Source organism: Mycolicibacterium arabiense (genome assembly GCF_010731815.2).
Taxonomy (GTDB): Bacteria; Actinomycetota; Actinomycetes; order Mycobacteriales; family Mycobacteriaceae; genus Mycobacterium; species Mycobacterium arabiense.
On sequence record NZ_AP022592.1, the window covers coordinates 115,344 to 173,014 of the forward strand.

38 protein-coding genes and 5 pseudogenes (2 of these 43 cut by a window edge) are annotated in these 57,671 nt (G+C 66.3%); 18 read left to right on the forward strand and 25 right to left on the reverse strand.

Annotated features, from left to right (window positions below; all coding sequences use genetic code 11):
• A protein-coding gene (gene car, locus G6N61_RS00495) for a carboxylic acid reductase (RefSeq protein WP_163916190.1) crosses the window boundary here: on the forward strand, nt 1–959 show its 3' portion. The gene continues 2,608 nt to the left of window position 1, outside the view; 959 of the gene's 3,567 nt are visible here — the last part of the coding sequence; its start codon lies beyond the left edge, outside the window; it ends in the stop codon at nt 957–959.
• A gap of 103 nt (nt 960–1,062) precedes the next feature.
• Nucleotides 1,063–2,019, forward strand: coding sequence for an LLM class F420-dependent oxidoreductase (locus tag G6N61_RS00500; protein WP_163916192.1), 957 nt, complete (start codon nt 1,063–1,065; stop codon nt 2,017–2,019).
• A 4-nt stretch (nt 2,020–2,023) separates the two neighbouring features.
• Here the strand turns inward: G6N61_RS00500 and G6N61_RS00505 are convergent, their stop codons facing one another.
• Together G6N61_RS00505 and G6N61_RS00510 are read right to left on the reverse strand one after the other, a co-directional pair.
• Nucleotides 2,024–2,824, reverse strand: coding sequence for an acyl-CoA thioesterase (locus tag G6N61_RS00505; protein WP_170314441.1), 801 nt, complete (start codon nt 2,822–2,824; stop codon nt 2,024–2,026).
• Between the two features lie 11 nt (nt 2,825–2,835).
• Nucleotides 2,836–3,798, reverse strand: coding sequence for a LysR family transcriptional regulator (locus tag G6N61_RS00510; protein ID WP_163916196.1), 963 nt, complete (start codon nt 3,796–3,798; stop codon nt 2,836–2,838).
• Between the two features lie 580 nt (nt 3,799–4,378).
• Between G6N61_RS00510 and G6N61_RS00515 the strand changes: the two genes are divergently transcribed.
• The 8 genes from G6N61_RS00515 to G6N61_RS00550 all read left to right on the forward strand — a co-directional run bounded on the left by G6N61_RS00515 (nt 4,379) and on the right by G6N61_RS00550 (nt 11,218).
• Nucleotides 4,379–4,534 (forward strand): hypothetical protein, encoded by a 156-nt coding sequence (locus G6N61_RS00515; RefSeq protein WP_163916198.1) that lies wholly within the window; start codon nt 4,379–4,381, stop codon nt 4,532–4,534.
• Nucleotide 4,535: 1 nt separating this feature from the next.
• On the forward strand, nt 4,536–5,951 hold the full coding sequence (locus tag G6N61_RS00520; RefSeq protein WP_163916200.1) for an amidase: 1,416 nt from the start codon (nt 4,536–4,538) through the stop codon (nt 5,949–5,951).
• A 136-nt stretch (nt 5,952–6,087) separates the two neighbouring features.
• Nucleotides 6,088–6,726 (forward strand): LysE family translocator, encoded by a 639-nt coding sequence (locus G6N61_RS00525; RefSeq protein WP_163916202.1) that lies wholly within the window; start codon nt 6,088–6,090, stop codon nt 6,724–6,726.
• 146 nt (nt 6,727–6,872) lie between these two features.
• Entirely contained in the window at nt 6,873–8,030 is a 1,158-nt protein-coding gene (locus G6N61_RS00530) for a GGDEF domain-containing protein (RefSeq protein WP_163916205.1), read from the forward strand.
• 149 nt (nt 8,031–8,179) lie between these two features.
• Nucleotides 8,180–9,163, forward strand: coding sequence for a zinc-binding dehydrogenase (locus tag G6N61_RS00535; protein ID WP_163916207.1), 984 nt, complete (start codon nt 8,180–8,182; stop codon nt 9,161–9,163).
• Nucleotides 9,160–10,059, forward strand: a complete 900-nt coding sequence (locus G6N61_RS00540) for an SDR family NAD(P)-dependent oxidoreductase (RefSeq protein ID WP_163916209.1) — start codon at nt 9,160–9,162, stop codon at nt 10,057–10,059. Before G6N61_RS00535 ends, G6N61_RS00540 begins: the two co-directional genes overlap by 4 nt.
• A complete protein-coding gene (locus G6N61_RS00545) occupies nt 10,053–10,958 on the forward strand; it encodes a GNAT family N-acetyltransferase (RefSeq protein WP_163916211.1) in 906 nt (301 codons plus the stop codon). Before G6N61_RS00540 ends, G6N61_RS00545 begins: the two co-directional genes overlap by 7 nt.
• Nucleotides 10,955–11,218 carry a hypothetical protein gene (locus tag G6N61_RS00550; RefSeq protein WP_163916213.1) on the forward strand — a complete coding sequence of 88 codons (264 nt, stop codon included), beginning with the start codon at nt 10,955–10,957 and terminating at the stop codon, nt 11,216–11,218. Before G6N61_RS00545 ends, G6N61_RS00550 begins: the two co-directional genes overlap by 4 nt.
• 13 nt (nt 11,219–11,231) lie before the next feature.
• Here G6N61_RS00550 and G6N61_RS00555 read toward each other — a convergent pair whose 3' ends face one another.
• The 7 genes from G6N61_RS00555 to G6N61_RS00585 all read right to left on the reverse strand — a co-directional run bounded on the left by G6N61_RS00555 (nt 11,232) and on the right by G6N61_RS00585 (nt 18,834).
• A complete protein-coding gene (locus tag G6N61_RS00555) occupies nt 11,232–12,335 on the reverse strand; it encodes an ABC transporter ATP-binding protein (protein ID WP_163916215.1) in 1,104 nt (367 codons plus the stop codon).
• A gap of 14 nt (nt 12,336–12,349) precedes the next feature.
• Nucleotides 12,350–13,219, reverse strand: coding sequence for a ribokinase (locus G6N61_RS00560; RefSeq protein ID WP_163916217.1), 870 nt, complete (start codon nt 13,217–13,219; stop codon nt 12,350–12,352).
• Nucleotides 13,216–14,118, reverse strand: a complete 903-nt coding sequence (locus tag G6N61_RS00565; RefSeq protein WP_163916219.1) for a carbohydrate ABC transporter permease — start codon at nt 14,116–14,118, stop codon at nt 13,216–13,218. Before G6N61_RS00565 ends, G6N61_RS00560 begins: the two co-directional genes overlap by 4 nt.
• Complete coding sequence (locus G6N61_RS00570) at nt 14,115–14,927, reverse strand: carbohydrate ABC transporter permease (RefSeq protein WP_163916221.1); 813 nt, start codon at nt 14,925–14,927, stop codon at nt 14,115–14,117. Before G6N61_RS00570 ends, G6N61_RS00565 begins: the two co-directional genes overlap by 4 nt.
• Nucleotides 14,928–15,037: 110 nt before the next feature.
• A complete protein-coding gene (locus tag G6N61_RS00575; protein ID WP_163916223.1) occupies nt 15,038–16,393 on the reverse strand; it encodes an ABC transporter substrate-binding protein in 1,356 nt (451 codons plus the stop codon).
• 21 nt (nt 16,394–16,414) lie between these two features.
• Nucleotides 16,415–17,641 carry an ADP-ribosylglycohydrolase family protein gene (locus G6N61_RS00580; RefSeq protein ID WP_235887122.1) on the reverse strand — a complete coding sequence of 409 codons (1,227 nt, stop codon included), beginning with the start codon at nt 17,639–17,641 and terminating at the stop codon, nt 16,415–16,417.
• Nucleotides 17,642–17,832: 191 nt separating this feature from the next.
• On the reverse strand, nt 17,833–18,834 hold the full coding sequence (locus G6N61_RS00585; RefSeq protein WP_163916225.1) for a LacI family DNA-binding transcriptional regulator: 1,002 nt from the start codon (nt 18,832–18,834) through the stop codon (nt 17,833–17,835).
• A 309-nt stretch (nt 18,835–19,143) separates the two neighbouring features.
• On the opposite strand from G6N61_RS00585, the gene G6N61_RS00590 reads away from it, so the two are divergent.
• Nucleotides 19,144–19,941: an SDR family oxidoreductase gene (locus G6N61_RS00590; protein WP_163916227.1), complete on the forward strand. Its 798-nt coding sequence runs from the start codon at nt 19,144–19,146 to the stop codon at nt 19,939–19,941.
• On the opposite strand, the gene G6N61_RS00595 is transcribed toward G6N61_RS00590, so the two are convergent.
• Both G6N61_RS00595 and G6N61_RS00600 read right to left on the reverse strand, forming a co-directional pair.
• Nucleotides 19,928–20,707: a DeoR/GlpR family DNA-binding transcription regulator gene (locus G6N61_RS00595; protein ID WP_163916229.1), complete on the reverse strand. Its 780-nt coding sequence runs from the start codon at nt 20,705–20,707 to the stop codon at nt 19,928–19,930. The two genes, G6N61_RS00590 and G6N61_RS00595, sit on opposite strands and share 14 nt — an antisense overlap.
• 429 nt (nt 20,708–21,136) lie before the next feature.
• Nucleotides 21,137–22,348 (reverse strand): MFS transporter, encoded by a 1,212-nt coding sequence (locus G6N61_RS00600; RefSeq protein WP_163916231.1) that lies wholly within the window; start codon nt 22,346–22,348, stop codon nt 21,137–21,139.
• Nucleotides 22,349–22,626: 278 nt separating this feature from the next.
• Here G6N61_RS00600 and G6N61_RS00605 point away from each other — a divergent pair, with 278 nt between their 5' ends.
• The 3 genes from G6N61_RS00605 (at nt 22,627) to G6N61_RS00615 (ending at nt 25,833) form a co-directional block, all read left to right on the forward strand.
• The gene (locus tag G6N61_RS00605; RefSeq protein WP_163916233.1) at nt 22,627–23,370 is read left to right on the forward strand and encodes an SDR family NAD(P)-dependent oxidoreductase; all 744 of its coding nucleotides are present in this window, start codon (nt 22,627–22,629) and stop codon (nt 23,368–23,370) included.
• Between the two features lie 124 nt (nt 23,371–23,494).
• Nucleotides 23,495–24,235: a 3-oxoacyl-ACP reductase family protein gene (locus G6N61_RS00610; RefSeq protein ID WP_163916236.1), complete on the forward strand. Its 741-nt coding sequence runs from the start codon at nt 23,495–23,497 to the stop codon at nt 24,233–24,235.
• Between the two features lie 767 nt (nt 24,236–25,002).
• Complete coding sequence (locus G6N61_RS00615; RefSeq protein ID WP_163916597.1) at nt 25,003–25,833, forward strand: mycofactocin-coupled SDR family oxidoreductase; 831 nt, start codon at nt 25,003–25,005, stop codon at nt 25,831–25,833.
• 59 nt (nt 25,834–25,892) lie between these two features.
• Here G6N61_RS00615 and G6N61_RS00620 read toward each other — a convergent pair whose 3' ends face one another.
• The 6 genes and pseudogenes from G6N61_RS00620 to G6N61_RS00645 all read right to left on the reverse strand — a co-directional run bounded on the left by G6N61_RS00620 (nt 25,893) and on the right by G6N61_RS00645 (nt 32,313).
• Complete coding sequence (locus G6N61_RS00620; RefSeq protein WP_163916238.1) at nt 25,893–27,335, reverse strand: sodium:solute symporter family protein; 1,443 nt, start codon at nt 27,333–27,335, stop codon at nt 25,893–25,895.
• Nucleotides 27,332–27,592: a hypothetical protein gene (locus G6N61_RS00625; RefSeq protein WP_264076746.1), complete on the reverse strand. Its 261-nt coding sequence runs from the start codon at nt 27,590–27,592 to the stop codon at nt 27,332–27,334. Before G6N61_RS00625 ends, G6N61_RS00620 begins: the two co-directional genes overlap by 4 nt.
• Before the next feature lie 513 nt (nt 27,593–28,105).
• Entirely contained in the window at nt 28,106–28,942 is an 837-nt protein-coding gene (locus tag G6N61_RS00630; RefSeq protein ID WP_235887124.1) for an SDR family oxidoreductase, read from the reverse strand.
• Between the two features lie 88 nt (nt 28,943–29,030).
• Nucleotides 29,031–30,614: pseudogene (locus tag G6N61_RS31405) on the reverse strand (GMC family oxidoreductase).
• A 50-nt stretch (nt 30,615–30,664) separates the two neighbouring features.
• Nucleotides 30,665–31,219 carry a hypothetical protein gene (locus tag G6N61_RS00640; protein ID WP_163916243.1) on the reverse strand — a complete coding sequence of 185 codons (555 nt, stop codon included), beginning with the start codon at nt 31,217–31,219 and terminating at the stop codon, nt 30,665–30,667.
• Nucleotides 31,220–31,371: 152 nt separating this feature from the next.
• Nucleotides 31,372–32,313 carry a helix-turn-helix domain-containing protein gene (locus tag G6N61_RS00645; RefSeq protein ID WP_163916245.1) on the reverse strand — a complete coding sequence of 314 codons (942 nt, stop codon included), beginning with the start codon at nt 32,311–32,313 and terminating at the stop codon, nt 31,372–31,374.
• A 245-nt stretch (nt 32,314–32,558) separates the two neighbouring features.
• Here G6N61_RS00645 and G6N61_RS00650 point away from each other — a divergent pair, with 245 nt between their 5' ends.
• Nucleotides 32,559–33,731 carry an NAD(P)/FAD-dependent oxidoreductase gene (locus G6N61_RS00650; protein WP_163916248.1) on the forward strand — a complete coding sequence of 391 codons (1,173 nt, stop codon included), beginning with the start codon at nt 32,559–32,561 and terminating at the stop codon, nt 33,729–33,731.
• A gap of 52 nt (nt 33,732–33,783) precedes the next feature.
• Here G6N61_RS00650 and G6N61_RS00655 read toward each other — a convergent pair whose 3' ends face one another.
• Nucleotides 33,784–34,512: a DUF2625 family protein gene (locus G6N61_RS00655; protein ID WP_163916250.1), complete on the reverse strand. Its 729-nt coding sequence runs from the start codon at nt 34,510–34,512 to the stop codon at nt 33,784–33,786.
• A gap of 323 nt (nt 34,513–34,835) precedes the next feature.
• Between G6N61_RS00655 and G6N61_RS00660 the strand changes: the two genes are divergently transcribed.
• Nucleotides 34,836–35,252: a cold-shock protein gene (locus G6N61_RS00660; protein ID WP_163916254.1), complete on the forward strand. Its 417-nt coding sequence runs from the start codon at nt 34,836–34,838 to the stop codon at nt 35,250–35,252.
• 294 nt (nt 35,253–35,546) lie between these two features.
• On the opposite strand, the pseudogene G6N61_RS31285 reads toward G6N61_RS00660, so the two are convergent.
• Nucleotides 35,547–35,930: pseudogene (locus G6N61_RS31285) on the reverse strand (redoxin domain-containing protein); the annotation flags it as partial.
• A 376-nt stretch (nt 35,931–36,306) separates the two neighbouring features.
• Here G6N61_RS31285 and G6N61_RS00670 point away from each other — a divergent pair.
• On the forward strand, nt 36,307–37,158 hold the full coding sequence (locus G6N61_RS00670; RefSeq protein WP_163916258.1) for an SDR family NAD(P)-dependent oxidoreductase: 852 nt from the start codon (nt 36,307–36,309) through the stop codon (nt 37,156–37,158).
• 60 nt (nt 37,159–37,218) lie between these two features.
• Here G6N61_RS00670 and G6N61_RS00675 read toward each other — a convergent pair whose 3' ends face one another.
• From G6N61_RS00675 to G6N61_RS00690, 5 genes and pseudogenes are all read right to left on the reverse strand, one after another.
• The gene (locus tag G6N61_RS00675) at nt 37,219–38,226 is read right to left on the reverse strand and encodes an IS481 family transposase (RefSeq protein ID WP_163916602.1); all 1,008 of its coding nucleotides are present in this window, start codon (nt 38,224–38,226) and stop codon (nt 37,219–37,221) included.
• An 837-nt stretch (nt 38,227–39,063) separates the two neighbouring features.
• Complete coding sequence (locus tag G6N61_RS00680; protein WP_235887125.1) at nt 39,064–39,858, reverse strand: GMC family oxidoreductase; 795 nt, start codon at nt 39,856–39,858, stop codon at nt 39,064–39,066.
• Entirely contained in the window at nt 39,752–40,642 is an 891-nt protein-coding gene (locus tag G6N61_RS00685; RefSeq protein WP_163916262.1) for a GMC family oxidoreductase, read from the reverse strand. The genes G6N61_RS00680 and G6N61_RS00685 overlap by 107 nt, the downstream gene beginning before the upstream one ends.
• 215 nt (nt 40,643–40,857) lie before the next feature.
• Nucleotides 40,858–41,215: pseudogene (locus G6N61_RS31410) on the reverse strand (transposase); the annotation flags it as partial.
• Nucleotides 41,216–42,468: 1,253 nt separating this feature from the next.
• A pseudogene (locus tag G6N61_RS00690) lies at nt 42,469–42,923 on the reverse strand (IS30 family transposase); the annotation flags it as partial.
• Between G6N61_RS00690 and G6N61_RS00695 the strand changes: the two are divergent.
• Nucleotides 42,876–43,744: pseudogene (locus tag G6N61_RS00695) on the forward strand (integrase core domain-containing protein); the annotation flags it as partial. The pseudogenes G6N61_RS00690 and G6N61_RS00695 overlap by 48 nt on opposite strands.
• A gap of 181 nt (nt 43,745–43,925) precedes the next feature.
• Here G6N61_RS00695 and G6N61_RS00700 read toward each other — a convergent pair.
• Nucleotides 43,926–57,671 carry the end of a toxin glutamine deamidase domain-containing protein gene (locus G6N61_RS00700; RefSeq protein WP_163916029.1) on the reverse strand. Its footprint extends 14,559 nt past the window's final position, so the window shows 13,746 of its 28,305 coding nt (coding positions 14,560–28,305); its start codon lies off the right edge, out of view; the stop codon is at nt 43,926–43,928.

Genomic DNA, 57,671 nt, shown 5'->3' on the forward strand with positions numbered 1-57,671 from the left:
CGGAGTTCCGCCTCGGTCTCGACGACCGCACGTGGCAACGCCTCGCCGCCACCGTCGACGTCATCGTGGACACCGCGGCCCTCGTCAATCACGTGCTGCCCTATGACGAACTGTTCGACGTCAACGTCGGCGGCGCCGCCGAACTGATTCGACTGGCGATGACCACCATGAGGAAACCGATCAAGTACGTGTCGACGATCGCAGTCGGGGATCAGATATCACCACCGGAGTTCACCGAGTGTGCCGACGTGCGTGCAATGAGCCCCATCCGCAGGGTCGGCGACGAGTACGCCAACGGCTACGCGAACAGCAAGTGGGCCGCCGAAGTGCTGTTGCGCCAGGCACACGAGCGGTGCGGCATTCCCGTTACGGTCTTCCGGTGCGACATGATCCTCGCTGACGTCGGCCTAGTCGGGGGTCTCAATCTGCCGGACATGTTCACCAGGTTCGTCTTCAGCGTCCTGGCGACCGGCATGGCTCCGGATTCCTTCTACACCAGCTTGGCCGACGGGCAGAACGCAGCGCACTACGACGCCCTGCCGGTCACGTTCGTCGCCGAGGCGATCACGGGGCTCGCCGCGGCGTCCGATCCCAGCGCCCACGTGACCTATCACGTGGCCAATCCGCATTCCGACGGGATCGGCATGGACACGTTCGTCGACTGGCTGATCGAGGACGGGCACGCCATCACCCGCGTCGGGCCCTACGCGGAGTGGCTGCGCCGCTTCGAAACCGCGCTGCGCGCACTGCCCGATGAGCAGCGGAGACTGTCGCTGTTACCGCTTCTGCACGACTACCGCCGACCCAGGCGACCCGACGAGGGATCCGCTGTGCCCGTCGATCGGTTCCGGGCCGCCGTCGGACACGCGGGTCTCGGCGAGCGCGGCGAAATTCCCCACATCCAGCCGAGCTCCGTCCGTCTCTACGCCGCCGAACTGAAGCGCATCGGATTGCTGTGACTACCGACCACGGACAACCGATGTCAACCGAAGTAATCGGCGGCGTCGATTTCGCGAACCACGTTGGCTAGACCGTGATTCCGTCGACGAATACGGTCGCACCGTGACGATTCAAATGGGACTTCAGATACCCAACTTCTCCTACGGCACCGGCGTCGAGAACATCTTCCCGTCGGTGGTCGCGCAGACACGAGAAGCCGAGGATGCCGGATTCGACTCCGTGTTCTTGATGGATCACTTCTACCAGCTGCCCATGCTGGGCAGCCTGAACGAACCCATGCTCGAGGCGTACACGACGTTGGCGGCGTTGGCCGGCGCCACCACGCGGATTCAACTGGGCACGTTGGTCACTGGGATCACCTACCGCAATCCCGCACTGCTGGCCAAGATCATCACCACTCTCGACGTGGTGAGCGCGGGACGCGCCATTCTCGGCACGGGCGCGGGCTGGTTCGAGGCGGAGCACACCGCGTATGGATTCGAGTACGGCACGTTCACCGATCGCTTCGAGCGTCTAACGGAGGCGCTCGCGCTCATCGCGCCGATGATCCGCGGCGAGGAAGCCGCTCTGCAGGGCAAGTGGTATCGAGCCGATTCCGCGTTCACCGAGCCGCGCTACCGCGGCGACATCCCGGTCATGTTGGGCGGTAGTGGGGAGCGCAAGACGTTCCGTCTTGCCGCCCGCTACGCCGACCACCTCAACATCATGGCGCCATTCAGTGAACTCAAAGCCAAGCGCGAAGTTCTGGCGCGCCGTTGCGAGGAGATCGACCGCGATCCGGCGACCTTGCAGACCAGCGCGTTGGTCATCGTCAACGTTGACGAAACGGCCTCTGCCCCTGAGGGTATGGAGGAGGTCGCCGTCTTCGGAAGCGCTCCGCAGATCGCTGAGCAATTGAAGAAGCGGGTTTTCGACGCCGGCATCGACTCGGTCATCGTGAACCTACCCCTGCACGGTCATACCCCCGGGCTCATCACCGAGGTCGGGAAGGCGATCCACGAGGTACTCCCCCACCGCGTCATCCCCGAGTGGACCCGTACGGCGCTGCCCGAGGTCTAGCCCATCAGCCCTTGAAGTACACGATCTGATGGGTGGTGGCCAGTAGTGCCCCGCCGCGACTCCACATCGTTGCACTCTGGTCGAAGTAACCGCCGCCGAAGTGATTGGCCCGCGCGCGACCCAGGACGAAGTCCTCCCCCACGATCCGCAACTGCCGGTGGTCGGCGTGAAAGTAGATGGTCAGCGAGATGGTCCCGGCCGGGACGAATCCGCCGCGGCGAAGGAACACCCGTGGGAAGAACACGTCGCACAGGCCGGTCAACGCAGCATGATCCAGTGTGCGTGCGGGATCGTCGCGCACCCAGAGCGTCGTCGTCGATTCCGCACGAGCTTGACTTGCGTCGGCCGGAGCGGCGCCATCGACGATGCGCATGTCGTAGTTGCGCAGCCAGGGGGCGAACTCCGAAGGCTTCTGCGGGCCGGTCTGCTCCGGCGTCGGTGCCACCGGAGCCTCGGCCTCGGTGTCGGACCAGGAGTCGCGCCGGGTGCCGAACAACGCCGTGGCCGTCGTCTTGGTCTCGCCGACCTGACGAAGTCGAGCGATCCAGTGCTGGTTCGAGCGATTGCTCCGCGCCGGCTCCGTGACGATTTCGAACTCGCCATCACCGATCGGTGCTGCGAAGTTGACCGTCAACGCCACCGGTTCGCCTACGCGCTCCGGCTGCACCTCCAACGCGCGCAAGATCGTCGCCGCGGTGATCCCCCCGAACGGCCCGACCATGTTGGCCCACTGAGGTTCGGTGTGACCGCGTACGAGGCCCGCCGCGATCGGCTCCAGCTCGGTCGCCGTGTCGAAGGGATGCAACGCAGGTGTGCTCAGGAGGCCAGCGCGTCCTGCGAGGCGTCTTGGAGCTCGATGCAGGGACTCGGCGAATACGTCTCGCTCGCACCGTCTTCGAGCAACGACACCAAGTGTCCGAGGTCGCGGCGCCGAGACGAGGCCGACCACGCCGCCCATGTGCGCAGCCGGAGCGGATCTCCGGTCAGGCGCCGCCACTTGATCGGCGGTGGGAGCGTGCTTTGACAACTCGGAGCAGCCAACCCGAAGGACCGTCCCAAGCTGACACTCGCGTACGTCACGTCCGGAACCAGCTCCTCGGTGTAAGAGGCCGACGGTTCGATGTGCAGACCGTAGCTGCGCAGTGTCGAGGTCAACTCGTCGTACCACACCGGGCTGCTGTCGCGTGGGAATCCGTGCCAATCCAGACCCAGTCCCACCAGCGACTCCAGTCCCACTTCGTCCGAGGGACCCAGCCGCTCGGCCTGACGCTCACTGACGATCACCCCCAGTGGTTCGTCGGAGATCAGCACGGCGTCCAGATCTGCCTTGGATGGTCGATGCCGAAGCAGCGCAAGATCCAGTTCAGCCCGACCGAGAGCATCGATCTGGCGCGCGGTGGACAGCTGTCGGACGGCTATGGACGTCGACGGATAGGTGGCTGCGAGCGTCGCCAGTGCGCTGCTGAGCAGACCCGCCGGGAGCCCGAAGGGCATGCCGATGGCGAGCGATGCTTCCTCGCCGCTGTTCTGCGACATCGCCGCGACTGCCTGCTCGTAGCGGGCGAGCACCGCCCGAGCCTCGACGACCAGGAGTTTGCCTGCCGTCGTGGTCACGACTCCGGAGCTGGTGCGCTCGAGTAACACGACCCCGCATTGCTTCTCGAGTCCTCGAATCGTGTGCGATATCGCGGGTTGGCTCAGGTTCAGCCGATGCGCGGCTCCCGCGAAGCGGCCCTCCTCGACCACGGCGACGAAGGTCCTCAGTTCACGAAGATCCACGGTCACGCTCCCTTGTCTGTACCACGACGCCGAATGGCGGTGCGAAGATCCGGATGAGCGGATTCGAGGATCTGGCCGAGCCGCGTGGGCGGTACCGGATACGACGTATGTCGGCGTGTGACCGCCGCTCCGCCGTCGAGGAGACGACGGTATGCATCGGAGAGCGTCAGCGTCCTGCACATATGGGCCATGCAACCCATTCTGCACTACTATTTCGACTACCTGCCAGAATCTCAGGAGATTGACAGCCAGGGTTGGCGGCGGAGCCGCGTGTGAACATTTCGTCGGACGCACTCTCAGCGACTGATCGACACCGATACGCGGTACCGCCTCACCGATACGAATCAATTGGGTCAGTTCACCCATTAATACGCCTTCGATGCGGCACTCCTATCGATCCTGAGCCCATCCGAATCGCAACGAGATGGTCCGGCGGCGGTGCCGAATCGATTTGCGCGTTTCGTGTTGCACAGTGGGCGCGGTGCCCCATAATCAAGATTGAATCGCCCCTTGGTTTCCAGTGCGGGTACGCCCGTTTCGCCGTTGGTAGGACGAGGGGCTCGAGCGAGGAGGGGCACCTGTGGATTCGAACGAGGCCGACCCGGTGTCCGCCGCCGAGGGGGCGGAGGACTCGGCGAACAGTCTGCTGGCCGCGCTGGACGCGAGAATCGCGTCGGCGGTATCGCGGATCGACTCCGAGACGGGGCTGGGCGTCTCATTCGATGCGCGGTGCTGAGATGACGACGATGAACGATCTGTCGCTCGCATGGCGGGCCGACATCGCCGCGGTGGGCGGCCTGCTGGCCGATAGATCGCTGTCCGCTGTGGAACTCACCGACACCATGCTCGAGCGCATCGCGGCGATCGATCCGACGGTGCAGGCGTTCGTGACCGTGTTGGACCGGTCGGCGCGCGAGCAGGCGGCGGCCGCCGACGCCGAGATCGCCTCCGGTGGCTATCGCGGTCCGCTGCACGGCATCCCGATCGCCATCAAGGACATCTACAACACCGCAGGCGTCGAGACCACGTGCTGCTCGCAGGTGCGCCGCGGCCACGTACCGGACAGCGATGCCACGGTGGTCCGCAAGCTCAAGGAGGCCGGAGCCGTCGTCCTGGGCAAGGTCAGTACGCACGAATTCGCTTTCGGTTTCGATTCCGAACCCACCAGGAACCCCTGGAACCCGGACCACATTCCGTCGGGTTCCAGCGGCGGCTCGGGAGCTGCGCTGGCCGCGGGTCTGTGCTTCGCCGCTACCGGAAGCGACACGGGCGGCTCCATCCGCGCTCCCGCCGCCGCCAACGGTGTCGTCGGCATCAAGCCGACCTACGGCCGCGTCAGCAAGCACGGCGTCGCCGCGCTCTCGTGGTCGCTCGACCACGCCGGACCGATGGCGCGTACCCCACGCGACCTGGCCATCCTGCTGACCATCATGGCCGGGCACGACCCGCTGGACACCGATTCCAAACACGTTGCCGTCGAGGACTACTGCGCGGCACTGACCGGAGACGTCCGCGGCCTGCGCATGGGAGTGCCCTCCGGTTACTTCACCGACGACGTGACCCCCGCCGTCGGCGAGGCCTTCGCGGCGGCCACCGCACACTTCGGCGAACTCGGTGCCACCCTGGTCCCGGTGAACGTGGACTTCCTCGACCCCGCATTGGACGCCATGATGGCGATCGCCATGGCCGAGGCCGCCGCCTACCACCGCGACGCCATGGCGAGAACACCCCACCTGTTCGGAGCCGAGACGCGCAGTCTGCTCGACGCCGGCACCCTTATGTCCGCCTCGACCTACCTCAACGCCCAACGGGTGCGCGCCGCGATCAAGGACTGTTTCCGGCAGGCCCTCCGCGACGTCGACGTGCTCCTGACGCCGACCCAGCCACGCACCGCGATGAAGGTCGGCCAGACCGTCACCCACATCGGATCCCGAGAGGAATCGGTCTTCGAGGTGTCGGCGCGCTTCTGCGCCCCGTTCAACCTCTCCGGACTCCCGGCCGTCTCGGTTCCCTGCGGATGGTGCCCCGACGGACTGCCGATCGGATTGCAGATCGTCGGCAAACCCTTCGACGAAGCCATCGTCCTGCGCGTGGCCGACGCGCATCAGAACACCACCCCGTTCCGACACCGGTACCCGGCCCTGGCGAACTGACCTCGCATCGATCCATGAGGGCGATAAGTCGCAGTTGTGGTGTGGTCGCCCCTGCACCCATAGGCTGACGACACCGAGACGGTAGCGGGCGGATGCATGCAGAGCCCATGATTAGCGCGCGAAGGGGATCTGAGACGTGAATCCGAATGTGCTGAGCCTGATCACGATAACGGGTGCGATCGCGATCGGTGCGATCAGTCCGGGACCCAGCTTCGTGATGGTGGCTCAGACTTCGCTCGCAACCGAACCGCGAAACGGTCGCATCGCAGCGCTCGGGATCGGAGTCGGCGGTTTGATGTTCGCGGTGACGGCCACGGCGGGTTTGGGTGCTGCGCTCGTCTACGCCGGACCGCTGTTCATGGCAGTCAAGATCGCCGGTGGCGCCTACCTCGTCTATCTGGGAATTCGACTGTGGCTGGCCAGCATTCGCGATGATTCGACAGAGGAGGGGTCCAGAGCCGTCGCCTCGACGCGGACCTTCACCACGGCGCTACTGACGCAACTGAGCAATCCCAAGGCGATCGTGGTCTACGGGAGTGTCTTCGCTTCGGCGCTTCCGCTCCATCCTTCGCACTGGCTGCTTCTCGCCCTGCCGCTGGCGGTGGCCGGTGTCGAACTGTCCTGGTATCTGATCGTCGCAACGGTGATGTCACGGCCCGGCCCCAAGCGGGTTTACTCCCGAGCCGGGAGGACGCTCGACCGCGTCGCCGGGACTGCCATGGGAGGCCTCGGCGCCGTCTTCGTCGTCGAAGGTGCACGCGCCTCACTTCGGTGAGAATTCCCGGCTTCGACGGTCGCGGCGTCCGAGCGTTCTTCGAGCCGCTCATCCGGCTGGAGTACCCCCATAACCACGGCTGTAGGTGTCTCCTGTGCGGTCATTGATACCGTACCCGCACCCCGGTTGGCTAGGAGGAATGCTCGATGCGGAGCACGGGATCGTCGTTGCCCAAGAGTGGATTCCGGAAGTCACCCGGGCGGAAGGCGCAGGCGGATCGCTTCCTCCTGGTGGCGTCGAGTCTGGCCGATCGGCGGGTGCAGGACGACCTTCGACACGCGCTCTCGGCCATCACCGGGGTCCTCGGGATTATCCCCGTCCTGATGCTGGCGAGCCCGGCGGGCCCCTCGGGTCCGATCGGCGGCGGGCTCGCCATCGCCACCACGACGTGTTGCCTCGTGATGGCCGGCTGCTGGTTGCGTCCTCGCTGGCCGACGCGAAGTCAGTCAGCGGCGTTCGTCCTCGTCGCCACGTTCTGCACGGCGGTGGCGTGCTTGGTGCTGCAGGCGCCGGACGCCGGTTTTCTCGGTCTGATCGTCTTCGCCCTCCTCGGCGCATACGCCACGTGCTTCCATCCTCGTTGGATCCACGCCTTCATCTGGGTGGTGGCCGCCTCCACCTTCGCTGTTCTGGAGGTCAGACTGTTCGCCGTGGACGGCGTCCTGGCTGTCAGCGGCGCCGTTCTCGTCATCTCGACGAACGTCTTCGTCGTCGTCGCCAGCCGGACGTCCGTTCAGCATCTGCTTCAAGGTCAGGCGACCGTCGACAACGACATCGATCCCCTGACCGGTCTGCTCAATCGGCAAGGTCTCTATGCGAGAGCGGCAGCACTGCTGGCGACGTATCAGAGCGATGCCGACCGATACCTGGTGTTGACGGTGTTGAACATCGACGGCTACTCGTTGGTGACCAGTCTCGCCGGAGAGCGCGGAGCCGACGAGGCTGAGCTACAGGTCGGGCGCCTGCTGCGAGAAAACCTGCGGCACAGGGCCCTTCTGGCACACACGGCCGAAGCCGAGTTCGTCGTCGCCGACGTATGCTCCACTCCCGGACCGTTTCCAACCGTCGAACGTGTGCGCGCTTCGTTGCTGAACTCCGCCATGGGGTTGACCCTCAGCATGGGGGTCGTTGGAACCCTCGTCGCGCCGCTGCGGCAGTTCGCGGTTCCGGACGTGCTCGACGCGGTGATCGCGGTCGCGTCCAAGGCGATGTACGACGTGCGCAAGACCGGCGGCAACGCAGCGCGGTACGAGATCAACCCGAGACTGGCGGTCGCCGGCGGAACCGACACGCCTGCATCGTGAGGTGGGGACGATCCGCTGAATCCACACTTTCACGACATTGATGGCGTCGTGGGTAACGTTTCTGGAGTGCCGGCGCAGGGCTCGGAACCACGATGCCCGCGCCGGGCCCGACCACTGAGCCCGATGATGTACCGAGAGGAAGATGACCAGTGTTCCAGGGAAGACGTTGGCACGCAGAGGCGTTCGGCGATCCACGGGACGTGTTGCGGCTCGCCGAAGCCACCTGGCCGACGCCGGAAGTGGGAAGGGTACTCGTCGAGGTCACCGCCTGCGGTGTGGGTTTGCCCGACCTGCTGATCACCACCGGCGCCTATCCGCTGCTGCCGAATCCGCCGGTGGCACCGGGCCAGGAAGTCGTCGGCACCGTCGCTGCGGTTCCCGATGGCTCCGCGTTCACCGTCGGCGAGCGCGTGATGGGCGTCACGGCCTTCCTCGAGGGGTGGGGCGGCTACGCCGACTTCGCCTACCTCGGCGAAGGCACGACTCAGCGGGTGCCGGATGCGATGAGCGACGAGGAAGCCGCCGGATTCACGATCGCCTTTCGCACCGCCCACGCCGCCTTGGCCCAACGGGTGATGGTCAGCCAGGGCGACGTGGTTCTCGTGCTCGGCGCGGCCGGCAACACCGGTGCGGCCGCCGTATTGATGGCAAAGGCGCTGGGCGCGAAAGTCATCGCCGTGGCCAGTGGTCCCGAGCGGCTGTCCTTCTGCACCGGCCTGGGCGCCGATCACGTCGTGGACCGTCAGACGTCGGACGTCGTCGATGCCGTCCACGAGATCACGGGCGGCGACGGTGCCGACGTCGTCGTCGACCCCGTCGGTGGTGACCTCGGCACGCGGGCGGCTGCCGCAGTGGCCCGGCTGGGCCACATCGCCGTCGTCGGCTACGCGAGCGGATCCTGGCTCACCTTGGATCCGGTGGACATGGTGCTGCGGAACTACTCCGCAGCAGGCGTTTTCGCCGCGGGTACGCCTGCGGAGGATGCACTGGCCTACGGCGCACTCCGCGAGCTCGCCAACCGAGGTGCCATCAAGACCCCGGTCTCCTCGCTGGCCGCCTTCACCGACGTTCCGGAGGTCATATCCGGTATCCGCACCGCCCCGCCGGGCAAGACCGTCGTGCTGGTCAGATGACGGACACGACGAGGGTGTGGTTCATCACCGGCGCCTCGCGCGGGTTCGGCCACCGCTGGGCGACTGCCGCGTTGGCGCGCGGCGACCGCTGCATCGCGACGGCTCGGGACGTCACCACCCTCGAGCCTCTCGTCACCGCCTACGGAGATGCCGTCCTGCCGATCGAGTTGGACGTCACCGATGCCCGAGCCGACCACCTCGCCGTCGACCGTGCGTTCGCACACTTCGGCCGTGTGGACGTTCTGGTGAACAACGCCGGCTACGGCCTCTTCGGGACCGTTGAGGAAGTCACCGAGGAGCAGGCCCGCCGACAACTCGACACCTGCCTCTTCGGTCCCCTGTGGATCGTGCAAGCCGCGCTGCCTCACCTCAGGGCGCAGGGAAGCGGGCACATCGTCCAAGTGTCCAGCCTGTCGGGATTGGTGGCCATTCCCTATCTCGGGATGTATCAAGCCGCGAAGTTCGGACTCGAGGGGTACAGCGAAGCGCTGGCTGCCGAGGTTGCGGCTCACGGTATCAAGGTGACGATCGTCGAACCCGGACCCTACGACACCGATTGGGTGTACGGCTCGAAGGAAGTCGCACCGGAGAACCCGGCGTACGAGCACGTGCGGGCCTGGTGGAGTGAGCATTTCCATGCCACCGACAAGGGGGGCCCAGACGACCTGCAAGACGCGCTGCTGTCCATCGTCGATGCGGCCGAACCTCCCCTCCGCGTACTGCTGGGCGAATACGGTCTACCGGTCGTGGAGGCCGTCTACCGACAACGTCATCGAAGCTGGTGCGACTGGAACGCGCACGTCGCGGTCACCGCTCCGCGTGGGTTCGTTCCAACGGAGTCGAACCCGCCGCCACCCGCCCGGTCGTCCGACACCCCGGACCCGCGGCGATGCTGACGGGCCTCATCAGTTCTTCGAATGACGGCGAACTCGGCGCCCAGCTCGAAGGCGTCGAGGCAGAGGTGATGTACCGATACGAGGCGCTGGCGTCGCCAACGACTCAGTCGCACATGGGTATTGCCACGGCACGGATCGGTGGCGGTGTCGCGCTCTCGGTGCGCAACGACGTCACCGGCTACTGGAGCAAGGCACTCGGGTTCGGCTTCACCGAACCCGTCACCGGCGATCTGATCCAGGATCTCGTCGACTTCTACCGCACCGAACGCAGCCAGGGCTCCATCATTCAGATCGCGCCGTCCGTGCTTCCCGACGACTGGCCGGAGATCGCCGAGCACCACGGACTTCGGGTCGTCTCGGAGTGGGTCAAACTGGCCGGTCCCATCGCAGACATGGCGCCCGGTCGCACCGACCTGCGCGTTGCGCCCGTCGAACGGAAGAACGTCCGCGACTGGGCCGCAACGACATTAAGGGGATTCGACATGCCGACCACCGGACTCGTGGACATGCTGTCCGCCAGCGTCGTCGACCCGAACATCAGGCCGTTCGCCGCATGGGACGGCGACGAGATGGTCGCCGTCGCCAATCTCTTCACCTGGGGCGAAATGGCGGCGTTCAGTGCCAGTGCCACGCGTCCCAGTCATCGACGGCGCGGTGCCCAGTCGGCACTGATCGCCGCCGCCGCGGCGGAGGCATCGAGGTCGGGATGCCAGTGGATGGTGGCCGAAACCGGACAGCCCGGCGCAGGTGAGGTGAACCCGTCGCTGAACAATCTCATGCGTTCGGGCCTTGAAGCCTGCTACACGAGACAGAACTGGAAGTGGACTCCCGAACGCGAGGGCGAGATCACGGCACCGCGAGCAGGTGCGCAGCGCACGGGCTTTGGGGGCCTGAGTTGAGCATCGTGCTGACCCTGTCGGCGGTGATCGTCCCCCTCGCCGTGTTCCTGACTTTCAACCAGCGACGGACGTCGCTGACCGCGCAGTTACGCGGGGGTGTGTGCCTCTTCGCCGCCGCCGTCAACTGGGTCGTGGCGGCGGTCAACCACCTCGGTGCCGAGTCGACGATCATCGATCTGGCCGTGGGAGCCGCGCTCGTCGTCGCCGGGATCCTCGCGTTGAGGCCGAGAGCCTACCCACCCCCGGACCTTCCGAGATGACCGGATCTTCGGCCTACGAACCGGACTCGGCTCTGCAGGTGATCCGCTCACCGGTCTGCGGCTCGAACAGATGCACGACGCCCTCCGGCCGCTTTCGCAGCCGAACGGTGTGCGACGGCTTGGGCGCCTCTCCCGAATTCGACCGCGCCACCAGCGGAGTGCCCGAACCCGAATGCGCGTAGACGTACACCTCGCTACCGAGGTCCTCGACGAGGTCGACCACGACTTCCACGCCACCCGACGGGTCGATCTCGAGCTGCTCGGGCCGGATCCCGATGGTGACCTCGTCCAGTCCCGCCTCGTGCAGCAGCGTCAACTGGTTGCGTTCGAGCGCCAGCGTGGAACCGTCGCCGAATCGCACACCGTCCGGGGTGATGGGCAGCGTCGCGATGTTCATCGCGGGCGACCCGATGAAGCCGGCGACGAAGACGTTCGCCGGCTTGCTGTAGAGCTCGCCGGGTGACGCGAACTGCTGCAGCTTGCCGTCACGCAGCACCGCCGTCCGATCACCCATCGTCATGGCCTCCACCTGATCGTGGGTGACGTAGACGGTGGTGACGCCCAATCGCCGTTGCAGACCCGCGATTTGGGTACGCGTCTGCACGCGCAGCTTCGCGTCGAGGTTCGACAGCGGTTCGTCCATGCAGAACACCTGCGGCTCACGGACGATCGCGCGGCCCATCGCCACCCGCTGCCGTTGACCGCCGGACAGTTTGGCCGGCTTGCGATCCAGGTACTCGGTCAGATCGAGCAGCTTGGCCGCTTCCCGGACCTTGCGTCGGCGCTCATCGGCCGAGACCCGGCGTAGCTTGAGCCCGAACCCCATATTCTCGGCGACGGTCATGTTCGGGTACAGCGCGTAGTTCTGGAACACCATGGCGATGTCGCGGTCCTTGGACGGCACGGCGACCACGTCCCTACCGCCGATCTCGATGCTGCCCGAGTCGACGTCCTCGAGCCCGGCCAGCATCCGCAACGCGGTGCTCTTTCCCGAGCCCGACGGCCCGACGAGAACGACGAACTCGCCGTCGTCGATGTCGAGGTCGAGCGAATCGACCGCCAGCTTGTCGGAGCCTTCGTAGATGCACGACGCGTTGCGATAGGTGATCGTGGCCATGGTGGTTGCCTTTCCTACGTGGTGGCCGGGGAGGACGGTTCGGCGACCGCGGTCCCGTGGAGATAGTGGTGCAGCGGGTTGAACGCCGGTTGCGTGCAGGGACTCGCGACGGCGGCCGCTCCGACGGCACAGGAGATCTCTAGCGCCTCGGCGTCGGTGTATCCGGACATCATGGCGAGAACGATTGCGGCGCAGAAGGAGTCGCCAGCACCAACGGTGGACACCACCTCGGTGGGCGGGGGTGATCGCCGTGCCACCTCCACGTCGTCGCGCAGTAGCACGGCGCCGGCGGCCCCTTCAGTCACCGCCACCGTCCGGGCCCGCGCCAGTTCGGGTAGGGCCGCGCGCTCCTCCTGGTTGACGATGAACAGGTCGCAGCGTTCGATTACCGCGGCGGGCAACGGACGGGCCGGCGCGGCATTGATCGCGACGAATCCGTTGGCCCGTGAACAGATGTCGACGATGGTCTGCATCGGGATCTCGAGTTGGCAGAGCACGGCCGCCGCCTCGTCGATGGAGTCGTCGACGATCACCTGGTCGTTGGCGCCGGCCGCGATCGCGATCTGGTTCTCCCCCGCGGCGTCCACGACGATCAGGGCCGTCCCGGTCACCTGGTCCACCACGCGGACGCCGGTGACGTCCACCCCGGCGTGCTGTAACGCCGCCACCGACCGTCGTCCCGCCTCGTCGTCGCCTCGGGCCCCGATCATGCGGACCCGGCCGCCGAGACGCGCGGCAGCCGCGGCCTGGTTGGCACCCTTACCGCCGGACGTGCGCAGCAGTTCCGACGTCGAGACCGTCTCACCCGGACGCGGCAACCGCTCGCCGACCGCGGTGATGTCCTCGTTGATGCTGCCGACGACCGTCAGGCTCTGCCCGCTCATGCGCCCCCCAACCCCGAGGACGACAGCCCGTCGATGAACCGACGCTGCAGAGCCAGGAAAAGGACCAGCATCGGGGCGATCATGATGAAGCCGGCCGCACTGACGAGCGTGTAGTCCTGACTGAAGCCCTGCTGGAACGAGAAGAACGTCGTCGACAGCGGCAACAGGTCGGGGTTCTGGATGAAGGTGACCGCGAAGAGGAACTCGTTGTAGGCCGACAGTCCGGTGACCAGCGCCACCGTCAGCAGCCCCGGCAGGGAGTTGGGCAGCACGATCTGGAACAGCACGGTGAGCTCGCCGGCACCGTCGATTCGCGCCGCCTCTTCGAATTCACGCGGGAGGGTGAGCATGAACGAGCGCAGAAGCAGCGTCGCGAACGGCGAGAAAAGCCCGACGTAGATGATGATGAGCCCCAGCCGCGTGTCGTACAGCCCGGCCTTCGCCCACGCGTAGAACAGCGGCACCAGGAACATCTGCGCGGGAAGGGAACTCGTGACGAGCAGCAGGGTCATGAAGGCGGACCCGCCCCGGACTTGAAGCCGGGCCAGGGCGTAGGCCGCCAGACCCGCGACCACGCACGTGATCGCCGCCGTGCCGACGACGACGATCAACGAGTTGACGATGCCCGCCGTCATGTTGGCCTGGGTCCACGCCGCCGAGAAGTTGCCCCACTGCCAGCTGCTCGGCAACCCCAGCGAGCTGTGGCCGTAATCCTGCTGGGTCTTGACCGCGTTGAAGAAGAACAACACGATCGGCCCGACGGAGAAGACCGCCAAGCAGGTGAGGGCGACGTAGGTCGGGATCCCGGCGCGACGACCGGCGGCGGACCGTCGCGCCTGTGGGCCGGCGGGTTTCGCTCCGCCGGGCGCGACGGTGGCTGCTGACGTGGCGGTGCTCATATCTCCCAGTCCTTCACCTTGCGGATGACCAAGTAGGCAATGACGACCACGGTGCTGATCAGCGCCATCACGACACCCACCGCCGAGGCGTAGCCGGCACTCAGATTGGTGAAGGCCTGGCGGTAGAGCAGCGTCGACAGCAGGTCGGTCGACCCTGCCGGGCCACCCTGCGTCATGACGTAGACGTAGTCGAAGGCCAAAAAGGACCAGATGATCGTCATCAGTCCGAGGAACGCGAACGTCGGGCGGATCGCGGGCAGGGTCACCGAGAAGAACTGCCGTACCGGTCCGGCCCCGTCCAACTTGGCGGCCTCGTACAGGGAGGGGTTCACGCCCTGCATGGCGGCCAGGAAGACCACCACCAGGAACCCCCACCAGGCCCAGTTGTTGACGCCCATCACCGACCACAGCGCGAGGTCCGGGTTGCCGAGTGGGTTGATGCCCAGTACGTGTCCCAGCCCGGATTGGGTGTTGAGGATGCTCTCCCAGATCGAGGCGTTCACCACGCTCGCGACGATGTAGGGAATGAAGAACAGGACCCGGAACAGCAGCCGGAACCGCTTGATGCGGGTCAGGGCGTAGGCGCCGAACAGGCCCATCGCCATCGGCACGATCAGGAAGAACAGCGTCCAGATGATGTTGTGCCAGAGGCCGTTCAGGAACTCGTCGTCGGACAGCAGGTCCCGGTAGTTGGTCAGGCCGGTGAACGTCGCCGGGCCGATGCCGGACCAGTCGGTGAAGGAGTAGTACACCGCGAACAGGCTCGGAACGACCACGACGACGGCGTTGATGACGATCAGGGGCAGCATGAACACCCAGCCTCTGACCCTGGGCTTGCTCAGTCGGGCACGGACACTCGGGCGGGGACGCGCCGCCGGGACTCGGGCGGTCGTTTCGGCGGTGGGAACGGACGTGGTCGTCATTTCAACGCAACTCCTGGCTCGGGCGCCTGGGGGACCTTTCCGGCGGCGTGCTCGCGGGTGAACCGCTTCTGGATTCCAGCGCAGTACTCGGCGGGGCTCAGATCACCGGTGATGACCTTTTCGAAGTAGTCGATGATGTAGGTCTCCGTCTGCTGGGGGAAGAAGGTCCAGATCGGGTAGCCGATGGTCTTCGCGCTCGACAGCGTGGTGTAGAGGCGGACGAGGCGTTCGTCGGTGCCGGGGCTGAAGTCGCTCTGCTCGATGTCGATCGGAGGCGGGGCGGCGTTCAGTTCCACCAGCGCCTGCAGGATGACCTTCTTGTCGGTGGTGAGGAAGTTCAGGAAGTTGGCGGCGTTGTCGACGTTGTGGGCGTTGCTGTTGATCCCGGCGGACTGTCCGATCGCCAGATCCCAGACGTCGTGGGGTACACCTGAGCCGAGCGACGGGATCGCGGCCCAGTTCCAGACGTCGTCGTTGCCCGCCTTCTCGCCGAAATAGGTTGGCAGGTAGGGAAATTCCCAGGTTCCGGAGATCATCGCGCCGGCCTTGCCGTTGGCCAGCTGCTCGTACAGGGTGGAGAACTTGTTGGTGAAGTAGTCCTCGACGCTGCCCCCGAACCAGCCCTTCTTGAAGTAGTCGGTGTATCGACTGATGGCGTCGACGAAGACCGGGTCCTCCCAGCTGAGTTCCCCCTGCAGCGCCTGATAGACCGCGGCGGGTCCGGCGCCGTGGTTGAGTGCGATGACCATGTGCCACTCGTTGGCGCCCTTCCAGTCCGCATTGCCCGCCGCGATGGGCACCATGCCCCTGCCCTTGGCCTCCGCGCAGTACGCCTCGAAGTCGGAGAGGTTGGTCGGCACCTCGGCGCCCAGCGTCTGCACGGTCTCGGGGTTGTAGTAGAAGACCATCGTCTCGTACTGGGTCGGCAGCGTCCGAAGCTTTCCGTCGACGCGCGACGCGTCGAGCGCCCAGGTCGCGAACGTCGAATTCCAGCCGTACTTGTCGGCGTAGCCGTCGAGGTCGACGAGATAGCCGGCCTTGGTGTACTCGGTGACCCCCGAGGAGGGCCCCGGCGTCACGATGACGTCGGGGCCCGACCCGGCGGCGAGAGAGGTCTGGATCAGTCGATCGATGGTGTCGGTGGACTTGTTGCTGAAGCGCACCGTACCCGGCCCCGGATACCCCTCGACGATGTGCTTTTGGTAGTAGGCGACCAGATCCTGGTTGTCCAGGTTGTCCCACATCACGATGGCCGAGGGGTCGGACGCCGGGCCCTTGCCGCACGCGGCGAGCCCGGTCAGTGCGACGACGGCGCCGGTGGACGTCAGGAAGTGGCGCCGGGTCAGGTCCATGACGATCTCCTCGGTTGCTCGCTAGTCCAGGCCGCGGGTGGCCAGGCGGACGGTTCGGTCGGCGAGATCCGAGATGGCGGAGCCGTCGAAGCCGAAGAGGGCCGACCGGGTGCGGTCGTGCAGTGGGTCGATCAGGTGGCCCGGAAGTGCTTGGCGCCCTGCGAGAATCGCCGCGACCGAACCGACCGTGGCGCCGTTGGAGTCGGTGTCCCAACCGCTCATGACCACCCGCCCGACGGCGGTGGTGTAATCCCCGTCGGCCCAGAGCAACGAGGCCACCACGGCGGCGGCGTTGTTGATCGTGTGCACCCAGGAGTAGTGACCGTAGGCCGCCCAGATCTGCCCCAGAGTCTCCTCCCACGTGACACCGGACCCGTGCAGATCGAGGACGTGGTGGATGGCCTCGGCCAGCCGTGACCGGGGCGGAACCACCTGCAGCGAGACCTCGATCGCCTCGCGGGCGTCGGCTGCGGTGAAGGCCGCAGCCACCAGGGCGGCGGCCCACATCTCGCCGTAGATGCCGTTGCCGATGTGGGAGAGCGACGCGTCCTGGTAGCTCAGCTGAGCGGCGCTCCACGGGTCCCCGGCGAACACGTAGCCGAAGACGTCGCCGCGGATCTGCGCTCCGATCCACTCGCGGAACGGGTTTCGTCTCGTCGCGGTCTCCGGCGGCACGCAGCCGTACACCATGTTGACGTAGGCGGCACGCTCGGCGGTGAACACCTGCTCCAGCGGGAACAGGTTGAGCCACGCGTCGCCGACGATCGCGGGGGTGAGCTTGCGCCCGTGCTGCTCGAGCAGGTGCAACGTGAGGATGGGGTAGTCGATGTCGTCGTCGCGAGCCGAGCCGTTCACGTTGCCCCGAGTGGTCTCCGGCCAGCTCTCCCGGAGCTCGAACCCCTCCGGCATCGGATCGAGCAGGGGCACGTAGTCCCGAAGAGGATAGGCGTCCGCGAGGGTCAGGTAATCGCGGATGCGTTCGACGGTCCAGTGGTCACCGCGCTCGACCGGCTTGCCGACGTTGCAGCCCGCGATGCGCCCCAGCCACGCGGCGTGCACCTTGTCCGTCAGGTCCGCCGAGGAGACCCGCTGGGCGGAAGGCGGCGACGGCAGCGTCGCGACGATGTCGTCGAGTGCGGTCGGCTCCTCGTATTTCCATCCGTCGATTCGTGGTAGTTCGTCCATCCGGTCGACGAGTTCGAGCAGTGCATCGTTGTCGGAAGGGTCGATGTCGTTGGCGGCCCCCACCGCTGCCGAAACGTCGTAACCGGTCTCGCGCCGCTGGGCGACCTCGTATGCGACGAGGACGCGTCCGTCCAGCGGATCGTGACCAATGAGGTTCTGGAACGCCTCGCCCAGGACGGGCCCGTGATCGGTGAGGGATGAGATGGTCGTCTCCTTGCTCGTGGTGGGTTTCGGTTCTACAGTCGGGAATTCGGCTAGGTCGACTCGCGCGGCAGCAGAACGGTGGGCAGCGAACGGACCGTGTAGGGCGTTTCCGGGCCGCTGGCGATGCGACTCAGGACGGCCTCCACGCAGGCGGCACCCACGTCACGGGCCGGGTTGCGCACCGTGGTCAACCGCGGTTTGAGCATGCTCGCGACCTCGATGTCGTCGAACCCGACGACGGCCACGTCGCGGGGGATGTCGAGTCCGAGGTCGTGGGCGGCGTCGAAGAGTCCGACGGCGATCACGTCATTCGCGCACACGATCGCTCGCGGCCGGTCGGCTGGTTTCAGCAGTCGCAGACCCGCCTCGCGGCCGCCGTCACGGTTGAACGGCACGTGTTCGATCCAGTGGTCGGCGACGGTGAGGCCGAGCGCATGCGCCGCGGCCCGAAAGGATGCCAGGCGGACCGTGCCGGGGCTGCGCCCGTCGGGCCCACCGATGAAGCCGACCTCCGTGAATCCGCGGTCTTTGAGATGACGCACCGCTTCGGCGATTCCCTGCGCGTCGTTCGTCTGCACCTGATCGGCGTGGAGTTCACCTTCGTGGTCGGTGATGAGGACCAACGGCAAAGAGCCGACGATGCGTCGAATCTCGAGCGGGGACAGCGACATCGGCTGGAAGATCAGTCCGTCGACGTTGCGCCGCACGATGTTGTGCAGCATCGTCTCCTCGGTGGCGGGCTCGCCGTAGGTGATGCCGATCAACGAGACGTAGCCTTCGTCGGCCAGTCCGTCGTGAACGGACTGTGCCACCGTCGGGTAATAGGGGTTGGAGATGTCCACGACGAGGAACGCGACGCTGTTGGTCTGCTGATTTCGCAGGCTCTGCGCGATGATGCTGGACCTGTATCCGAGTTCGCCGACCACCTTCAGGACCCGTCGGCGCGTCTCCTCGGACACCGCGCGCCGGCCGCTGAGCGCGTGCGAGACGGTGGTCGGACTGACCCCGGCCGCGGCGGCCACGTCGCTGATGACCACTCGGTCTGGCGGCATTGCGGGGCCCCTCCTATGCAAATCGATTTGTACGTGACGTTCGTCATAGTGCTCCGGTGTTCGAGACGGTGTCAACGTCCCGGCGGCATGGAAAGGCAACCAAAGATTTTGCGTCCCGTTTGCACGGAGCTCCGGACCGCTACCTTCGGTTTTCGAAACCCCCCCATTCGAAAATGACATGGGCTACCCCGGCATCGCGACGCATGGTTGAACGACCGTCACAGTCGATGCCTCGGCGGGCGAACCGATTCGTCGATACGGAATGTCGACGCGCGCTGCGAAACACTCACATCGACGAAGGAAGCACTCTTGGATCTCGGGCTGTCGGGGAAGACCGCCGTAGTGACCGGCGCCAGCCACGGCATCGGCTTGGCCACGGCCGAAGCACTCGCCGCCGAAGGCGTTCGCGTGCTGGGAGTCGCCCGCACCACGACGCCGGACCTCGAGAGGGTGGCGGCGGGCACGGTTCGCGCCGACCTCGGCACACCGGATGGCGCTGCCGCGATGATCGATTCGGCGATGTCGATCCTGGGCGGTATCGACATTCTGATCAACAACGTGGGCGCCGGAGAGGTGGAAAAGCTCGCATCCGGCGGGCTGGCCGGGTTCCTGGACGTGAGCGACGATCAGTGGCGAGAACTCCTCGTGCTGAACCTCTTCAGTGCGATCTGGGCATGTCGCGCCGCCCTTCCCAGCCTGATCGAGCGGCGGGGGGCGATCGTCAACGTCTCGACCACGTCGACACGGGTACCGGCCTCCGCACCGGTCGGCTACAGCGAGGCCAAGGCGGCCCTCACCGCGTTGAGCAAACGACTCGGCGAGGAGTTCGGGCCCCACGGAGTCCGCGTGAACACCGTTTCCCCTGGCGTGGTCGGTAGTCGGCTCTGGCGAGGAAGCGACGGGATCGGGGCGCGGTTCGCCGCCGCCGATGGTGTTGGCCTACAGGACTTTCTGGCGGGACTACCCGAGCGATTCGGCATCACCACCGGCCGAATCACGGAACCGCGTGAAGTGGCCGCGTTGATCACGTTCCTGGCCTCGGAGGTGTCGGCGAACGTCCTGGGTGCCGATGTCGTCATCGACGGAGGGATGGTTAAATCGACCTGACCGCGGCGCTCTCGGGGATCTCAGCGGGGGGCACGCTGGCCCTGATGACCGGGAGCGGCAACTGGGCCGCCCGAATGGGATCCAGCATCGCGTCGGTGATGCCGGCCGTGAAGTCCTCGAAGCCGAATACCTTGAAAAGCGCCTCCCGGCCGAACTTGGAGCTGTCGGCGACGAAGAAGGCTTCACCCGCTATGGATCGCATCTTGCGTTTGAGTTCTATCTCGTAACTCGACGTCGAGTAGAGCCCGTCGTCCATGACGGTGACGGCACCGAAAATCGCCACGTTGACGCGCAGATTCTCCACCTGCTGGACCGAGGCGGGTCCCCACATGCCGAATCCGGACGGCAGTAACTCGCCCCCGATGAACACCAGGTTCATCGATGGTTTCGTCGCTATCTCCAGTCCGACCCGCAGATCGTGGGTAACGACCGTCAAGCGCGACTGCCGAAGGTGGCGTGCAACTTCGAGCGTCGTCTCCCCCGCATCCAGGAGGATCGTCTGCCCGTCCAGCACGCGCTCGGCCATCGCAGCTCCGATCGCCACCTTCTCCGCGCGATGAAGCCCCACGTCGCGCGCGACGTGGGGATAGTCCGCCTCGATGGGCACTGCACCGCCGTGCGTGCGTTGGATCACGCCTTCCGCCTCGAGTTTGTCGAGATCGCGGCGGATGGTCGACGCGTCGACACCGAAAGCCCGTGCCAAGTCGTTGACACTCTGAAATCCCCGCTTCTGCAAGCGAACTGCGACCTCGGCACGACGCGACATTGGGATTCAGCCCTCTCCGCTGGGTCGGCCGTTCGGCACCGGCCGCGCCGAATCGTAGCAAATCTGCATGCTCGATTCCGCGCAAATGACGTGCAATATTGCGCGATTCCATGCATCAAGTTGCTTGACTGTTGCGTAGGTCACGCAATACTCTCGCGAGGGCCGGTTCAACAGGCCGATGTCTGCGGGCTTCACAAGGGCTTCCGAAGGTTCACGAAGCTTCACAAAGGAGTGATTGATGCGAACGAAGCGACTGGCCCTTCTGGGTGCGGTGAGTTTGTCCGTAACGCTGATCGCCGGCTGCGGTTCCGGGCAAGCGGCGGGCCGGCCGCGTTCACGAAGATGCACGCCACACTTCACGGCCCGCCGCTAGCCGACGACGAACTGGTCGAACTGATCGCCACGATCGTGCGACAGCGGGCGACGAGGTCAGGGAATGGTTCCGCGACCGCTGAGCCACCCGGCGATGGTCATGGGCACGACTGCGCCCAAGACGATCAGCCACCCCAGGGTCCAATTCCCGGTCGCGTCGCGAGCCACCCCCAACGCCACCGGCCCCGCCGCAGCTACGAGGTAACCCACTGCCTGAGACATCGCAGACAGCTGCGCAGCGGAGCTGTGATGGCTTGCCCGCGTGGACATGAACATGATGCCAAGGCTGACCACGACACCGAAGCCGAGTCCCAGCAAGGCAGACCAGAACGCGGGCGCCGCAGTGGGTTTCATGACGATGCCGAGGAGGGCGATCGCGCACGAGACCGCGCCGACGACCACCAGATGGCCCTGCTTGTGAGAGCGCTGCGCCACGAAGGGTGTGGCGACCGCCGTAGCAATGGCGCAGAAGCACACAATGGCCAAGAACCACCCGGCGGTGCTGGAGCTGTAACCGAGCGAGATGTAGAAGCTGGGGATCCACGTTGTCGTCGTGTACCAGACGAGCTGCTGGAAGGCATAGAACAGGGCGACTGCCCATGCCAGCGGCGACAGCCAGATACCCCTCGCAGAGACGCCGCCGGTGGCGGGCCCACGATGCCTTCGCTTCACCGACGGAATCCACGCGGGGATGGCCACCAAAGCCAGCACGCCCCAGATCGCCAGGCCCTCCCGCCAGGTGAGATGCGCCGCCTGGCGTATCGGTTCGGTCAGCCCTGCCGCCAGGACGGCCCCGCCGAACAGCATCGTGGTGTGCAATCCCGACAGCGGTCCTACCCAGCGTTCGAAGTCTCGCTTGATCATGGCGGTGACCAGAACGTTGGCCACTGCAACGGCGGCACCGATGATGATCGACCCTCCGAACAGGAATCCGACCGGAGTCGCCAGCCGCACCAGTACGCCGGCGACGAGTAGCACGAGCACCCCCATGAGTGTTCGTTCGATCCCGAAACGAGACGCCAACCGCGGCGCCATGGGAGCGAAGATCCCGAAACACACCACGGGGGCGGTGCTCAAAACACCTATGCCGGCGTTGGACATACCCGTGTCGCGACGCACTTCGTCCAGCAGCGGTGCGAGCGCCACGATCGCCGGACGCAGGTTCAACCCGATCAGCAGCAGCGCCGCCGCCGGCAGCGCAGCGCTGCGGAGCGAAACATTGTGTGGGACAGTGCTATTACGGACGGTATCCGTCTTGTTCTTGGACATTGGCAAAACTTCCGATCGTGGGGGTCGCGCGTATCCAGTCGGATGACCGGACCGGCAACGTGCAGTAGTTAAGTAACCGTTCCCTAACCTGTCAAGTTGATTACGACGGTTAGTGATCTAGGCCACCACAGTGTCGAAGCATCGGCGAACAGGCCCCCTTCGGCGAATAAGCGCGACCAACACCCGACATCGACGTCGCTTGTCGCCTGCGTCCCCGGAGCCGCGTAGCGTCCAGGTACGCGAACGCATTTCGGCAGTTCCCGGCAAGAGAGGTTGGCGTGAACGAGAACTTCGCCGGCAAGGCATTCATCGTCACTGGAGCAGGCTCGGGGATCGGGCGTGCGACGGCGCTGCGCCTGTCCAGGGAGGGCGGACGAGTCGTCGTAGGCGATCTCGACGCGGACAGTGCACGCCGAGTCGCCGCGGAGATCGCCGACGCCGGTGGCACGGCCCATCCGCTCACGATCGACGTCCGCCTCGAAAGCGACGCGGACGCACTGGTGCAGTGTGCTCTCGAGGAGTTCGGGCGACTCGACGGTGCGGTGAACAACGCCGGCGCGGCTCACGTGGGAGCGCGGCTCCACGAGATCGCCACCGAAAACTGGCGACACGTTACCGGCGTCGTGCTCGACGGGGTGTTCTTCGGCATGCGCGCCCAGCTGCGGCATTTCTGCAGCCTCCGCGCGGGTGTCATAGTCAACGTCTCATCTCTCGCCGGGTACAAGGCGGGTTACGGGCAGGGCTCCTACGTGGCCGCCAAGCACGGTGTCATCGGCCTGACCAGACAGGCTGGTCTGGAGTACATCCGGGACGGGATTCGGGTGAATGCGGTTGCACCCGGACTCGTCGACACCCCCATCGTCGGCGTGCTGACCGACGACATGAAGGCGACCATTCAGCCAGGGGGTAAAGCCGGACGACCGGAACAGATCGCCAATGCGATCGTCTGGCTGTTGTCGGACGAAGCGTCCTTCGTCGCCGGCGAGACGATGCTCGTTGATGCGGCGGCGCTCCAGAAGTAGCCGGAATCGCCGGTGCCGCTGCGTCCCCGACGGTTCGGGCAGACGGACCGTGGAGACTCGGTCACAACTCCCCTCACCACCGATCGGTGACGGCCGACGTTCGAGTCCCACGGGAGGGTTTTCGATGTCAAGTACTAGCACCCGGGTGGCCCTCGTCACCGGCGGGTCACGCGGTATCGGGGCGGCGATTGCGGAACGCCTTGCACGGGACGGCGTGTCGGTCGCCATCACCTACTCTGCTTCCGAGCACGACGCTCGTGCGGTGGCGCGCAGGATCGAGGCCATCGGGTCCCGAGCGCTAGCGATCCGCGCGGACGCTCGCGACGTGGACGCAGTACGTAAGGCGGTTCACACCACCGTGGAGCAGCTCGGGTCTTTGGAGATCCTGGTGAACAACGCCGGAATCCTCAGGACGGGCGTGCTGCAGGAATTCAGTCTCGATGATTTCGACACGCTGATGAGCGTGAACGTGCGCGCAGTGTTCGTCGCCACCCGGGAAGCGGCGAAGTTCATGAAGTCGGGCGGGCGGATCATCAACATCGGCAGCATCACCAGCGAGTATCTACCGATTCCGGGCGGTGCCTTCTATGCGGCGTCGAAGGGCGCCGTCGTCGGTTTGACGAGAGGCTGGGCGCGGGATCTCGGCGCTGCGGGCATCACCGTCAACAGCATCCTGCCGGGGCGCATCGATACGGACATGACTCCAGCCACCGGACCCGTCGCACAACGAATTCGAGGCTCGATTGCCCTGCAGCGTTACGGATCCCCGGACGAAGTGGCTTCTCTCGCCGCCTTCCTGGCGGGACCCGAGGGCTCCTTCATCACCGGGGCCAACCTGCGAGTCGACGGCGGCGCGTCGGCGTGACGACTCAGGATGGGACGACCTCGGCCCCGCCACCAGCAGGGGGGGTTGGGTGGCGGGGCCGGGTCTGACCCGGAACCTGCGGGAGTTCCGGCAACACCCAACATAGATGCGTTGGCCACCGAGGGGAATCGCGATCTCGACACCGCCCCATTCGTGTCCCTTACGATCGACGACCCGGCCGGAGACGGACGCTGAGCCACCTGCTGCAGTCCGCAGCTCGGCTCCGTCGATGACTCCACCAGGTCGCTCACGGGGTCGGGGCCTTGAGACCGCACCGAATCGTCCGTCGCGACGAGCAGCAGAGCGAGACGGCCGCGGCCCCGCCACCCAAAGGGGGGAGGTAGGTGGCGGGGCCGGGCCTGAACCGGAACTCGGGGGAAGTTCCAGAACATCACCATAGGTGCGATCGACCGAGGAGGGGAATGACGATCTCGACACGCCGACATTCGCGTCGCTTATGACGTGAGCGACGTACTGAACACCGAGTGCGCAGGATTCCGCTGTCGGTCGCCGGGCGCCGGTCGAGGACCACTTCCCCTACGCGTCAATCGCTTTCGCAATGACTACCAGTAATCGAGTGACGCCGTCGTCCCAGAACCACGTTCTACTATGCAAGGTGCACAGCGCATTTCACGCAGTAGGTCGCGAGACGCCGTCGTCACGCGTTCATCACATCGAGGAGCCGCGAGTGCGTCTCCCGCGCCCCGGGTTCGCCTCCGTTCTCGGAAACGTCGTCGAAGGAGTTCAGTCATGGTGTAGGTGGCAGTCTGCAGGGCCAGGTGGCGCTGGTGACGGGAGCAGCACTCGGGCAGGGCCGCGCCCATGCGATCCGGCTGGCGGCCGAGGGAGCCGACGTGATCGCGATCGACTTGTGCGGTGCGGTTTCGCCGACCATCACTTATCCCGCCGCGAGTTCGGATGATCTCGCCGAGACGGCACGGGGAGTCAAGGCGAGTGGCCGCGACGTGCTGGCACGCGAAGTCGACGTTCGCGACCTCGCGGCCCTGCAACACGTGGTGGCCGACGGGGTCGCACAGTTCGGGCGCCTCGACATCCTGGTCGCCAATGCCGGGGTGTTGAGCTGGAATCGGCTGTGGGAGATGTCCGAGGAGCAGTGGGACACCGTCATCGAGGTGAACCTGAGTGGAACCTGGCGCACCATCCGTGCCGTGCTGCCCGCGATGATCGAGGCGGGCAACGGTGGCTCGATCGTCATCGTGAGTTCGGCGACCGGTATCGAGGCCACTGCAGGCAACGGTCACTACTCGGCTTCCAAGCACGGCCTGGTGGGATTGACCAACGCACTGGCACTCGAAGTCGGTGAATACGGCATCCGGGTGAACTCGATTCATCCGTACGCCGTCGAAACCCCGATGACCGGACTCGAGGGGATGTCGGACATCCTCGCTCGGCATCCGAGTTACCTGCACAGCCTGTCGCCGATGCCCCTGCAACCCAGGAACATGACCGACCCGATGCGGCTCGCGTTCATGGCACCCGACGAAGTATCCGACGTCGTCACGTGGCTGGCCGGTGACGGATCGGCCACGTTGTCGGGCAGCCAGATCGCCGTCGACCGGGGCCAACTCAAGTACTAGCCCGTCCTGACGACTGGAAACGCCGCGGACGTGCCACAAGCGAACGGAGACAGCGCCGCTTAGCGCGGATCCGCGACCGACTCTCGACGTTCGCTCGGTGAGGTCGGGTTCCTCCGTATCAGGGTGGCGAGGCTCGTGACGGCGAGATTCGCCAGAAGGCCGATCAAACCCACGTTGAACGTCCCCAGGACGGCGGTGTCGACGAAGGTGAACCACACCACCACGATCTCGCCGACCGCCAGACCCCACAGGACGGGGATGCTACCGACCCGCAGCCGTACTCTCGTCAGGCCGATCATGTTCGCAGGCGCCAGCTGCACCAGACCCGAGTACGTCAACAACAACAGATTGGCCAGCAGATCCGGCCGTGCCGAGCCGAGGCCCAGTGCCAGCGCGCACGCCGCCACCACCACGGCGTAGTTCGTCCGCAGCTGCGCTCTTTCTCCGCGAACCCGAATGATGTTGCGAGCGGTCAGCGTCGAGATGGCGATCAAGATCCCGGCAGTCGGGACCATCGCCGTCGCAGTTGCCGCCACGACGACCACACCGGTCATCCAGTCGGGCAGCACCTGCCTGCTGAGAGTGAGGAGAGCGCCGTTGGAGTCGCTGGTGGGTGCCAGCCGGAGAATCGCCGCGAACCCGACGATCATCGGCAGCAGCAGGCAAAGTGAGTACAGCGGGATGTAGGAGAAGTTGCGGCGCAGGGCCTTCGGGTCGCGGGCCGACAGCACCGCGGGCCACGCGTGCGGCAGCGTCATGCACGCACCGCCGATCGCGCTCACCAACACGCTGGTGATGAACCAGGTGCGATCGTTGGGACCGGCATGGATCGAGAGCCTGTCGGGATGTAACGCGTTGAGCGAGTGGAAGATACCCGAGACGCCCCCGGCGAAGTGGGCCGGTACCGCCACCACTAGCAGGACCAGGGCGAACACCATCGCGGTGTCCTTCGCGTACGACGTCGCTGCAACACCCCGAATACCCGCGGCGAGAACGAACGCCACCACGAGCACGGTGCCGAGGATCATACTGACGGAACCCGCGTGCGAATCCCCCGTCGCGAGTGCCACGACGAGCCCCAAGCCGGTGATCTGCAGTTGCAGATAGGGCATTACGAACAGCACGCCGAGCACCGCGGACGTCGTCCCGAGTGCGCGGCTGGTGAACCTGTCCTCGAGGAAGTCGCCCTGGGTCAGGTAACCGCGCTCACGACCCAACGTCCACAGGCGCCCGCACAGGAAGAACAGAACGACATTGCCCACGGTTCCGTAGACCACCGCGTAGAGGCCCGCAACGCCGCCGGTGAACGCCAAGCCAGCCAGTCCGAGAAACGCGAACGTCGTGAACAGTTCTCCAGCCTGGAGGAACCAGATCGCCACGGCGCCGAGTCGGCGACCACCCACTGCCCATTCGGCCATGTTCGAACCCCTGGTGCCACGTCGCGCGGCGACGCCGATCGCGGCGAGGGCGAGTATGCCGACGATCGTGGCCGTCGGAATCATCGGCGACTGTCCGGCTCAGCGCGCTCCATCAGACGCTGCGACCATCGCAGCGCCGGGACCAACGCAAGAGACCATGCCGCGGCCCAGACCATCATTCTCGGCAGTCCGAGCCACAAACCCGGCGTGTTGACGAAGGGCAGGAACGGCATCGTGATCAGTGCCACCGCCGGCAGCACCGGTGGCAGATACTGTCCGGTCATGCGCTTCGCAGCGAGCCAAGACTGTTGCCAGAGAGCACTTTTCGGCGGATCATGCACGCGTACAGTATAGATCTCCTGAGGGTGCGCGCTTTCCGGGGGACTCCACGAACGCGCCAGCCGCAGGGGTTAGACCCCTCATAGCCGGTGCGCCTCGCGCGACATGGCAGCGCGCTCGAGGAAATCGTCGCGGCGGGTGGGCCTAGTGGGTCGAGTGGACTTCACTCGTGCCCGACGGCCGCCAAAGCGCAGCGTCGATGAAAGTCGCCGACGGAGAGCCGCCAACACCTCGCGCGCGGCGAGGCGTGTCTCCGAGCGGCAGCGTATGTCCGATCCCGTTGAAACGAACCGGTTTCAGGGTGCCATAGGTGCGTATCGAAGTAGTCGTTCGTTGTCATGAGACCAGTCTGTCGCCTGGCCGCTCGAAGGCGAAATCCAACGATATTGCGAGCCAATGTAATTAGCGGATTGTGTAGCGGTCCATCACCACTCCAACCACTGGAACCGTGCCCATCGAGCGGACGTCATGGATGTCGAAACACCTTGTCATCCGTCATGCGAATACTGGGTGAATCAGATCGGGTGGCTGATCCGCTCCTGCTCGCGTAACCGATCGAGACGATCGCGGAGCACCGCATCGACGGCCCTATACGCGTCGGAACCCACTACGAGGCGCAGCGGCGGATCATCCATGGCGACCACCTCGGCCACGACCGCGGCGAGTTTGGCGGGATCACCGGAGAACACGTCGTCACCGGCAGTCCGGATGAAGTCACGGAATCGCCCTACCGCTCCATCCTGATAAGCGGGCATCTCGGCGGCGTACTTGGTCGCGGCCGCAAAGCCCGTACGAACGCCGCCCGGCTCGACGATGGTGAATCTCACCCCGAACTCGCGGGTTTCCTGAGCGACCGATTCGGTGAAGCCCTCGAGCCCCCACTTTGCGGCGTGATAGATCGAATTGGCCGGGTACGTCACCTGTCCCCCCATGCTCGACATCTGGATGACGTGACCGCCGCGTCGTGTACGCAGTGATTCGAGGAATGCACGGGTGATCGCAATCGGCCCGTACAGCATCGCGTCGAGCTGCGCTCGAACGTGGTGCTCACTCAACTCCTCAGCCGCACCGACGATGCTGAATCCGGCACAGTTCACCACGACGTCTACCCCGCCTCGTCCCACCACCCGGTCGACGACCGCAGACGCCGCCACGGTGTCACCGACGTCCAACTTCTCCAACTCGACCGCAGCACCGAATCGGGCGACCAGCCCCGCCAGGGCGTCGGGCCGCCGGACCGCGGCGACGACCCGATCGCCCTCCCGCAGGGCGTGTTCGGCGATCGCCCTCCCGATACCGCTGGTGGCGCCGGTGACGAACCAGCGGCGCGACGACTCGGATGCAGTACTCATCATGACCGTCCCTCGTGTAGATGCGAAGTCGTCCTACCTGAATCCAACGCACCGAGCTCGCAGTTCCGTCCTACAGTGAGCTCGGCGATCACAACGCATCGCGAACCAGATCGGCGGCCTTCTCGGCGATCATCATGGTGGGCGCATTCGTGTTGCCGCGCACGATGACCGGCATCACCGCCGCATCCACCACGCGCAATCCGTCGACGCCGTACACCCGCAGCTCGGGGTCCACGACGGCGTTATCGCCGATCCCCATCGCACAGGTGCCGACGGGGTGGTACATCGTCTGGGTGTGGGCTCGGGCCGCTGCAGCGAATTCGGGGCTCTCCGCGCAGGCCGCGGTCGGGAAGAACCGTGCGCTCAAGTACGCGCTCAGCGGGCCGGCGGTGCACATCTCGATGAACGCCCGCGCTCCGGCGAGCAACGACGCGAAATCGCTTTCCTCTGCGAACATGCCGAGATCGATCCGCGGAGCCTGCGTGGGATCCGTTGACGCCAAACGTATCGTTCCTCGGCTAGCCGGGTCGAGCAGCGAAACGGTCCCGGTGAACGACGGCGTCGCGGGCATCGGCAGTCCGTCGGCGAAGGCCGTGGGACCGGCATGAACTTCGATGTTCGGCAGCGTCGTCTCCGAAGTGGTGGAGAAGAACGCCCCGACGTCACACAGCACCGAGTTCAGCGGACCGGGCTGACCGACACGAAACCCCTCACGCGCGCCGTGCGTCTGGATCAGCGCCAATACGTCGGTGGAATCGCGCGTACTCCAGATGATTGGCAGCGTCGGGTGGTCCTGCAGGTTGGCGCCCACGCCGGGAAGGTCGACGGCGACCTCGACATCGTGTGCGCGAAGATGGTCGGCCGGTCCGATCCCCGAGAGCATCAGCAGCTGGGGCGAATTGATCGACCCCGCGCTGAGCACGACCTCCACGTCGGCGCAGGCGGTGATCTGACGGCCGGCGAGTTCGTAGCGCACCCCTACTGCACGCCCTCCCTGGAGGACGACCCGGTGGGCCAGCGCGCCCGTGTGAACGGTGAGATTCGTGCGGTGCAGCACCGGGCGTAGGTAGGCATCGGCCGCCGAATGCCTTCTGCCCCGATCCTGCGTGAGCTGGAAGGGGCCGACGCCGATCTGGCGCGGCCCGTTGAAGTCGTCGTTGCGAGGCAACCCCTACGCCTGCGCGGATTCCACCCAGTGTTCGTTGAGTTCGTGCACGTACACGGGATCCTGCACGTGCAAGGGCCCGTCGGCCCCGTGCCACGGCGGACCCAGCCGGGAGTTGTGTTCGGAGCGGCGGAAATAGGGCAACACGTCGCGATGACCCCAGCCGGCGGCTCCGTGCCCGGTCTCCCAGGCGTCGTAGTCCGCGGGGTTGCCGCGGGCGTAGATCATCGCGTTCAGCGAGGACGATCCACCGAGCATGCGGCCCCGCGGGACTGCGATCCGGCGGCCCGTGCCGGCTTGTACGACGGTTCGGTAAGCCCAGTCCACGTTCGTGCCGAACATCGTTCCGAACAATGCCGGGATGTGCACCTCCGGCGCCGAGTCCTCGCCGCCGGCCTCGAGCAGGAGCACCCGCGCAGACTCGTCGGCGCTGAGCCGGTTTGCCAGCACGCAGCCCGCGCTACCCCCGCCGATGATGATGAAGTCGTAAATACTCATAACAGGCAACGGATCCAAATCCCCTCGCGTCGTTGATCGAATGGGCGCGGAGACCGCACCTAGTCCGAAATCGCCGCCTGCGCCTTGCGTTCGATGCTCGCCGCGAACAACGGCGTCTCGAGTTGGTTGTGCTCTGCGACGGCGTGCTGCAGGCCCTGCGCCGTCTCCTCGAACTGCTGGCCGGCTGCTTGCAACGCGTCGAGAAATGCGCCGGTGGGATGGCTGATCACCAGGTTGGTCAGCTCGCAGGATTCATCGTCTCGCGCGGTGATCGTGAGGTCCCATATCACTTGAATCGTGGTCCAACCCAACGGCGTTTGGAGGTCGCTGATCGATACCATGTGACAGTGGTGGGGCTCGTGCACTTCGGCGACGTAGTGCTGGACCACGAGTCCGCCGCCGACCTGCTCGACGTTGATCGACATCGGTCGCCCATCATCGGTGGTCGTCGACCCCGCCGCGATGTGGTCGGGTGGCGCGCAACGCCGGTATTCCGCGTCGGGGAGGTTCAACAACCAGTCGGCGACGTCCACCCGGTCGATCGATGCGTGAATCGTGGCGGTTTGCGCGGTGTGAACGAGGACCAGATCGGTTCGTACTTCGGCGACTGACATGTTGGACTTGCCTCATCTTCGAATCGGGTTGTGCCGCAGCGCGCGAGCGCATGCGTGCGGGTCGACGTGACCCACCGGATTCAGATTAGGGCGAGGCTGAACTGCGGCGGTTGACCAGTTGTGCGCTTCGGTTGCCGATCTGCGCGTGGTGTTTACGCGGCTCCGCGGCTGCGACTCGGCGCGACCCCGTACTGCTTGCTGAACGCGCGACTGAAGTGCGCCATGCTCGTGAATCCCCATCGTGCGGCGATGTCACCGACCGGGTCGTCGGTCGTCACCAGGTCGGTGTAGCAGCGCGCCAGGCGACGAGCCCGGATGTGCGTGGCCAATGGAACCTCGATGGGTTGCAGTGCGTCATACAGAGTGCGGATCGACACGTAGTGGGCCGCGGCTACCGTCGCCGGTTTCAGTGCCGGGTCGGCCAGGTTGTCCTCCACATAGGCCAGCACCTTCTCGCACAGCGCCGTAGCACCACGTCGACCCCCGGCCCGTTGGCCCGCCCCGCCGCCCAGATCGGCGAGCATTTGAATCACCAACTGTGCCGCCCTCTCGGTCGCCTGCGGAGTCATCGAGGACAGCTTGTCGCTCAACACGGCAAGCACGTCGAAGAGGGTGTGCAGCGAAGCGGCCTGGCTGCCGCGGATCACCCGGATGGTGGCTGGATCGTGAAATCGGGGCAGCAGCGCGTCCGCCAGGCCGCGCGGCAGGATCAAGGTCCTCTTGCGGACGGCCTCGACGATCTCGTAGCCGCCAGTGACGTCGGTGTCCCAGACCATGAACTCACCGGGGCCGAGCGAAAGCAGGTCGCCGTCGCGGTAGACGACTTCGCGGCCCGCCAAGACGTACTGCAACCCGACCACGTCTCGCGACGTCGAGCTGACCTGCCGACGCCTGCGCACGCCGCCGTGCGGAGCCATGTGCCCGTCGATCAGACGCAGTTGGCCGAGGGGCTGTTCCCGCACCGTCGCCGAGAAGACCTCGAGACCACCGCTCAATCCGGTCGTCGCGAAGGGCAGATAGCAGTTGCGCAGCATGTCGGTGAACACGCCGACGTCGTCGGTGACCTCCCACCGCGCGGGCATCTCGACTGTCATCAGACGATGGTACTCGGAGTTCGACAGGCCCATACCGATCCGAAGAGTGCCGGGACGGTTCGTCTTTCATTCATGTGCGGCATCAACTCGTCGATCGTCGAGTTGTCTCACCGTCTGGCATAACGGGTTGCAGCGGGGGTCGCGTCGAGGGACGCGATGCACCGTGCGCGTTGACCGTCCGTAATTCTCGTCACGCCCTACCCGCCAGCACCGGCGTCGACGATGACTCGTCTGCGAGGTGTGCGATGCCCGAGAACCCGCTTCACCAACTCGATAACCGGCCACGCCGACAGCCCGCACCCGGCCCGTTCCGGGTGGCCGCCGTGCTCGGCGGAAGCTTCGCCGGACTGTTGGCGGCACGCGTCCTGGCCGACCACGCGCAACGGGTGGTGATCCTCGAACCCGACACGCCCACGGGGCCATTCGCACGCGCCACCGTCCCGCAGAGCAGGCACGGGCACTTCCTGCAACCGGACGGGCTGACCCTCCTCGAAGGCTGGTTTCCCGGATTCACGCGCGACGCCCGGGCCCACGGTGCCGCCCTGGCGGGCCCTGGACAGCATCGACTGTTCCTCGACGGCGTGCCCGTCGAGTTCCCCGACGCCACCATGCTCATGGCGAGTCGACCCTTGCTTGAGCACGAGATCCGCCGACGCGTGACGGCGCTGCCGAATGTCGACGTGCTGGCGGCCAGGGCCACCGGCCTCGGATATCGAAACGGAGCCGTCAACGCGATCAACTACCGAGTCGGAAGCGGCGGCGAGAGCACTCTCGAGGTCGACCTGGCGGTCGACGCCATGGGCCGCGCCAGCAGGATGACGAGACGGCTTGAGTACGACGGATTCCGGGTCCCGATCAGCCAGCGCGTCCCGGTCGGCCTCGGCTACACCACCACACTGTTCACCCGTCCCGCTGAACCGCGCGAACCACGAATAACGTGCGCGCTCAACCAGTTCAGCGCATCGCAAACAGCTGGCACCGAGACGGCTCCAGCCGGTATCGCCCTCTACGCGATCGAAGGCAACCGATGGCAGGTCGTCACGATGACGTACGGGCAAAACCGGCACGCCACCACGCGCGACGACGTCAGGGACATCGCCGCGACCTCACCGGAAGTGTTCGGCGCAGCGATGATCGGTGATCCCGTGGGCCAGGCGGCCACGTTCTACCACCGCGCGAGTCACCGGCGACCGGTGACGCATCCCGACGACCTCCCCACCGGACTGCTCTTCATCGGCGACTCGCTTGCCAGCCTCAACCCCCTTCGTGGAGAGGGTATGTGGTCTGCGGCCAAACAGGCCGCTGTCCTGTCCGACTACCTCGCCACCACCGATGAACCCGCTGCGCAGAGCAGGCGGTGCGTCCGCCTCCTGGAATCGTTCGTCGACGAGGTGTGGGCCGCGGAGCTTCGACCCTGAACCATACCGATTCTTGTGCCACATCAACGCGCGGAACGGTCTGGCGACGTCGTCACCCTCTGTTGAAGCCGAGGGCGCCGGGATCGTCGAGGACGAGTTGCAGGCAGGACGCAGCGTGCATGTCGAGGATCTGTTCGAGCGGTACCGCACCACGGGTGGTGGCTGCCATGTCCTGCTGGGCCTCATCCGACCAGGGAGACGGGTACACCGAGATTCCCTCTCGTAGGCCGAGCGCGGCACACTCAGCGCGCCAGGTCGGCCACAGCAGATCGCGATAGTGGCTCGTGGCGTCCTCCACGACCCAGCTCAGCCATTCCGTGTGGCCCATGTCCAGGTCCTCCCAGGTGAGGGTGGCGGCAGAGAAGTGTACGACGCTGCCCGGCACCCCCGGCCTGCCGTGCTGCTGGGGATGGGCCCCGTTGAGCGCGAAGACGCCACCGAGCACGTCGTGGGCGATGATCAGGCCAGCCGCCGGCTGCCAGCCGGGGACGGGGTCGGCCGGAAATCCGTTGACCTCGCCGATACTCGGCATTCCCGTGGATCCACCACCGGACCCGCCGTACATCCGCAGCCAGCCTCCGTGCACGAGCACACCGGCGGTGTTCAACACGACGGCCCCCAGCGGCGACCGGGCGGTCACCTGCAGCTGATGCAGGGCCGCCTCGCAGCTCTGCGGCTCGGGCGGCAGGATGGCGTAGTCGGCGAAGCTGGAGTCCAGATCCGCCACCAGCCAGGGCCACGCCGGATCCAGCACTCCGACGAGCTCGACAACGTCCCTCACCCGAATCCCCTTTCACGCAGTCGTCTTCAGCATCTCGCATCCGTGTCCGCTGACCGGACTCCAGCTGGTCGAACTGGCCGAACACCGGTGATCAGAACGGATCTCGACGTCCCCGCGGGAGATGCACATGCGATCATCCGCACAACGAGTAGCGTACGGACGACCGGATTCATCCCTCGAAAGCTCGACATGACGGTCGTCGATGTGGACGGGCACCGTAGGCGGCACCACGTGAGGTGACGCCTCCGCGGGTCGGGCGGCCATGTCCTCTGGATCCGGAGATTGTTACAGTGCTGGTGTTTGCTTCGGGTGAAGGTGTGGTTATGCGATTGACTGGCAGAATCGTTCGATTCGACACGGTTCGGGGTTACGGTTTCATCACCCCCGACAGCGGCGGCGACGACGTGTTCCTGCATGCGAACGATCTCGAGATGGAGAAGTCCTCGGCACGGCCCGGCGCACGGGTGTCCTTCGATGTCGAGGATGGCGAGCGCGGACAGTTCGCGACGTCGGTACGCCCCCGCGGCGGTGCGTCGGTGAATCAAACCGGAGGGCAGATGGAGTCCGACGGCGGTGAGTCGTCACCGGGTGACTACGTCGAAGTGTTATCGGCGACGGAGTTCGAGCATGTCGTCACCGAGCTGCTCTTGACCGTGACGCCGCCCCTGAATGCGCCTCAGATCGTCGCCGTCCGAGCGGCACTGATGGAACTGGCCGGTCACCAGAACTGGCTGGAATGACCGCCCGGCCTTCGGTGCGCTCGACGCCGAACTGGGAACCTCACCCCGCGCGGTACGTCGCCACCTCGCACAGCACCTGGACGGCCTCTGGACGCTCGGACACCCTGCGGCCCATGCGTTGTCACGCGGTGACGAATCGGCAGGGCCGTCGCCCACGGTTCCGGCCATGAGTTCGTCGAGCGCACCCAGTATCTCGTCGACGTGCGTGACCGCGGAACTCGACACAGCCGAGACGTGACGGATGACGTTGCCCGGATCGACGATGAAGGTGGTTCGCTCCGCGACGCCGTAGTCGTTGAGCAGGCCCGCGTCGGCCGTTAAGGCGTGGTTGAAGTCGCTGGCGATGGGAAACGGCAACTTCTTGAGATGGTGGTGATGGAAACGCCAGTGGAAGTGCCTGTACTTGGTGTCGACGGACACACCGAGCACGAACACCTGCCGGCGGTTGAACTCGTCGTGCCGCGTCCCGAAGGCGGTGATCTCCGCGCGGCTGAGCGGATCGGCGTCTCTGGTCCAGAAGAAGATGACACGCCATCGTCGTTGATGATCGCTGCTTCGCGCAGTGGCGAAGTGGCTGTACGGATCCTGCACATCGGCATTGCTTAGGTCACCGCTGTTCACCACGGTGACGGTGTAGGTGGGGAATCGATCACCAACCCCTAAGTGAGATGTCGTCATCGGTGTGCCCCTCGTTCAACTCGCAGCGTCCGGGCGTGGCCGGTTGCCTGCGCCGCATACAGCCATTCTGACGAGGCTCGCTGCCCGACAGCCCCTCGCGCAGTTCATGGCGCACTGTCACCGGTGCCATCGCCCGACATCGACCAGGGGCGGCATCCGTCGTCGGGGGACCCCCAGTCACCCGGTCTCAAGACGAGGAGGCGGCGGGAAGACCTGCGAAACAACGCGATTCGCGGCGTCGATGGCTGCGATGCGTCCGACCTCGCTCAGCACCGTGCGACTGTCTCTACCCTCGAGCTTCGGTGCAGTCGACAGCGCGCCACGTCGACCGTCGACCACCGAACGCACATCTGTCCAATCCGATCAGAAGGGCGACATGTCGAAAGTCTGGTTCATCACGGGGGCCTCTCGGGGTTTCGGCTGGGAGTGGACGCTGGCCGCTCTCCGGCGGGGCGACCGGGTGGCCGCCACCGCCAGGGACCTTACGACGTTGCGCGAGTTGAGCGTCGACTACCACGACAGCCTCCTTCCACTGGTTCTCGACGTCACCGACGAGTCGGCCGCCTCGGCCGCCGTCCGTGCGGCGCACGAGCACTTCGGCCAGCTCGACGTCGTGGTGAACAACGCCGGATACGGGCTCTACGGTTTCGTCGAGGAACCGTCGTCCACCCAGGTGCGCGAACAGATGGAGGTCAACTTCTTCGGCGCACTGTGGGTCACGCGAGCCGCCCTGCCCTATCTGCGGGCTCAGCGCAGCGGCCACTTCATCCAGGTGTCCTCGGGTGCGGGACTGGTCACTGCCGCCCGTTTCGGTCTCTACAGCGCCTCGAAGCACGCGTTGGAAGCCGTTTCGGAAGCCCTGGCGCAAGAGGTCGGCCCGCAAGGCATCTCCGTCACGCTGGTGGAACCCGGCCCGTACGCCACCGGCTTCAACCAGTCGGTCACCCTCGCGGCGGAGATGCCCGAGTACGTGGCCACCCATCGAGAAGCGGAACGAGCACTGGGTGACTTCATGGGCGCACAGGGTGATCCGGCGACCACGACAGCCGTGATCCTCGAGGTGGTCGACGCCGCCGAACCGCCGCTGCGGGTTCTACTCGGGCCGACCATGTTCGACTTCGTGCGATCGGAATACGAACAACGACTGGATACGTGGACGCGGTGGGAGTCGCGGCACGACGAGACGAGGAGCCCACATGGCGATCAACCGACTGGACTATCTGGATGACGCCGAGCTCGGGACGGATGCACGAGCACTACTGACCCTGCTGCCATCCGCCCCCGACGACTAGTTGTGATGTCCAGGGAGGTTGGTCAGCCGGGTGACCGGTGGGCGGCCTCCGAGGGCGGAGTGGGCTCGGTGGTGATTGTAGAAGTGCAGCCAGCCTGGTAGCGCGGTGTTGCGTTGTTCGGTGGATTCGTAGAGTCGGGCGTAGGCCCAGCCGTCGGCCAGGGTTCGGTGGAATCGTTCGATCTTGCCGTTGGTTTGCGGTCTGTAGGGACGGGTTCGCTTTGGGGTGATGTGCAGTTCGGTGCAGGCGTCGCGCCAGGCGTAAGAGCGATAGGCCGATCCGTTATCGGATAGGACCCGCTCCACGGTGACGCCGCGAGCGGCAAACCACATCACGGCGCGTTGCAGTACGGCGATCGCGGTGGCGGCTTTCTCGTCGAACTGGACTTCGGCATAGGCGATCCGTGAATAGTCGTCAATCACAGTGTGCACGAACGCTATTCCGATCCTGGGGCGATAGTGCGTTGATTGGCCGCCACGCTCGCCGGTGCGGTGGCCGGTAGCGATGGCGTTGCGTTTGCTTTGTTGTCTGCCCACGAACCTGTGGCCGCCGCCGTCGGGGATGTTGGCGAACTTGGTGACGTCGACGTGGACGAGCGATCCGGGATGAGGGTGTTCATAGCGGCGCAGCGGTTCCCCGGTGACGCGGTCGATGTAGGACAGTCGGTTGACCCGGCACCGAGTCAACACCGCGTGCACAGTCGAGGCCGGCACTCCGAGCCGTCCGCCGATCTGCACCGGTCCCAACCGCTGTCGCCATCGCATGTCCACGATCCGCCGCATGACTAGAGGCGCAGTCTTGGTCGGACTGACGTGCGGGCGCGAGCTGCGATCGACCATCCCGGCCGGGCCCTCGGCCCGGTACCGGTCGGCCCACTTCTTGGCGGTTCGCGGAGCGACCATGAACAACTTGGCCGCGGCGGCGTAGGTCCAGCCGGTCTCAACGACGAGCCGAGCAAGCCTCAATCGAGCGCGCGGGGTCAATGCAGCATTAGCGTGGGACACGAAGGCCTCCTGGTTGGTGAAGCGGTTTCTAGACAGCTCCACTTCACAACCGGAGGCCTTCCCTGTCACACAGGCTCACCGATACAAATCAGGACAACGTCCCTGGACATCACAACTAGTCGACCTCGCCACCGTGGTCGGTGACCGCGGCTGGATTCTGCCGATGGGTGGGTACCTGGTCCGCTCCGGCAGCCGAAACATCCTGATCGACAGCGGAATCGGTCCCGGCGTAGCCGATGTGCTCGACGATTTGAACGACGACTCGATCCGACACCACCACAGCGCTCGACTGCTCGGCTCGCTCGCCCGGCGGCCAGCCGGTATTCGAGAGAGCCGCGACATGTGTTTCACCGCAACGACTTCACCGGACTCGATCACGTCAACGAGGAAAGTCCCGCTTGGGCGGGGGTTCGCAAGCACATCTTCGCGGTGTCCGACTTACTCGATCTCACGTCGCTCGACCGCACCACGATCGTCGACGGTGTCGACTTGAGACTGTTCGCCGGGCATTCGGCCGGAAACTGCATCGTGGAGGTCCACACCAACCAGGGCCCGGTCCTCCTTCTCGGGGATACCGCACACCACCCCGCCCTGCTCGTGGAAGTGGGCTGGACCGACCACGCCGACGAGGACCCGACCAAGGCGGTACGCGCACGGATTCGTTTGGCGCGGGATCTGGAGGTCACCGGCGCGATCGGATGGGGTGCGCGTCTCCCGGCAACCGGGGCGGTCGCATCGTGCGAGACGGCGGCGAGCCGCGTTGGGTCCAGACGGGTCCTGAACACGTCTCGGCGGCAACGCCATAGCGGGCCACGGCCCGGCGAGGTCCAGCGTGGATCACCGGACCGGCTGCCGGAAAGGCCGATGATCGGGTTCATTCGATCGGCCGATGATCCACTCCGATGCGCGCTCGGCGCTCGCGACCACCGTGGCATTCGTGTTCGCACTGATGATCTCCGGCATGACAGAGGCGTCGGCGATACGCAAGCCGTCGATGCCGTGGACGCGGAGGTCGCTGCCCACCACCGCCAGGGACCCGCTGCCCATGCGGCAGGTACCCACCGGATGATACGAAGTCCCGGAGGATCGCCGGAGGTAGTCGCGCAATCCGTTGGCGTCCACGTGCCGACCCGGCCACACCTCGCACTCGCGCCACGGACTCAGTGCGTCGGCCTCGCCGACGGACCGAGCAACGTCGAGGTAAGCGAGCATGGCCTTCAGATCGTCGTCCTCCGCGTAGTAGCGGGGGTCGATCACTGCAGGCGCGTCGGGGTCCGCGCTCGCCAACGTGATCGAACCGCGACTGGCGGGCGGCGCCTGGTGCGCGAACGCGATCGTGTAGCCGGTAACGGGCAGCGGGACGGCGAAATCCACACCAATCGTTGCGGGCGGGGCGGGCATGTCGAACATCATCAGGTAGACGTCCGGGGCGGCGCTATCGAACCTCCCGGTGCGCAGCATCGCACCGTTTCGGCACAACCCGTTGCTGGCAGAACGCATCGGCTGCCGTGCTGAGTAGACCAACCTACTTTGAATGTGATCCTGCAGATTCCGACCAACACCCGGTAGGTCGAGCACCACGTCGACGCCGACCTCGCGCAGGTGAGCCGCCGGCCCGATTCCCGACAGCATCAACAAGTGAGGTGACCCCGACGGATCCCGCGGCGACCACCGCCTCGCCATCGACACCGACGCTGTGTAATGAACCACCCTTGGTGAATTCAACTGCTACGCAACGACCTGCGTCGACTCGCAACCTGCGGACCGTTGCTCCCCCGATGACGTCGAGGTTGTCGCGACCCCTCACCGGGCCGAGGTATGCGTCAGCCGTAGTCTGGCGGCGGCCGTCGACGATGTTCATGTCGAAGGCGAATACGCCCTCTTGCTGGAGGCCATTCACGTCGCCGGTGGCCGGATATCCCGCCTGAAGAATCGCCTGGCGAAAGGCTTCGGCTCCCAACCCATCCGGACTCACCTGCGTCACGGCGAGCGGGCCGGCAGTACCGCGAAGCGCGGGGTCCCTTCCGGCAGCGGTCTCGCTGCGTTTGAAGTACGGCAACATGTCGTCGTAGTTCCAGCCGACCGCTCCGTGCTCGGCCCAGCGATCGTAGCTCGCGGGATGCCCGCGGATGTGGGCCATCGCGTTGGTCGCACTGGAACCACCGAGCACCTTGCCGCTCGACCAGACGTGCACCGCTCCCGCAGTGCCCGGTTGCGGTGCCGTCGTTCGGGCCCAATCCAGTCCGCTACCAAGTACTTCAGCCGGGAAGGCGTCGACGTCCGATACGGTGGCGGGTGCCGTCTCGGGACCGGCTTCCAGCAGCAGCACGGTGGCGTCGCCTTCGGAGAGTCGGCTCGCCACCACCGAGCCGCCCGTTCCACCACCGATGACCACGTAGTCGTAGTGGGATTGCATGACGCTCCTTCGGCCGGGCGAGGCTTCCCGCAGGGAACGCAGAGATCGGCTCGGGCCGATGAGAAGCTCTGTCGTCTTCCCGTCCAACGTACGACGACCATTGCCGATGCAGGCACACACCGGTCATGTGGGCCATTCGTTCCCCTTATGGCCTCCCGCTGTTGACCCCGCGGCACCCCGCCGCGGTCTTGGCGGACGCGCAGTAGTGCACGGAGGCCGGTGGTCATCCCGCGGGTGTACAGCGACGGGATCACTTCGCCGACGTCGGTCTGACGGCGTTGACACCTTCCCGACGATGTGTGGCTCCAGGGTACCCGCACGGTCGGGTGGCACGTCGATGTCGATGCGGCCCCAGGAATTCGGTCAGGACGGTCTTGGACCGGGTTTCGTTGCGGTAGCGGGCACTTCCATGCCCGGCCGGGTCGTGATCGTCGCACGCCCCCGCGTCGCGGCCTGGCGCAGCGGCTTCCGAGCCCGCGCGTCCTCGCGCACACACGGGACGTCGACTGCCCCCGCAGCGGCCTCATCGTCGGGGATCTGTGACGATTCCCCAGCCACGACGGTCTCGGTCATCTCGCGACCTTTGCATCCACGACACACGCCAGAAGTCGTTGGGCCAGTGCATCATTACGGCGGCAGATTTCTAGGCGAGCCCCAATGCCCATTGGCGACACCGTGTTGTCCCGATGTCAATATTGATACGAGCTTCGGAGCAGCGACCGGTCCCTGCAGCTTGTGGTGCCGTGACATAGGCGGGCCGAATGGCAAGGAGTGCATTTTGGGCGGCCCGAACGACATATACGCCGGCTTCGGCATTAAGAGATCGCGCGAAGGCGGACACGCTTGCCGCCGGCACCTCGCATCCATGTGCACGGGACGGGCTGATCCGCCTGCTGCTGAACCGCCAACTGCCTCGAGGGTACCGTGCGGAGGGTTGCGTTGCGCACCCAAACACGTTGCAGAACTCGATGATCGATGATGCTCACTTCGACGGAACGCGATGTTCCGACACTGCTTCGTGGGTCGTATGGGTGCGTGGGTGAACAGGATCGGTTGTGAGACCGCCGCAGCCTAGGACCGATGTTGCATTCTCTGAGGGGGTTCACTAAAGTCCTCCTCCATTCACGGGACTTCGCAATTCTCGCCAGGCCAAGGGACTTTTGGGCCAACTTGCTTGGTGAGCTGCGCCAGCTGCACCCCGCGCGGCTGCCGTGAATACTCGAATCTACGTCGTCGGTCATCGTGGCTGCATGGCGTGTGAGCCGGAAGGGAGATGTTCGCGTGAGGATTATCCCGGACATGCGTCTGGTGTCAGCGATAGGAATCGCTTTGGCACCCGTCGTTGCACTGAGCGCGACAGGAACGGCGAACGCGGCCATCGGCGCCGGGCGTGTTCAATTGTGCGCTCAGGGCAATTATGCGGCCAGGCTGCAGTTCTACGATAACTCAGACGGTGACTACGGTGCGGGCTCGGCGACAGTGCAGGCGGGAACGTGCTACACGTTCGATGCTCCCCATTCGGGAGGCCAGCCGACACCGGTTTACGTCATCGGAATCAACAGGATCTCGTTGAAGGAGTTCACTGTTCCCGGGGGTCCCTTTAAGTCTTATCGGGACAGCGGAGCGAAGCTTGCCGCGTTGGGGACGCCCGCCAACGCAACGCCCGTCAACACGTCGGCCGTGCAATACCCTAATCGGTGAGGCGGGACAAGATCAGACGCCTTGGTTCGGATTGTGGACAAGGGGTTGTGGCTGTGCGGCTGGTCAAGTGAATCGCAATGGATTTCCCGGAGGCTCGGGCTTGTCGGCCGCGGGGTGGGTTCTAGTCAACGTCGCAACACCGACGGACATTCCGAGGTTAGCAGAGTGGCGAATAGGTCCGCGGGACAACGGTCTTGGAGAACATTGCGGGGGGGTTGTTCAGTTCGTTCTCCACGGCCAGCAGGTGCTGCGATGAATGGCCCCGCAGGGTTACGCCCTTGGGGAAGTAGTCGCGTAGGAGGCCGTTGATGTTCTCATTGCTACCGCGTTGCCACGGTGAGCGGGAGTCGCAGAAGTAGACGGGCGCGCCGAGCTTGTCGGCGGTGGCGAGGTGACGTGCCATCTCGGTGCCCTGATCCCAGGTGATCGAGCGCATCAGCTCGGGCGGCAGGTCCTGCATGCGCGCTACAAGCGCGGCGTGAACCGAATCGGAATCGGCGCGGGGCAGGTGCAGCAGCCGCAGCATCCGGCTCTGGACGACCACTCCCGGTTCGTCGTGATGGCCACCGTCGTCGCCGATCCCGGAGCGCGCGCGGTGTGCGCGGCCTTCACCGCGGCGATGGCGGCCTACGGTGTGCCGTCAGAAGTGTTGACCGACAACGGGAAACAGTTCACCGGACGATTCACCAAGCCCTATCCAGCCGAGGTTCTCTTCGAGCGGATCTGTCGGGAGAACGGCATCACCACGCGATTGACGAAACCCCGCTCCCCAACAGCGACCGGCAAGATCGAACGCTTCCACAAGACGTTGCGTTGTGAGCTCCTGGATTCGGCGGGCCCCTTCGCCAGCATCGAGGCGGCTCAGGAGGCGATCGACGCCTGGGTGCACGGCTACAACCACAGCCGTCCACATCAATCGCTGGGGATGGCGCCGGCGACGGTATTTCGCCCGGCGCCCGTCGACGTGGTCCCCCCGATACCCGTGGTGACCGACCCGCTGGTTCCCGACGTCCTCGACGCCGTGGTCCCGCCGCGTCCCAGGCAACGCCTGGCTCCGGCCGCGGAGCACGCGCTGGGCGACGTCGTTCACGGCGTCGAATGGGAGGCGGTGCTGACGCCGCGAGCGCGGCTCCTGCTGCCGGGTGATCAGCAGTTCAAGTTCACGCCGCGCTGGCCCGACGCGAGGTCACGGTGTGGGCCAGCGACCGCAGCATCCACATCGTGCTCGACGGCGCGGTGATCCGCACGCGACCGTCACGACTGTCCGAATACGACCTGCGCGATCTGCTGGGGCGTGGTGCACGCATCGCCGGACCCGAACCGGCGCGCGGCGCCGCCACTATCGACATGCTGACAACCAGCGCGGTGATCGAAATCGCGCGCACCGTCTCCCGCGACGGTGGGGTCAGGCCGAAGGGAAGGCGACAGGTGTACGACGAGCCAGACCGATCACCACCACGCGGAGCATCGCTGCAGGCGGTGCTTCCCCGCTCGAGTTGAACAAGTTGGTGTACGAGCGGGATCGCGCTCTTCCCCCACTCCAACCTGCCCATTAACCGCTCCAACACGTCCCCGGTCGCCGCTACGAACCCGGACGAGACCGCCCGTGAACCACCAGGTTGTACAGCATGTCGGCCAACTCCTGGGTGTTGGCCCGCCGCTCCCGCTCACTCAGCGCCGCCCACGCCGCCTCCACCCGCCCGGCCAAGTGCGCCAAGCCCTGATCCGTCAACCGCGCACGCACCAACCTCCGAACCCGCTCCCCCCACCCGGGCTGGTCCGCAACGCCACCACTCGACGCCGCCGACTCGCCGCGGATCCACGGTGCACGAGACGCCGACGGCGAGGGGGTCGCGCCCACGGCGGACTCATCGGCCGGTTCGCTCTTCACCTCGTCCGCGCGGTTGTGCAGATCGGCGAAGATCCGCAGGTACTGGGACCCGTAATTGACCCAGATCTGATCCCCCGGCCGCAGATTCGCCAACCCGACCAACACCATGACCGTGCGATCAAGCGACACACCCTGCGCGCTGGTCATCGTCACCGTGAACGGCATGAACGCGGCGTTGACACGACCGCCGTCGTACTCCGTGGCGTCGGGCAGCAACGGCGTATTGGCGAAGGCCACCCCGTTGGTGGCGCCCAACCCCGAATACTTGTTCCTCGAGTTGGCCTCCATCAGATAATCACCGAAACGCGGCAGGTTCGTCGCCACGGCGTCTTCGTCGGCGCGGGTGCGCAACCACGCCCCCATGTAGATCCCGAGAATGTGACCCTCCACCCCGTGCAGGTCGGATTCGGCCACCTCATCACCGGCGAACAACCCGTACTGACCGATCAGCATCCGTTCGTGATCGAGCAGACCGTCGGAGACAGTCAACCGCCGCGTCCGCGTCCGACGCGACAACAAACTGCGCTGCCCGACCCCCGCCCCGGCACCGGAATTCGCGATCAACGTCGACATCTCGTCGTGCACCTCGTCGACCAGACCCTGTACTGCCGCCACCATCGCCGGGGTGAGCTCCTGGCGCGGCCCCCGAATGCCCGCATGCCGCGCCGCATCCGAATGCGGACGGACCGCCCGCACCCGCACCAGCGGCGAGACGAACCCCGCCTCGTCGGCGAAATCCGAATGCACCCGATGCAACGGATCAACCGGATCACGCAACGGGAACACCGAATCGTTACCGCCGATCGGCTCCATCCGATGGTGCACCAACAAAGACTCCACCCGCCCCGACTCATCGACGACCGGCACCCACTCCCACCGACCGGTCACATCGTTGAACGCCACCGCACGATGCCTGACGAACGCCGTACGCGACTGATCCAGCAGATCCCCCTCCACCCACCGATCGCTCGGACGCTCCACCCCACCCACCGACAACGCCTCCGACGCCCCCGGCACCGACTCCTCCAACACCTCCGGCACCGACTCCGGAGCGCGCTCAACACCCTCGTCACCCGAGGCCGCCGACCCCGATGCATCCGACCCGTGCTGCCGGACGGTCCGTAACCGCTTGGCGGCCGGCTCGGACGCGGACGCGTCGTCACTGCGGTCCCGCCGCCGTCGGCCGCTAACGCCGCCCGACTCGCCGGAACCGGGCCCGGACACTGGAACCGACGACTCGACCCCGGCCGGACCCTGCGCCCTCACCCCCCCGTCGCTCGCCACCGCCGGCGTCGACCCGGCCACCACCGCCGACGACGGCCCGGTGACCACCGCCGCGCCGACGGTGGTGCTGCCGTCGTAATGGCCGTACCCGTCGTAAAACACCCACACGTGCTCACCGCCCCGAGGCCCGAACCTCGCCCGCACGGCGCCGGACGCCCCGTCGAGCACGCGCACCTCCACCCCCAACACATGAGCCACCAACCCCGCGAACATCTCCCCCACGGCGCTGTCCCACCGTTGCGGCCACTCCTGCACGGCCGTGCGCAGCGCGGCACGCTCCCCCGGCACCAGAAGCTCGTTTTCGTACAGGAAGCCCAAGAATTCGTTGACCAACTGCTCATCGGTCAACCCCGGATCCGCGACCTGCGCACGCCACAACCCGGCGTACTGCTCACCGGCCAGCTCCTCCAGCCGGCGACGCAGAGCATCCCCGACGAACGGCTTCAAAGCCGTGCGAAGCGCCCCGGCCCGCACACCACGGTAATGACGCACCGCGTCCGCAGGGATCGCTGCGCCACTGTCGACGAACCGCACCACCTCCCGATGCAGCTCGCGCACCCCGTCCGCGAACGTCCGGCCCCCGCCCAAACGCGCGATCCGGACACTGGGCGGCGCACTGTGCAACACCGACGACAACAGACACCACCCATCCGGCCGAATACCAAGCCTGCGCAACCCCGCCGGCACCACCGGATCCGGACCCTCGCCGAACACCTCGGGCCTCTCGACCGGAGCCACCGCTGCACGCGTTCCCTCACCACTTCCGACGCCGGCCCCGGAGCGTCGGACCCCTGAAGACCCCGCACCCCCGGGGGACTCGGACTCCAGCCCATCACCCGACCCACGGTGATCCCCGCTCGTTGCACCCGTCATCGGATGCGGCGACACCACACCCCGAACACCGCCGCCAACGGCACGGGCCACCGCCGGCAGCCCCACCGACCCGTCAGCACCCGCCACCACCGACGCGCCGGCACCCCCCGGAACCGACCCCCCCGCGCCCGAACCCAGACCCGCGTCGATCAGCCGCACCCGACGCACCGTCGGCACCCTACCCCTGCGATACGGATTCTCGCGCCACGCCCGACCCACGTCGATCACCCGGACGTCCCCGGTGCCCGGCACCGGCCCCGGCCTCACCCTCGGCCCGATCCATTTGCTGGGCGAGGGTTCGTCGAGGAAGGCGTGCCCCAGAAGCACCCCGAGCGCCTCCTCGGGCACCGCGCGATACTCGTCAACCTCGTTCTCGATCCCCCCCGTGGCGCCGACCCGCACCCTCAGGATGAACGTCACGGTCACACGATTGTTGTGCGTACCGAACACCGCCCACACCCGACCCCGACCCCGACCACGCCAGCCCCCGAGCAGACCACGCAGGGGAAACTTCGTCTGGCTGACGCTTGTGCCAAGCGCGATACGCACCTCGTTGCGCGCATGAAGTGCGTGGGTGCCGTCGTTCAGGGTGTAGCCGAAGTGGTCGTCGTGCAGCGCGAACGCACCCCACCTCTGCGGGTTCCCACCCGAGCCGTCCTCGAACGACACCTCCACCATCTGCACCGTCCTCCCTGCGCCATCCCGCGACTCCACGCGCTCCAAACGAATTCGCTGCCCCGCGCGATGCCTGCCGGCGTTCACGTCACCGCCGGTAGCGCGGGTCCTCATCACCGTCCCGTTGCTGGGGACGGTGCGTACGTCCCGGGGACCGCCGGAAGACGCGAGGGTGTCCGCCGCTCGACTCAGCTCGGCCCGGATTCGGGCGTACTGTTCCGCGCTTGGCTCTCTGTGGTTAGCGTCGGACTCCCACTCGGACACCGCTGAATGACTGAGCCCGACCAGGGCTCCGACTTGGCCCTGGGAGTAGCCCGCCGCCTGTCGCGCCCGGCGCAGCATCTCGGGTCGGAACCCATCCTCCCTCACCGGCGGGGCGGGCTGATCGCGACGGTCGGGAAGCGCCCGGTCCGGCTCACCCTGTTCACCGGCCGCAGGGCCTCCGACCTCAGCGGGCCCGGCCACGGCGGGCGTGAGCCCGGCCACCACCGTCGGCCCAGCCGCCAACCGGGGGGGACCGCTGCCCTCCTCAACGCGGCGCTCACCCCGACCTCCACTCCCCGAGGGCCCCCCAGCCACCGGCGCGCCACCACCACGACCGGCCCCGAGGAGACCCGGACGAGACCGCCCGTGAACCACCAGGTAATACAGCATGTCGGCCGACTCCCGGGTGTTAGCCCGCCGCTCCCGCTCACTCAGCGCCGCCCACGCCGGCTCCACCCGCCCCGCCAAGTGCGCCAAACCCTCCCGCGTCAACCGCGCACGCACCGAGGCCCGAACCCCCGCCTCCCACCCGTCCCGCCCCGCGCCGGCACCACCGTCCGACGAACCCCGCACCCGGCCGCCACCCACCGACCTCGACGCCGACTCGCCACGCGACACGTCCGGCCGCACCCCACCCCCCGGCACCCCCACCGCATCGCTGTCCGCAGCACTCGCGGAACGGGCCGGTGCGTCATCTCCCGCAGCACCAGGACCGCTGCCGCCGGATACCAGCACGGCTCCAACGTCGTCGGCTGACGAACTCACCTCTATCGGCGGTGTTCCACCTGTCACGGCCGTGGACGCGCTCCGACCCGCATCGGACGGTTGCTGCGGGGGCGGCTGGGTCGAGGTCGCATCCTGTTCGGGCAGCCCTCGCAGGACGGTACGCGCCGGATACGGCACCGATGCCGGTTCCTCCGGCGCGGAGATTGACGTCTCATCAAACGCCTCGGGTGTAGTGGATACCGATCGGTCCCCGTGGAAGGCGGTGCCCACGAACCACGCCTGCACCCGATTGTCCGCTTGATCCAATTTCGGCGGCCACACGTCGATGGTGTTCTTCTGCCCGTCAACGCCGTACACCGCGCGGCCGTCGTAGACGACGTTGAGCACGTGGGCGTGACCGCCTTCGAAGCGCATCGCCGCCACGGTGTGTGCGCCCGGCCCCTGGCTGATCAGATACTCGGCGACGCCGCCAGCGGTACTGGGGACCAACGCCAACCCCGTGGCCAGGCCGATCTCGTCAGGACTCAGTTCTTCGCGCCCCGCCCGGTCACCGTCACCCGACCCCGCCAGCCGTCGGAAAACCGCCAATGTCGCAGGGCCGCAGTTGATCAGCCCAGCGCCATCCCCGGCATCGCGGGCGTCGCGATTGATCTCACCGAGCCATCCCCCGATCTCCTCGATGCTGGCACCTGTGTGCGGTATCGCCGCCAACACCGGGCCATCGGCCGGCGCAACGGGTAGCGGCCGTCGGCCGACCCCGCCCACCGACGCAGACGCATCGGTCCGCCACGTCGACACCTCGGCCCTAGAGGGTTGCCGGTCCGCGTTCCTAGTCGTCGACGTGCCCGAAAGTCCGGTGCTGATCGATGCTCTGTCGACCGATCCACGCCGGTGGAGGCCATCGTCGGCTCTCGACGTCGACGCCGGGGGCGGCTCGAAGGTTGTGACAACGTCCGCCGACGCTCGTGCCGTGCTTCCGGCTTGTGCGGTGACGGTTATCGGGATTGGCGCGGTGTCGGTAGACAAGTCGTGCTGGTGTTCGGCTTCGTCGATCTGAACGTCGGGTGTTGCGGTCGCCTCTTCTTCGGTTCGAATCACGACGACCCGTCGCGCGACCTCATCGGACTCGAGATCGTGCGGCCCTCCGTTGGTGTCGGGAAGGCCCCTGCCCCGTGGCGTCTCCCGGAAGATCACCCTCTCTTGGGCGACTCCCTGTAGCTCCGGACCCGGTTGCCCCTGGACCCGGTGCTCGTGCTCGTCCAAGCGATCGTGCCGGCCGGCCACGATCCGCCCGAAGCTGGTCAGGGAAGTCTCCGGCGGATCGATCCGCGTGTGCAGGCTGTCGATGTCGGATTCGTCATCCGAACTCCACGAATCGCTTTCATCACCCCGCTGCAGGCTGAAGAGCAGGTCTCCGAGTGTGGCGGGGGTCGGGATGCTCGTGACCGCGTCGTTAGGTGACCACGGCTCCGCATGAGCCGAGTTGTTCACCGACTCAACGTCGCGGCGATCCGTGTCGTCGGTGTCACTGCGACGGGAAACGGATGACCCACTGGGCGCATACGGTTCATCCCACACAGCCGTGACGGTCCCCGAGTCGGGGTTCCGCACCACCGGCAGCTGGACTGACAGCGCCGCCCTCCACCATTTTCCCGCCACCGTCTCAACCTGTCCGTAAGGCGGCAACCCGAAGACGTCCCGAACCTCCTGTGGTAGGGCGATTTCGTGAAGAACGGTTGGCCCACGCTCGGTCTCGGAGATGCGACCGGCGTCCAAGAACGCATAGGTCACCGTCTGCACCTGTTCAAGCAAACCCGGCTCACCCAGGATGTACCCGACGACGACCCTCCAACCCGCATCTTGATCGGGTAAGCCCTGAACGAGCGGGGCGATTGCGGCCAAGTTGAGGTCACCCCGCCGATTCGTCAGATCCCGGATCAACCCGCTCACCGCGTGCGCCAACACGTCCTGGATCTGCTCGTAGGAGTAATGCCGGGGCGCGCGATCGTTCCAGGCGTTCGCGGTTCCGTTGACGATTCCAGGAACCCGCGGGATTCGATCCGCTCTGGCCCCCGTGCCAGCCACACCTGCCGCGACCGCGTCGAAATTGTAAGGACCGGTGCGCTCCAGAACCGAACGCCGCCGTAACGACATATTCGCTAGAGCCCGGTTTGGATGGAAGTATATGAGGCTTTGCCATTTGCGTGAATTTGGGACGTCGCCGTGGTCCGGACCCAGTTCGTCTTGCCGCTTGCGATAGTTGTCCGCTATACGTGCCAGGTACCGCCCGATGAACGGATGCCGGCGCGCCGCCAAGATGATCGAGTTATTGGGGCCACCTCCCTGATGCACCGCGATCGCCGGAGACTTCAACAGTCCGCGCACGCCCTCCAGGCTCCTCACCTCGTTGTCACCGTCGGTGTACAGACCGCCGAACCTGTACAGGATCTCCAGACGAAGGACGTCACTGGCTGCGCCGTACCCCGCGGCGGTGAACTTGGCCGTCTCCAGCCGGTACTCCGCAGCCAGCGTCATCGGCTCGCCGCTGTGGAACACCTCGTCGGGATTGAGCAGAATCACCCCATGGCGCCGGGCCCACGCGCGCATCTCAGCCACGTCGTCACCACCGAGAGCGAACTGTTCGCGGGTCACGTCGGTCCACAACACCACCTTCAAACCCACGTCACGGGCCTTGCCGCTCAACACCTCCACATTCCGCCGGATCTCAGCAGTGACCTGGCGTCCATCGGTCACCGGCCCGCCCAACCAGATGGTGTGGACCATCTGGGGCATCTCCAACCGCGGTGGCAGAGGCGGCAGCGAAACCCTGGGACCGGAAGGCCGCGCTTTTTCAGGCCACCACCACCCGTCGCGCGGAGTCTCCTCCGCCCAGATGGTGTCCGGACCCGACGGCACCTCAACACCATCCGCGGCGAGGTCGAGAGCTCTGAAGTATCCCCCCAACTCCCCGGTCGGCACGTCACTCAACTGCACGTTCTGCAACAGATCCGGTGCCGGCGCCAGATCCCGGAAGCCGAACGGATCCGAACCCAACCGATCATCGTCGACCGTTGCGTTCTCGGCGCCGCTTCGCCTTCGCCTGACCACGGCCGCCCGTTCCCGCAAGTCGGTCAACAGCGCATCGACATCGAGAACGTCGGGCACACCCGCCTGCTCGCCGGCAGAGTCGAAACGGCGAACCGAGTCGACGTCCCGCCCCGACGACGAATCCGAGCGCCTCGACGAACCGGGCGGTTCGACCGGCGTTGATTCGTCAGGCGCGGCCCCGCTCGGCGATTCCGCCACCGAACCCGCCTCGCTGACGCCGACATCCGAGCCCGACTGGCGCGCGGAATCGTCAGTCGGGGAGCCGATGCCAGCCTGCTCGAGGTCCTCCACGTCGAAACCGGTTCGAGGAGAGTCGACTGTGGCTCCGGGCCCGGAGCCGGCATCATCGCCTTGCCGGTCAGCGACTCGAAGGTGCGCAACCGGGGTGGTTGCTCGAACAGGGGAAGTCTCGGTGGGGGCCGCAGTCCCAGAGTCGCTAGCGGTGATCGTTACACCCACAGTGTCACCGGTGCCCGTCCGAGCACCACCAGAGAGGGGCGCATCCTCGATTTGATCGCCGAGATCAGGGCCCACCGCCTCCCGCACGTCGGCAACCCCCACCTCACCAATCGAATCCCCAACCGAGCCGGAACGACCCGAAAGACCCGCCTCGACAGACTCCGAACCACCACCCGCCTGCCCGCCGACCACCACATCCCCCTCGGACTCCAACCCCGCCCGTTCATCGCCCGCCGACCCCACGACCCGCCGCTCGGACGTCGAGGAGGCGACCGGCAACCCCCGAACCGAGAAAGACAACCTCGGGGACGATCCAGGCAACGGACCCCGTCGCGGTTCTACGTCCGCCATGCCCGTCGGAGCTGATGCGCCGAGTCGAAAGTCACCGTCGGACGCCGGACTTCGATCGCTCTCAGTCGTTGCGAACCGTAGGTCTTCCACCGGTGCTCTACCGCGGGAGCCCGGTTCGGTGAATTTCACCAGGTCGATCAACTCGCCGCGCTGCTCGGAGACACCACCGGTCTCCTGCTCGCCGGCGGGCTCGCGACGACCCGGCACGTCGATGCCCTGCCCGAACGTCGGATCCCGACGATCCCGCGGCGCGACTACGATTTTGGCGTCTGGAAACAGACGACCAAGAAGCTGAACGGCGCGCAGCGGCAGGTCGATGTTGCTCGCCGCGATCCAGTCGACCCTGGTCTCCGGCGACAGGGTGGAGCCAAACGTTTCAAGGGCAACCTCCCAAGCCTGCTGGCGCTGTCCGGGCGGCAACTGGTCGATGGTTCGGGCGGCAGCGGGTAGGTAGACCCCACCGGGCCGGGCCCGTGTCTCCCGGTGCAACGAGACGACGGCACCGATCACGTTGGCACTCAGCGTGGTCAAATCGGCGCGCGGACGCTCCTCGTCGCTACCGTGGGTGTCAACCCAACTCTTCGAGGTCTCCACCTTGTAGACGCCGCGTGGGATGTGTGGCAGCGCAGCGCGGTTCGACAGGCCCAGACGTCGGGCGATGCGATCGTAAGTCCGAAAACTCGGCCCCGTGCGCCTGATGATTTCATGCGCTCCCGTCGATTGACTCGCCTGTTCGGGCAGTGTCGTGATGTTGGCCTGATGCATCTCCGTCGTCTGTTCGTGCGACAACGAGGACGGATCCACGCTTGTGAACCGTCCGGCAACGAGAAGGTGCGAATAAGAGAGGGTGTAGTTGTCAAACAGGACCTCGACGTAAGCCCTTGTGCCCGTTGAACCCGCCGCCGCGGCGAGCAACGAGTTGTGGAGTTGGTCGGGCCACCAGACCCCGATGGCGAGACCTGGCTTCGCGTCTGCCGCAGCGTGTGCCGCCATCTCGATGTTCCCGGTGGGCTTGTTGTCGCCGTCTGAGTACACCCCGCCGAACCTGTGCAGGAAGGAGACTCGCAACATGTCACTCGCCGCGGCGTACCCGAGGGGATTGCCGCGCGCGCGTTCGGTACGGACCGCGGCGAGCAACGCCGTCATGTGGTCGGCGTTGAACACCTCGTCGACGTTGACGAGGGCGATGTGAGCCTGCTCGGCCCACTCCAACATCTTTCGCACCTGGGCGGCGCGACCCTGTAATTGGGCCAGCGGGATGCCGCGGACTGCGTCGAACTCCGCCCGTGCCACGTCGGTCAGCACGACGAGACCGAAGTCTGGATTCAAACGCTTGCCCTCTGCGACGTTGTCCATGAACTCCTTCCGGGCGCCGTCATCGTCGTGCAGGGGGCCGCCTAGCCAGATCGAGAAGGCCAGGTGTGGAACCTTTTGAGTCTTCGAACCGATAGCAGAACTGTTCCGCGGGACTTCGATGCCCTCGCTGACCGGACCGTCGGCAAGCCTGGTCGGCCTGAGTGCCACCCTTGTTGGCGGCGCCGCTCGGACCATGTCGAGCAAATCGAAGAACGCGGCACGCTTGCGCGCGGGCAAGTTCGCATAGCTGTAACCCTTGAGAAAAGCGGGAGCAGCCGGTGCGTGCCGCACACCGAAAGTGTCGGGCCCCATGACATCGTCCAAACCGTCTGTCTTCGGCTGCATCTTGGCCCCGACAGCCTGGCTCAGCTCTGTCAACCCCGTTGGACCAGTTGTCGAATACTGCGCCGATTGATCGCCCGTTGAGCCCGTGGAGCCTTGCGCAAAACCCGATCCATGGTCACCACCAGCGGGCCTGCTACCGCCGAGCAGTCGGACGTGGTGCTCCCCCGTCAGTATCCACGTGGCTAGCATCTGGCCTATTGCGGTGCTGTTACCGCGCCTCTCCGCCGGCGACAGCGCCGCGTATCCCAACCTGACGTGTGCCGCCACGTCGTCATCGACGACGCCGTTGCGCGCCAACTCCCTAACCACCGCGCCCAACACCAACTGCGACCCGACCGCGTCACCCGCGGCGAAATCATCCCACGCGTGCCCCGGTGCCGGCGATGACGACACCGCCGCCGAAGTGCCAAGGCCTGCGCCCTCAACCGTGCCCTCCCGATCACCCAGAGGTACCCCGTAACCAGCCCGGCCCACTCGAACACCGGCGCGCCCAACAGAATTCGGCCCCACCGCCGTCGAGCCGGGGCTGCCGGATCCGGCTACGGGCGAAGCCCCCGACGTGCGAGCCAGATGCGATGACCCCGACCGCGGGTCGTTCTGTTCGGAACCGCCCGGATCGTCCACACCCGCACGATCCAGCATCTCATCGCTATCACGGGTCGTCAGCGCTGGGGGCACCACCGCGGCCAACCCGCCGACGGGAGATTCCGCACCCTCATCAGAATCCTCGACTGGGCGCCGGGACATCTCCCCCACCAGATGCTCCAGACCCTCCCGAGCCAACCGCGCACGCACCGAAGCCTTCACGAGCCCGCCCCCACCCACCAACCCCGCCTTACCGCTATCGGACAGCGGCAGCGCGACACCCGGCGTGGCGGTAGACGCGGCGACGATGCGCGCCGCGAGGGGCGGGGTCGCGGTGGACGCCGTCGTAGAGGACGGCCGTGAATTCCGCTCCACCCCGACGTCAGCCCGCCCACCAGATCTCCGCACCCCTGAGGAAGATCCCTCCCCCATCGACGACACCGGTGACTCCGACGCCGACCGGCCACTGCCCAACACGCGAGCTCGGTGCTCACCGTTAAGCACCTGCTGATACAACATCTCCTCCAACTCCGGCGTGTTCGCCCGACCCCGACGCTCGCCCAACGCCACCCAGGCCGCGTCCACCTCCCCCACCCGATGACCCAGGTCCTCGTCGACCAATCGCGCCCCCACCGAAGCCTTCACGAGCCCCGCCCACCCGTCATCTCCACCGACCAACCCCGCCTCACCGCTATCGGACAGCGGATGAGACGCCGGGGGTGCTGGACTCAGGGGCGGCGATTCGGGGGGTTCGGTCTTGACCGCGACCACGGGGGTGTGCAGGGTGGCGAATTGCTTGAGGTAGTTCGGCCCGTAACTCACCAAGACCTGCTCACCGGGTCGCAAGTTCTCCAGCCCAATGAGCACCATGACGGACCGTCGGCGTGGTCTGCCATTGTGATCGGTCATGATCAGCGTGAACGGCACGAAGGCAGCGTTGAAACGACTCTTGTCATAACGCGTGGCATCAGGCGTCAACGGAGTATTGGCGAAGGCCACCCCGTTGGTTGCGCCTAGACCCGAGTACCGGCTGCGGTGATGGGCCAGCATCAGATAATCGGCGAAATCCGGCCACTTCGCCTGTAGCGCATTCTGTTGAGCTCGGGTTTCCACCCACGCACCCATGTAGATCCCCAAGATGTGCCCCTGCACCCCGGTGATCTCCGACGGCGACACCTCGTGACGGACGAACAAGCCGTACTGACCAATCAACATCTGTTCGTGATCGCGTAGACCATCGGCGGCGGTCAACCGCCGGGTACGGGTCCGACCTGACAGGAAACTGGGCGTGGTCGCCGCCCCGGCACCGGAATTGGCGATCAACGTGGACATCTCCTGCCCCACCTCGGCGACCAGATCGCGCTGCACCCTCATCGTCTCCGGCCCGGGGCGCATGCCCGCGTCAGGCATGTTCAACCACCCCGCAAGGTCGTCGGGCGCCTCCACCGCCTGCAACTGCACCTCGGCAGCCGTGTGTCCCGCCTCGTCGGCGAAGTCGGGATGCACCCGATGCAACGGATCAGCCGGATCACGCAACGGGAACACCAAATCGTTCTCGGCAATCGGCTCCATCCGATGCCCAACGATCACGGTATGGGAGTTCCCCGCCTCATCGAGGACAGGCGACCACTCCCACTGATTGGCGTGGGCGTCGAACGCCCCCGCGCGATGCTCGACGAACGCCGTGCGAGCCTGATCCAGCAACTCACCCTCCACCCACAGCTGAGCCGGGTGGTCGACTAATTCCGTCGGCACGTCCGCCTGCACCGCGATCTCGTCACCCCCATCCACCGACGCAGCATCGCCCTCACTCTCGACGCCACCCGGAACATTCCCCACCGAGGGCACCTCTGAAGTCCGAAGCCGGGCATCCACCCCGGCTCGGGGGCGAGGCAGCTGTGCGATCAGGGTGCCGTCGAGGGTCCTGGCGGTGACGTGCTCCTCCTCGATACGCGCCTCGACCGTCTCGCCCGCACGCTCGATCCCCACCTGAACCCTGGTCCTGAGTCCCTCGAAGTTCACCTGGGCCCACCCATCGGACTCCACCTTGATGGTCCATGGGCGCGGATCAGTCCCCGGTCCGTGGGGGCGGCGTGTGACCGAAGGAGGTGGCGTGCTCGCGTCATCGGGAATTCTGACGGTGAGTTGGTCTTCTTCCATCCAGACCTGCACCTTCTGACGGGCGTGCGCGATCCCCACCCCCACAGTGGTCCGCACGCCGCGGACCCGGATCCTGACCGCTCCCGTGAGGTCGACCGTGTAGGTCCGGGGAGGAGGATCGGTCACGGCTTCATAGGAGCGGCGCGGGAGCCGAACGAGCGGGGTGCCGTCGCCGGTGACGGCGAAGTTATCCTGCTCGATCAGAACCTCGACCTCCCGACCCGCGTGCTCCCGTCCCACACGAAGGCTGGTCACGAATCGGCCGACCCGCACTCCGACCCACCCATCAGCGTGGACCCTCAACTTGCGGCGAGGACCGGGCACCGTCCCGTACGAGCGGCGATAGCGTCCGACCGGGGTGCCATCGACGGTCTCGACGACGATGTGGTCCTCGGTAGTCCAGACCCTGACCTGCTGACCCGAACGTCCCCTATCCACGAACACCACGAGCTCGTAGCCCCCAGCGTCCACTCTGACGTTTCCACCAGCGTCGACGATCTGGATTGCAACATGGGCTTCGCCCCCCGCAACGGGACTCGGCGACGCCGCGTCCCCCCAGTCCTGGTGCCCCACCACGGGTACCGACGACCCCGGCACCCCTGCCCCTCCGACCCCCGAGGCGGGAGCGGGCGCGCCGACCATTCGACGCTTGAGCGGCTCACGCCCCCGCGGCTCCGCCTTGCGCTTGGGCGCGCTCCCCCCGCCATCGCCGCCATCGCCGTCACCGTCCCCACGACGTTCAGACGGACCAGTCGCCGTCGCCGCCCGCTTGTTGGCGCCGAATCCGTGATCACCATGGGCCGACGAGTCCGGCTCGCCGACGTCCCCATCTGACGCACCCGCAGAGCCAACGGTGTCGTCGTGTGGCGTCGACTCGAACGCCCTCACCTCGGCCGCGGTGAGCAGCCACCCGCCCGGCGCAGCATCGATGCCCTCGCTGAGCGGCAGCATGGCCAGCGCGGGTGCGCCACGCGGATCAGCGGCCACCGTGCCGCGCTGGGGATCCAAGAAGCTGACCCCCCGCTCATCGCGCACGGCGACCAGAACGTGGCCCACCCCGCTCTGGCCACCGTTGACGGCGATCAATGCCATCGCCCCCAGCGGCGCCTTCTCCATCGCCTGCCGCGCCGATCGCAGATCCGGAATCGACGACACCCGGTGCTGGTCATCGGCCAGACCCAATTGCTGGCGATGAAAATTGACCAACTCAGCGCCCAGCCGCACCTCGGTGTGCGGCGCCTCGAACCCCCG

Excerpts from the sequence above, each read along its gene's own strand:
- G6N61_RS00610 (WP_163916236.1), top strand. The coding sequence starts at position 23,495 with ATGTCAAGTACTAGCACCCGGGTGGCCCTCGTCACCGGCGGGTCACGC.
- G6N61_RS00595 (WP_163916229.1), bottom strand. The coding sequence starts at position 20,707 with ATGTCGCGTCGTGCCGAGGTCGCAGTTCGCTTGCAGAAGCGGGGATTT.
- G6N61_RS00685 (WP_163916262.1), bottom strand. The coding sequence starts at position 40,642 with ATGCAATCCCACTACGACTACGTGGTCATCGGTGGTGGAACGGGCGGC.
- G6N61_RS00630 (WP_235887124.1), bottom strand. The coding sequence starts at position 28,942 with ATGAGTACTGCATCCGAGTCGTCGCGCCGCTGGTTCGTCACCGGCGCC.
- G6N61_RS00640 (WP_163916243.1), bottom strand. The coding sequence starts at position 31,219 with ATGTCAGTCGCCGAAGTACGAACCGATCTGGTCCTCGTTCACACCGCG.
- G6N61_RS00680 (WP_235887125.1), bottom strand. The coding sequence starts at position 39,858 with ATGCTGTCGGGAATCGGGCCGGCGGCTCACCTGCGCGAGGTCGGCGTC.
- G6N61_RS00600 (WP_163916231.1), bottom strand. The coding sequence starts at position 22,348 with ATGTCCAAGAACAAGACGGATACCGTCCGTAATAGCACTGTCCCACAC.
- G6N61_RS00565 (WP_163916219.1), bottom strand. The coding sequence starts at position 14,118 with ATGAGCACCGCCACGTCAGCAGCCACCGTCGCGCCCGGCGGAGCGAAA.
- G6N61_RS00670 (WP_163916258.1), top strand. The coding sequence starts at position 36,307 with ATGTCGAAAGTCTGGTTCATCACGGGGGCCTCTCGGGGTTTCGGCTGG.
- G6N61_RS00570 (WP_163916221.1), bottom strand. The coding sequence starts at position 14,927 with ATGCTGCCCCTGATCGTCATCAACGCCGTCGTCGTGGTCGTTCCGAGC.
- G6N61_RS00560 (WP_163916217.1), bottom strand. The coding sequence starts at position 13,219 with ATGAGCGGGCAGAGCCTGACGGTCGTCGGCAGCATCAACGAGGACATC.
- G6N61_RS00650 (WP_163916248.1), top strand. The coding sequence starts at position 32,559 with ATGCCCGAGAACCCGCTTCACCAACTCGATAACCGGCCACGCCGACAG.
- G6N61_RS00530 (WP_163916205.1), top strand. The coding sequence starts at position 6,873 with ATGCGGAGCACGGGATCGTCGTTGCCCAAGAGTGGATTCCGGAAGTCA.
- G6N61_RS00540 (WP_163916209.1), top strand. The coding sequence starts at position 9,160 with ATGACGGACACGACGAGGGTGTGGTTCATCACCGGCGCCTCGCGCGGG.
- G6N61_RS00585 (WP_163916225.1), bottom strand. The coding sequence starts at position 18,834 with ATGCCGCCAGACCGAGTGGTCATCAGCGACGTGGCCGCCGCGGCCGGG.
- G6N61_RS00575 (WP_163916223.1), bottom strand. The coding sequence starts at position 16,393 with ATGGACCTGACCCGGCGCCACTTCCTGACGTCCACCGGCGCCGTCGTC.
- G6N61_RS00620 (WP_163916238.1), bottom strand. The coding sequence starts at position 27,335 with ATGATTCCGACGGCCACGATCGTCGGCATACTCGCCCTCGCCGCGATC.
- G6N61_RS00545 (WP_163916211.1), top strand. The coding sequence starts at position 10,053 with ATGCTGACGGGCCTCATCAGTTCTTCGAATGACGGCGAACTCGGCGCC.
- G6N61_RS00660 (WP_163916254.1), top strand. The coding sequence starts at position 34,836 with ATGCGATTGACTGGCAGAATCGTTCGATTCGACACGGTTCGGGGTTAC.
- G6N61_RS00520 (WP_163916200.1), top strand. The coding sequence starts at position 4,536 with ATGACGACGATGAACGATCTGTCGCTCGCATGGCGGGCCGACATCGCC.
- G6N61_RS00555 (WP_163916215.1), bottom strand. The coding sequence starts at position 12,335 with ATGGCCACGATCACCTATCGCAACGCGTCGTGCATCTACGAAGGCTCC.
- G6N61_RS00645 (WP_163916245.1), bottom strand. The coding sequence starts at position 32,313 with ATGACAGTCGAGATGCCCGCGCGGTGGGAGGTCACCGACGACGTCGGC.